The organism is Herbidospora sp. RD11066 (assembly GCF_054661255.1).
In genome coordinates this window covers 1-56,222 of sequence record NZ_BAAGDO010000012.1, presented here as the reverse complement: position 1 = coordinate 56,222, position 56,222 = coordinate 1, and the positions used below count along the sequence as shown (strand labels likewise).

At 69.1% G+C, this 56,222-nt stretch carries 53 protein-coding genes and 3 tRNA genes (1 of these 56 running past the window's edge); 22 read left to right on the top strand and 34 right to left on the bottom strand.

Going from position 1 to position 56,222, the window contains the following annotated elements:
* Positions 1–60, bottom strand: the 5' portion of a protein-coding gene (locus ACYQ78_RS34360; protein ID WP_459805134.1) for an acyl-CoA dehydrogenase family protein. Its footprint begins 1,092 nt before the window's first position; only the first 60 of its 1,152 coding nucleotides appear in the window; its start codon is at positions 58–60; its stop codon lies beyond the left edge, outside the window.
* Positions 61–145: 85 nt separating this feature from the next.
* Between ACYQ78_RS34360 and ACYQ78_RS34355 the strand changes: the two genes are divergently transcribed.
* Positions 146–547 (top strand): PspC domain-containing protein, encoded by a 402-nt coding sequence (locus ACYQ78_RS34355; RefSeq protein ID WP_459805133.1) that lies wholly within the window; start codon positions 146–148, stop codon positions 545–547.
* Here ACYQ78_RS34355 and ACYQ78_RS34350 read toward each other — a convergent pair whose 3' ends face one another.
* Both ACYQ78_RS34350 and ACYQ78_RS34345 read right to left on the bottom strand, forming a co-directional pair.
* The gene (locus ACYQ78_RS34350) at positions 548–1,834 is read right to left on the bottom strand and encodes an MFS transporter (RefSeq protein ID WP_459805132.1); all 1,287 of its coding nucleotides are present in this window, start codon (positions 1,832–1,834) and stop codon (positions 548–550) included. It abuts the gene before it with no gap.
* A gap of 91 nt (positions 1,835–1,925) precedes the next feature.
* On the bottom strand, positions 1,926–2,267 hold the full coding sequence (locus tag ACYQ78_RS34345) for a metallopeptidase family protein (RefSeq protein ID WP_459805131.1): 342 nt from the start codon (positions 2,265–2,267) through the stop codon (positions 1,926–1,928).
* Between the two features lie 73 nt (positions 2,268–2,340).
* On the opposite strand from ACYQ78_RS34345, the gene ACYQ78_RS34340 reads away from it, so the two are divergent.
* The 4 genes from ACYQ78_RS34340 (at position 2,341) to ACYQ78_RS34325 (ending at position 4,244) form a co-directional block, all read left to right on the top strand.
* On the top strand, positions 2,341–3,909 hold the full coding sequence (locus tag ACYQ78_RS34340) for a metallophosphoesterase family protein (RefSeq protein WP_459805130.1): 1,569 nt from the start codon (positions 2,341–2,343) through the stop codon (positions 3,907–3,909).
* A 20-nt stretch (positions 3,910–3,929) separates the two neighbouring features.
* Positions 3,930–4,002 (top strand) — tRNA-Glu (locus ACYQ78_RS34335).
* An 89-nt stretch (positions 4,003–4,091) separates the two neighbouring features.
* Positions 4,092–4,166 (top strand) — tRNA-Asp (locus tag ACYQ78_RS34330).
* Between the two features lie 4 nt (positions 4,167–4,170).
* A tRNA-Phe gene (locus tag ACYQ78_RS34325) sits at positions 4,171–4,244 on the top strand.
* A 110-nt stretch (positions 4,245–4,354) separates the two neighbouring features.
* Here ACYQ78_RS34325 and ACYQ78_RS34320 read toward each other — a convergent pair.
* The 7 genes from ACYQ78_RS34320 to ACYQ78_RS34290 all read right to left on the bottom strand — a co-directional run bounded on the left by ACYQ78_RS34320 (position 4,355) and on the right by ACYQ78_RS34290 (position 10,216).
* Entirely contained in the window at positions 4,355–5,101 is a 747-nt protein-coding gene (locus ACYQ78_RS34320; RefSeq protein ID WP_459805129.1) for a neutral zinc metallopeptidase, read from the bottom strand.
* Positions 5,102–5,845, bottom strand: coding sequence for a neutral zinc metallopeptidase (locus tag ACYQ78_RS34315; protein WP_459805128.1), 744 nt, complete (start codon positions 5,843–5,845; stop codon positions 5,102–5,104).
* On the bottom strand, positions 5,846–6,598 hold the full coding sequence (locus ACYQ78_RS34310; protein WP_459805127.1) for a neutral zinc metallopeptidase: 753 nt from the start codon (positions 6,596–6,598) through the stop codon (positions 5,846–5,848).
* Positions 6,599–6,667: 69 nt separating this feature from the next.
* Entirely contained in the window at positions 6,668–7,624 is a 957-nt protein-coding gene (locus ACYQ78_RS34305; protein ID WP_459805126.1) for a methyltransferase, read from the bottom strand.
* Entirely contained in the window at positions 7,621–8,721 is a 1,101-nt protein-coding gene (locus ACYQ78_RS34300) for an aminotransferase class V-fold PLP-dependent enzyme (RefSeq protein WP_459805125.1), read from the bottom strand. Before ACYQ78_RS34300 ends, ACYQ78_RS34305 begins: the two co-directional genes overlap by 4 nt.
* Positions 8,718–9,479 (bottom strand): tryptophan 2,3-dioxygenase family protein, encoded by a 762-nt coding sequence (locus ACYQ78_RS34295; protein WP_459805124.1) that lies wholly within the window; start codon positions 9,477–9,479, stop codon positions 8,718–8,720. The genes ACYQ78_RS34300 and ACYQ78_RS34295 overlap by 4 nt, the downstream gene beginning before the upstream one ends.
* A gap of 101 nt (positions 9,480–9,580) precedes the next feature.
* Positions 9,581–10,216, bottom strand: coding sequence for an alpha/beta fold hydrolase (locus tag ACYQ78_RS34290; RefSeq protein ID WP_459805123.1), 636 nt, complete (start codon positions 10,214–10,216; stop codon positions 9,581–9,583).
* A gap of 23 nt (positions 10,217–10,239) precedes the next feature.
* Here ACYQ78_RS34290 and ACYQ78_RS34285 point away from each other — a divergent pair, with 23 nt between their 5' ends.
* Both ACYQ78_RS34285 and ACYQ78_RS34280 read left to right on the top strand, forming a co-directional pair.
* Positions 10,240–11,925: a polysaccharide lyase 8 family protein gene (locus ACYQ78_RS34285; RefSeq protein WP_459805122.1), complete on the top strand. Its 1,686-nt coding sequence runs from the start codon at positions 10,240–10,242 to the stop codon at positions 11,923–11,925.
* A 69-nt stretch (positions 11,926–11,994) separates the two neighbouring features.
* Positions 11,995–12,759 (top strand): SDR family NAD(P)-dependent oxidoreductase, encoded by a 765-nt coding sequence (locus ACYQ78_RS34280; protein ID WP_459805121.1) that lies wholly within the window; start codon positions 11,995–11,997, stop codon positions 12,757–12,759.
* On the opposite strand, the gene ACYQ78_RS34275 is transcribed toward ACYQ78_RS34280, so the two are convergent.
* Positions 12,756–13,226 (bottom strand): hypothetical protein, encoded by a 471-nt coding sequence (locus tag ACYQ78_RS34275; protein ID WP_459805120.1) that lies wholly within the window; start codon positions 13,224–13,226, stop codon positions 12,756–12,758. The two genes, ACYQ78_RS34280 and ACYQ78_RS34275, sit on opposite strands and share 4 nt — an antisense overlap.
* A 278-nt stretch (positions 13,227–13,504) precedes the next feature.
* Between ACYQ78_RS34275 and ACYQ78_RS34270 the strand changes: the two genes are divergently transcribed.
* From ACYQ78_RS34270 to ACYQ78_RS34260, 3 genes are read left to right on the top strand one after another with little or no spacing between them, the layout of a single operon-like run.
* Positions 13,505–14,224, top strand: coding sequence for an ANTAR domain-containing protein (locus ACYQ78_RS34270; protein ID WP_459805119.1), 720 nt, complete (start codon positions 13,505–13,507; stop codon positions 14,222–14,224).
* A gap of 19 nt (positions 14,225–14,243) precedes the next feature.
* Positions 14,244–14,651: an STAS domain-containing protein gene (locus ACYQ78_RS34265; protein ID WP_459805118.1), complete on the top strand. Its 408-nt coding sequence runs from the start codon at positions 14,244–14,246 to the stop codon at positions 14,649–14,651.
* On the top strand, positions 14,572–15,573 hold the full coding sequence (locus ACYQ78_RS34260) for a quinone-dependent dihydroorotate dehydrogenase (RefSeq protein ID WP_459805117.1): 1,002 nt from the start codon (positions 14,572–14,574) through the stop codon (positions 15,571–15,573). Before ACYQ78_RS34265 ends, ACYQ78_RS34260 begins: the two co-directional genes overlap by 80 nt.
* Here ACYQ78_RS34260 and ACYQ78_RS34255 read toward each other — a convergent pair.
* The 6 genes from ACYQ78_RS34255 to ACYQ78_RS34230 all read right to left on the bottom strand — a co-directional run bounded on the left by ACYQ78_RS34255 (position 15,544) and on the right by ACYQ78_RS34230 (position 21,063).
* Entirely contained in the window at positions 15,544–17,058 is a 1,515-nt protein-coding gene (locus tag ACYQ78_RS34255) for a beta-N-acetylhexosaminidase (protein ID WP_459805116.1), read from the bottom strand. The genes ACYQ78_RS34260 and ACYQ78_RS34255 overlap by 30 nt on opposite strands.
* 15 nt (positions 17,059–17,073) lie before the next feature.
* Positions 17,074–17,898, bottom strand: coding sequence for an N-acetylmuramoyl-L-alanine amidase (locus tag ACYQ78_RS34250; protein ID WP_459805115.1), 825 nt, complete (start codon positions 17,896–17,898; stop codon positions 17,074–17,076).
* 93 nt (positions 17,899–17,991) lie between these two features.
* Positions 17,992–18,225 carry a hypothetical protein gene (locus ACYQ78_RS34245; RefSeq protein ID WP_459805114.1) on the bottom strand — a complete coding sequence of 78 codons (234 nt, stop codon included), beginning with the start codon at positions 18,223–18,225 and terminating at the stop codon, positions 17,992–17,994.
* A 78-nt stretch (positions 18,226–18,303) separates the two neighbouring features.
* A complete protein-coding gene (locus ACYQ78_RS34240) occupies positions 18,304–19,401 on the bottom strand; it encodes a LacI family DNA-binding transcriptional regulator (protein ID WP_459805113.1) in 1,098 nt (365 codons plus the stop codon).
* A gap of 249 nt (positions 19,402–19,650) precedes the next feature.
* On the bottom strand, positions 19,651–19,854 hold the full coding sequence (bldC, locus tag ACYQ78_RS34235) for a developmental transcriptional regulator BldC (protein ID WP_013133571.1): 204 nt from the start codon (positions 19,852–19,854) through the stop codon (positions 19,651–19,653).
* A 321-nt stretch (positions 19,855–20,175) separates the two neighbouring features.
* Positions 20,176–21,063, bottom strand: a complete 888-nt coding sequence (locus ACYQ78_RS34230) for a hypothetical protein (protein WP_459805112.1) — start codon at positions 21,061–21,063, stop codon at positions 20,176–20,178.
* A 107-nt stretch (positions 21,064–21,170) separates the two neighbouring features.
* Here ACYQ78_RS34230 and ACYQ78_RS34225 point away from each other — a divergent pair, with 107 nt between their 5' ends.
* On the top strand, positions 21,171–22,256 hold the full coding sequence (locus ACYQ78_RS34225) for a Leu/Phe/Val dehydrogenase (RefSeq protein WP_459805111.1): 1,086 nt from the start codon (positions 21,171–21,173) through the stop codon (positions 22,254–22,256).
* A gap of 151 nt (positions 22,257–22,407) precedes the next feature.
* Entirely contained in the window at positions 22,408–22,644 is a 237-nt protein-coding gene (locus tag ACYQ78_RS34220) for a DUF3073 domain-containing protein (RefSeq protein ID WP_459805110.1), read from the top strand.
* Between the two features lie 212 nt (positions 22,645–22,856).
* Here ACYQ78_RS34220 and purM read toward each other — a convergent pair whose 3' ends face one another.
* Both purM and purF read right to left on the bottom strand, forming a co-directional pair.
* Positions 22,857–23,882 (bottom strand): phosphoribosylformylglycinamidine cyclo-ligase, encoded by a 1,026-nt coding sequence (gene purM / locus ACYQ78_RS34215; RefSeq protein WP_459805109.1) that lies wholly within the window; start codon positions 23,880–23,882, stop codon positions 22,857–22,859.
* Positions 23,879–25,315: an amidophosphoribosyltransferase gene (purF, locus tag ACYQ78_RS34210; protein ID WP_459805108.1), complete on the bottom strand. Its 1,437-nt coding sequence runs from the start codon at positions 25,313–25,315 to the stop codon at positions 23,879–23,881. Before purF ends, purM begins: the two co-directional genes overlap by 4 nt.
* A gap of 128 nt (positions 25,316–25,443) precedes the next feature.
* Here purF and ACYQ78_RS34205 point away from each other — a divergent pair, with 128 nt between their 5' ends.
* A complete protein-coding gene (locus ACYQ78_RS34205) occupies positions 25,444–26,037 on the top strand; it encodes a hypothetical protein (protein ID WP_459805107.1) in 594 nt (197 codons plus the stop codon).
* Here the strand turns inward: ACYQ78_RS34205 and ACYQ78_RS34200 are convergent.
* Complete coding sequence (locus ACYQ78_RS34200; protein WP_459805106.1) at positions 26,020–26,475, bottom strand: sterol carrier family protein; 456 nt, start codon at positions 26,473–26,475, stop codon at positions 26,020–26,022. The two genes, ACYQ78_RS34205 and ACYQ78_RS34200, sit on opposite strands and share 18 nt — an antisense overlap.
* Positions 26,476–26,606: 131 nt before the next feature.
* Between ACYQ78_RS34200 and ACYQ78_RS34195 the strand changes: the two genes are divergently transcribed.
* Positions 26,607–28,706, top strand: a complete 2,100-nt coding sequence (locus ACYQ78_RS34195) for a PhoX family protein (RefSeq protein ID WP_459805105.1) — start codon at positions 26,607–26,609, stop codon at positions 28,704–28,706.
* Here ACYQ78_RS34195 and ACYQ78_RS34190 read toward each other — a convergent pair.
* A complete protein-coding gene (locus tag ACYQ78_RS34190; RefSeq protein WP_459805104.1) occupies positions 28,703–30,109 on the bottom strand; it encodes an MFS transporter in 1,407 nt (468 codons plus the stop codon). The genes ACYQ78_RS34195 and ACYQ78_RS34190 overlap by 4 nt on opposite strands.
* Before the next feature lie 80 nt (positions 30,110–30,189).
* On the opposite strand from ACYQ78_RS34190, the gene ACYQ78_RS34185 reads away from it, so the two are divergent.
* A complete protein-coding gene (locus ACYQ78_RS34185) occupies positions 30,190–30,870 on the top strand; it encodes a TetR family transcriptional regulator (RefSeq protein ID WP_459805103.1) in 681 nt (226 codons plus the stop codon).
* On the opposite strand, the gene ACYQ78_RS34180 is transcribed toward ACYQ78_RS34185, so the two are convergent.
* The 7 genes from ACYQ78_RS34180 to purS form a co-directional block, all read right to left on the bottom strand.
* A complete protein-coding gene (locus ACYQ78_RS34180) occupies positions 30,809–32,194 on the bottom strand; it encodes an MFS transporter (RefSeq protein ID WP_459805102.1) in 1,386 nt (461 codons plus the stop codon). The genes ACYQ78_RS34185 and ACYQ78_RS34180 overlap by 62 nt on opposite strands.
* 7 nt (positions 32,195–32,201) lie before the next feature.
* Entirely contained in the window at positions 32,202–32,867 is a 666-nt protein-coding gene (locus ACYQ78_RS34175) for a Crp/Fnr family transcriptional regulator (protein ID WP_459805101.1), read from the bottom strand.
* A 26-nt stretch (positions 32,868–32,893) separates the two neighbouring features.
* Entirely contained in the window at positions 32,894–34,990 is a 2,097-nt protein-coding gene (locus tag ACYQ78_RS34170) for an adenylate/guanylate cyclase domain-containing protein (RefSeq protein ID WP_459805100.1), read from the bottom strand.
* 295 nt (positions 34,991–35,285) lie between these two features.
* Positions 35,286–37,541 (bottom strand): phosphoribosylformylglycinamidine synthase subunit PurL, encoded by a 2,256-nt coding sequence (gene purL / locus ACYQ78_RS34165; protein ID WP_459805099.1) that lies wholly within the window; start codon positions 37,539–37,541, stop codon positions 35,286–35,288.
* A 35-nt stretch (positions 37,542–37,576) separates the two neighbouring features.
* Positions 37,577–38,251, bottom strand: coding sequence for a phosphoribosylformylglycinamidine synthase subunit PurQ (purQ, locus tag ACYQ78_RS34160; RefSeq protein WP_459805098.1), 675 nt, complete (start codon positions 38,249–38,251; stop codon positions 37,577–37,579).
* 105 nt (positions 38,252–38,356) lie between these two features.
* A complete protein-coding gene (locus ACYQ78_RS34155; RefSeq protein WP_459805291.1) occupies positions 38,357–38,755 on the bottom strand; it encodes an ATP-binding protein in 399 nt (132 codons plus the stop codon).
* Positions 38,756–38,978: 223 nt separating this feature from the next.
* Positions 38,979–39,224, bottom strand: a complete 246-nt coding sequence (gene purS, locus ACYQ78_RS34150; RefSeq protein WP_459805097.1) for a phosphoribosylformylglycinamidine synthase subunit PurS — start codon at positions 39,222–39,224, stop codon at positions 38,979–38,981.
* 248 nt (positions 39,225–39,472) lie between these two features.
* Here purS and pdhA point away from each other — a divergent pair, with 248 nt between their 5' ends.
* The 5 genes from pdhA (at position 39,473) to ACYQ78_RS34125 (ending at position 44,047) form a co-directional block, all read left to right on the top strand.
* Positions 39,473–40,555 (top strand): pyruvate dehydrogenase (acetyl-transferring) E1 component subunit alpha, encoded by a 1,083-nt coding sequence (pdhA, locus tag ACYQ78_RS34145; protein WP_459805096.1) that lies wholly within the window; start codon positions 39,473–39,475, stop codon positions 40,553–40,555.
* Positions 40,552–41,526: an alpha-ketoacid dehydrogenase subunit beta gene (locus tag ACYQ78_RS34140; protein ID WP_459805095.1), complete on the top strand. Its 975-nt coding sequence runs from the start codon at positions 40,552–40,554 to the stop codon at positions 41,524–41,526. The genes pdhA and ACYQ78_RS34140 overlap by 4 nt, the downstream gene beginning before the upstream one ends.
* Positions 41,527–41,537: 11 nt before the next feature.
* Positions 41,538–42,806 (top strand): dihydrolipoamide acetyltransferase family protein, encoded by a 1,269-nt coding sequence (locus tag ACYQ78_RS34135; protein ID WP_459805094.1) that lies wholly within the window; start codon positions 41,538–41,540, stop codon positions 42,804–42,806.
* A 202-nt stretch (positions 42,807–43,008) separates the two neighbouring features.
* Complete coding sequence (locus ACYQ78_RS34130) at positions 43,009–43,737, top strand: hypothetical protein (RefSeq protein ID WP_459805093.1); 729 nt, start codon at positions 43,009–43,011, stop codon at positions 43,735–43,737.
* A 10-nt stretch (positions 43,738–43,747) separates the two neighbouring features.
* Entirely contained in the window at positions 43,748–44,047 is a 300-nt protein-coding gene (locus ACYQ78_RS34125; RefSeq protein ID WP_459805092.1) for a Dabb family protein, read from the top strand.
* Here the strand turns inward: ACYQ78_RS34125 and ACYQ78_RS34120 are convergent.
* Positions 44,044–45,861 (bottom strand): acyl-CoA dehydrogenase, encoded by a 1,818-nt coding sequence (locus tag ACYQ78_RS34120; RefSeq protein ID WP_459805091.1) that lies wholly within the window; start codon positions 45,859–45,861, stop codon positions 44,044–44,046. The two genes, ACYQ78_RS34125 and ACYQ78_RS34120, sit on opposite strands and share 4 nt — an antisense overlap.
* A gap of 145 nt (positions 45,862–46,006) precedes the next feature.
* Positions 46,007–46,453 (bottom strand): hypothetical protein, encoded by a 447-nt coding sequence (locus ACYQ78_RS34115; protein ID WP_459805090.1) that lies wholly within the window; start codon positions 46,451–46,453, stop codon positions 46,007–46,009.
* 77 nt (positions 46,454–46,530) lie between these two features.
* Here ACYQ78_RS34115 and ACYQ78_RS34110 point away from each other — a divergent pair, with 77 nt between their 5' ends.
* Entirely contained in the window at positions 46,531–46,983 is a 453-nt protein-coding gene (locus ACYQ78_RS34110) for an N-acetyltransferase family protein (protein WP_459805089.1), read from the top strand.
* On the opposite strand, the gene ACYQ78_RS34105 is transcribed toward ACYQ78_RS34110, so the two are convergent.
* Together ACYQ78_RS34105 and ACYQ78_RS34100 are read right to left on the bottom strand one after the other, a co-directional pair.
* Positions 46,967–48,982 carry a molybdopterin-containing oxidoreductase family protein gene (locus ACYQ78_RS34105; RefSeq protein WP_459805088.1) on the bottom strand — a complete coding sequence of 672 codons (2,016 nt, stop codon included), beginning with the start codon at positions 48,980–48,982 and terminating at the stop codon, positions 46,967–46,969. The genes ACYQ78_RS34110 and ACYQ78_RS34105 overlap by 17 nt on opposite strands.
* Before the next feature lie 4 nt (positions 48,983–48,986).
* Positions 48,987–50,264: a M20/M25/M40 family metallo-hydrolase gene (locus tag ACYQ78_RS34100; RefSeq protein ID WP_459805087.1), complete on the bottom strand. Its 1,278-nt coding sequence runs from the start codon at positions 50,262–50,264 to the stop codon at positions 48,987–48,989.
* 240 nt (positions 50,265–50,504) lie between these two features.
* On the opposite strand from ACYQ78_RS34100, the gene ACYQ78_RS34095 reads away from it, so the two are divergent.
* Positions 50,505–52,880 carry a flippase-like domain-containing protein gene (locus tag ACYQ78_RS34095; protein ID WP_459805086.1) on the top strand — a complete coding sequence of 792 codons (2,376 nt, stop codon included), beginning with the start codon at positions 50,505–50,507 and terminating at the stop codon, positions 52,878–52,880.
* Here the strand turns inward: ACYQ78_RS34095 and mgrA are convergent.
* Complete coding sequence (mgrA, locus tag ACYQ78_RS34090; protein WP_459805085.1) at positions 52,877–53,902, bottom strand: L-glyceraldehyde 3-phosphate reductase; 1,026 nt, start codon at positions 53,900–53,902, stop codon at positions 52,877–52,879. The genes ACYQ78_RS34095 and mgrA overlap by 4 nt on opposite strands.
* The gene (locus ACYQ78_RS34085) at positions 53,899–55,950 is read right to left on the bottom strand and encodes a S9 family peptidase (protein WP_459805084.1); all 2,052 of its coding nucleotides are present in this window, start codon (positions 55,948–55,950) and stop codon (positions 53,899–53,901) included. Before ACYQ78_RS34085 ends, mgrA begins: the two co-directional genes overlap by 4 nt.
* Positions 55,951–56,222 lie beyond the last annotated feature (272 nt).

Here is a 56,222-nt window from a genome sequence, read left to right as displayed (position 1 = left end):
GGTGTCCCTGACCAGTCGCTGGTCGGCGGTCAGCCTGTCGTCGAGGTTGAGAAGGTCCATGCGTGCAGCGTATCCGGGCGGGGTCGGGGTAGGGCCAGGGGGAATCCCGATGTGCCATAGACGACAAAAGGGGCACGCTATGGACATGAACGAGATACAGCCCAGTGGCCACGTCAAACAGCTCCGCCGGACTCGTAACGGCCGGATCGTCGCCGGTGTCTGCTCCGGTGTCGGCCAGTACATCGGCATCGACGCCAACATCCTCAGGATCGTTCTCGCCGTCGCGTCGTTCTTCGGCGGCCTCGGCATCGGCGTCTACGCCGTCGCCTGGCTGCTGATCCCGAGCGAGGAGAAGGACGCCTCGATCGTCCAGGACCTCATCGACAAGAACAAGGACAACCCGACCTGGCTCGACGCCAAGGCCAAGGCGCAGGAAGGGTGGGCGAAGGCGACCAAGACCTACGGCAACGGTCACCAGACGCCGACCACTCCGGTCGACACCTACGCCGCCCACCCTTACGCCCAGACGAAGCAGCCGAACGACTGATCACGGGGTGTTGACCTTGTCGATGATCTCCGTTCGGGTTTCGGTCCACGCGATGGCCAGGATGGCCGCGGCACTCAGCCCGGCCACCCCGGCCAGCGCCACCACCGGTTCGGGGCCGAGGGCCTCCGCGAGGACGCCGCCGATGAGGATGCCGACACCCTGAGAGGCGAGCAGGCCTGACTGCACCAGGCCGAACGCCTGACCCCGTCGTTCGGGGGGCACACACTGGACGAAAGCGGCGTTGGCCGCCAGCTGGTATGCGCCTCCCACGCCGGACAGGACCCACAGCACCAAGACGACCTCCAACGGCGGGCGCATGGCGCACACGACCAGCGGAGCGCAGGTCAGCATGGCCATCCAGCCCATCGTCTTGAGACGGGTGCTGGGCGTGACGAACCTGCTGAACAGGAACGCTCCGAGCACCGTGCCGGTCGGCATGGCCGCCATGAGCAGACCGGTGATCACGGGCACCGGCAGACCGCCGTCGTCGAGTTCCGCCGCGTAGGGCACCGCGATGCCCTCGGGCAGCACGTAGAACCCGCACAGCCAGGCGAACAGCACGAGGGTGCGCAGGCGCCGGTCACCGAAGACCAGCCGCGCGCCCGCCGAGGTCATCGTCCACATCGACGGCTTGCCGCCGTCGGCCGACACCGTCGCCGACCTGCGGTGCACCCCGGCGACGATGATCAGTGCCGAGGCCAGGAACGTGGCGCAGTCGAGCGCCAGCGCCCGATAGGGGCCGAGCCCCGCGATGACGGCGCCGCCCGCCGCGAACCCGAGCATCTGGACGGCCTGGTTCGTCATGTTCTGGAGAGCGCTGCCGGCGACGTATTTGTCACCTTCGAGGATCTCCGGCAGCAGCGCCGCCCGCGCGGCCGAGAACGGCGCGCTGAGCAGGACCACCATGAAGACCAGCACGCACAGCGTCCAGAACGGCGTGCCGGGAATGGCCATGATCGCCACCAGCACGGCCCGCACGACGTCGCAGACGAGCATGACCCTGCGGCGCGGATAGCGGTCGGCGAGACCCGCGAGCAGGGGGCCGCCGAGGATCGGCGGCAGGTAGGTCAGGGCATAGACGGCCGCCGTGGCCAGCGCCGACTGGGTGCGATTGAAGACGAGCACCGCGAGGGCCACCTGCGCGAGCTGATCGCCGAGCAGGGACAACCCCTGACCGAGCCACAGCGCGCGGAACTCCTTGATCGCGATGACTTCGCCGTATGTCGCTTGGCGCTCCGCTGGTCGGCGGTGTTTCCCCGGCAGTTTTCCGGGCTTCGTGGCCGCCATTTCTCTCCGCTGAGCTCAGGCCATAGCTGACAGACTGTGTTCAGTATGTCACCTACAGTGCCTATCCCGCTCGCGATTCGCAACCCTGCGACTACCATCCGAGTTCGTGCAGGCGGTCGTCGTCGATCCCGAAGTGGTGGGCGATCTCGTGGACGACCGTGATCTGCACTTCTTCCACCACGTCAGCTTCGGTTTCACAGATTGCCAAGGTCGGATTTCGGTAGATCTCGATGCGGTCGGGAAGCACTCCTGAGTACCACTCGCCCCGCTCCGTGAGCGGAATGCCCGTGTAAAGACCGAGGAGGCCTTCTTCTGGCGGATCGTCCACGACCACCACCACGACGTTGTCCATGACTTTGGCCAGGTCGGGCGGGATCAGGTCGAGCGCCTCGGCCACGAGCTCTTCGAACTTGACTCTCGAGACGTCGATCACACGTCAAATCTACTTCCCCGTGGTTTTCGGGTAGACAGGAAGGAACGTGGATTTGCCGAAGTGGGGGGAATCCGTGATCCGGTTCCTGAAGGGCCGGTTCACAAGGGTTCTGACGATTGTCGCCGTCGCCCTGGCCGGAGCATGGCTGGGGCTTTTGTTTGGCGCGTCCGTACAGACCCCCATAGGCCCGGCCGACATCAACATGGCGCTGCGCCCCTCCTTCGACGGGGGCACGGTCGTCGACGTGCGTCCTCTGGGAACGCTCCGGTTCGACACCCATACGGGCCCGGTGCAGCTCAATCTGAGCATCGAGGCGGTCCATCCCGAGGCCGCCGAGGAGATCCTGCAGAACCCCCGATGGGCCGACCGGCTGCCCGAGACCATCGAGACCGACCTGATGGGCGGCCTGCAAGACCTGCTCATCAGAGCCGCGATCTGCGCGATCGTGGCCGGCTTCGTGGCCGGCCTGATCGTCTTCCGCGATTTCTTCAAGGGGTTGTGGACGGCACTCGGCTCGATCCTCGTGGTCGCCGCGCTGGCCGCCTCGGCCGCGACGAGCTTCAACGCCCAGGCGATCGCCGAGCCCCGCTACACGGGCCTGCTGACCGGTGTGCCGTCCCTGGTCGGCAACGCGCAGTCGATCGTCACCAAATTCTCCGAATACCGGGGCCAGCTGGCCAAACTCGTCACGAACATCAGCCGTCTGTACGAAGCCGGCTCGACCCTCCCCATCTACGATCCCGACCCCGACACGATCAGGGTCCTGCACATCTCCGACCTGCACATCAACCTCGCGGGCTGGAACGTGGTCCGATCGCTGATCGACCAGTTCAAGATCAACCTGGTCATCGACACCGGCGACATCAGCGACCACGGCACCAAGGCCGAGAACTTCATCGTCGACGAGATCGGCAAACTCGGGATCCCCTACGTGTTCGTGCGCGGCAACCACGACTCCATGACCACCCAGAAGGCGGTCGAGAAGCAGAAGAACGCGATCGTCCTCGACGACCGCGTGGCCACCGTCCAGGGCCTGCGCATCTACGGCATCGGCGACCCCCGCTTCACTCCCGACAAATCGGTCGAGCCAGAGGAGAACCCCGAGTCGCTCGCGGCTCTCGGCCGCGAGAAGGCCGCTGGGGTCTCTCCGCCCGAATGGCCGCGTTCGTCCTCGACCACGGCGCCCCAGCGCTCTCCCGTCGATCTGGTGGCCGTCCACGACCCGACCATCGGCCGGGCCTTCTACGGCTCCACCGCGCTGGTCCTGGCGGGGCACGTCCACGCGCGATCGACCGAGCTCTCGCCGACCGGAACCCGGCTGATGATCCAGGGCTCGACCGGCGGAGCGGGTCTGCGGGGCCTCGAACACGAGGATCCGACCCCTCTTCAAGCTTCTGTTCTGTACTTCAGCAAGGACACCCACAGGCTCCAGGCCTGGGACGACGTGACCGTCGGGGGGCTCGGAGAGCAACGGATCGATATCAGACGTGAAATCGAGGTCGATCCAGGTCGTACAATTTTCCCGGAGCCAGGGAACGTCCCGTCGCCGACGGGAACGATCACTGACACCCCGTCGCCGGTCGCTTTGGCACGGAGGGCAAACGTCCTCTATGCTTCAGAAGTCCCCGACGGAGCGCGGTAAGGACAGAGAGCAATCTCTGCGCCCCCATCGTCTAGCGGCCTAGGACACCGCCCTTTCAAGGCGGCGGCACGGGTTCGAATCCCGTTGGGGGCACGGAAGGGCCAGGAAAACGGCAGGTCGAAGACCTCCGAAGAACTGGTAAGCTACAAAAGCCGGAAAGCGAAAGCCGGAAGGCAAAGCAAGGTCCTGTAGAGCAGTTTGGAGTGCTCGCCACCCTGTCAAGGTGGAGGTCGCGGGTTCAAGTCCCGTCAGGACCGCTTGGGTCAGGTAGCTCAGTTGGTACGAGCGACCGCCTGAAAAGCGGTAGGTCGGCGGTTCGACCCCGCCCCTGACCACATCTCTTGCTCCAGCGAAAATCCCCGGACACATCACGTGCCGGGGCTTTTTTGTTTTCTCCGGAAAACGGCGAATAGCCCGCCAGGCGAAAACCCGGCGGGCCCTTCGGTCAGCTCACGCCCGGCTCGTTCGCGCCGAAGGTGTTGCACGACTTGGCGTCCCGCGACTCGAAGCCCCTCGTGAACCACGCCACCCGGTTGCGCGGCGATCCGTGGCTGCCGTTGACGCCGGCGCCGTCGTCGTCGACGGTCATCATGCGCTTCAGGTCGCGCAGATCCGAATCCGGGCGGCGCAGGGACTTCCACGTGCTGCCCATGAAGACCCCGGCCAGGCACTCCGACTGGAGCTCGATCCGGCGGGAACGCTCCAGCTCCTCGTCCTGGCCGGAGGTCGGGAGATTGACCTCCGCCCACAGGATCCCGGTCATGTGCTGAACGTGGTGGCCGTATTCGTGGGCGGCCAGCAGGAAGGTGGACAGGTCGTACGGCGTGGCCAGCAGGCGCTGGTCGAGCAGGACGTCGAAGCGGAGGTCGGCGGGGCAGTACTGGCCCTGGATGTTCTGCCGCCACGTCACCCCGCAGCGCATCTCGGGCCGGTTGAGGAACCCGACGCCCGCCGACGGCATCGGCACCCCGACCCGGCCCATGTGGGCCGACCACGCGGTGTTCAGGCAGTCGACGATCGACCGGACGTATTTCCTGGCCAGATCCCGGTTGCCGGGGGCGACGCGCTTCTCGGGGCAGTCGATCTGGTCCATCTGCCCGGCCCGGTAGAGCAGGTTGCCGGTCAGGACGGGGTCGTCGACGGGGTAGGCCGTGCCGCCCAGGAGCAGGAGGGAGACGAGGAGAGCGCGCATCTATGCCACCTTGCTTGACTCGGAGATCCAGGTGTTGCACGACTTCGGGTCGCGGGACTCGAACCCCTTCCGGAACCACGCGACCCGGTTCTTGCCCTTGCCGTGGTCGTGGGCCTTGAAGTCCTCGTCGCCGCTGCTCCGGAACACGTCCAGGAGGTCGTTCACATCGCTTTTCGGCCGGTCGAGTGAGGAGAAGGCGCTGCCGGTGAACACCCCCGACAGGCATTCGGCCTGGAGTTCGCTGCGGCGGGTCTGTTCCTGGGTCTCGCGGTCGCCGACGCTCGGATGCCGCTGGAAGGCGTAGTTGAGGCCCGTGACGTTCTGCACGTGGTGGGCGTATTCGTGGGCGGCGAGCTGGAACATGAAGAGGTCGTAGGGGAATTCGAGCAGATTCCGGTCGAGCAGGATCACGTAGCGGAATTCGTCGGGGCAGTAGACCCCGGCGATGTTCTTCTCCCACTTGTCGCCGCACTGGGTCCGCGGGCGGTCGATGAAGCCGAGGCTCGCGTTCACCAGCGGCAGGCCCACCTTCTTCAGCTGGGCCCGCCACGCCCGGTGGAGGCAGCCGTGCACCGACTCGAAGTACTTCCTCGCCTGTGGCCGGTTCATCGACGCGACCGGCTTCTCGGGGCACGTGATCGTGGCCATCCTGCCGGTCCGGTAGAGCGGGTTGTCGGTGAGGACCTCGTCGTGGATCGGGTAGGTCGTGCCGAGGGTCAGCGCGAGCGCCAGGTGGAGTAACACTCAGGCGACCTTCGCGGGGTTGGCGGTCCAGGTGTTGCACGCCCCCGGCCTGCGGGTCGCGAAGCCGTCGTCGAGCCATCTCAGGACGTTCTTGCCCTTGCCGTGGGTGCGGCTGTGGCCGGTGCCGTCGAGTTCCCGCAGGTACTGCCAGTCGGCGTCGCTGCGGCCGAGGGTCGGCCAGACCGCGCCGAAGAACACGCCGGCCAGGCATTCGGCCTGGAGTTCGTTGCGGCGGATCTGCTGGTAGAGCTCGGCCTTCGAGTGGTAGGGGTGCGTGCGGTACGCGTCGGCCATGCCCGTGAGGTTCTGGAGGTGGTGGCCGAACTCGTGGGCGATCACCAGATAGAGGTAGAGGTTGGAGGAGTCGGCGACCGCGCTCTTGTCGAGCAGCACCATGAAGCGGCGCTCCGAGTCGCAGTAGCGCCCGGCGGCGTCGCCCCACTTGCGGCCGCAGAACGCCTTCGGCTTGGTCTGGAAGTTGACCTTGACGGGCGAGAAGGGCAGCCCGTTCTTGCGGAAGTGCGCGCCCCACGACTCGTTGAGGCAGTTCGTCACCGCGATCGCGTAGCGGCGGGCCGAGGCCGCGTCGCCGTCGCGTAACGGCGGCTCCGGGCAGTCGGCCGGTGCGAGCTGGCCCGTCCGGTAGAGCGCGTGCTTGGTGAGCACGCGGTCGTCGATCGGGTAGGCCTTCGCGGGGGCCGCGCCCATGACCAGCAGCAAGGCGAGCGCGGTGACGAATGGGGTTAAACGCACACAGGCGATCCTAGGCGGGTGACACGTTCTCTTTGAGGTGGAATATGCGCCCGGGATCCCTTTTGCCGATCACTCCTTGATCGCTGTGATCAGCTCGACCGGTCCGTCGAGCACGGACGTGCAGGTGAAGCCCGTTTCTTCGAGGAGCCGCTCATAGTGGCCGATGGGGTGGAGGCGGCTGACGCAGGCGTCGACGCCCATGAGGAAGTGGGACCAGAAGAACTGCGCGGCCAGCCGTTCGGGGGTCCGGAACTCCTCGGAGATCACGATCCGGCCGCCCGGCGGCAGCGCGTCGTGGGCCTTCTCCAGCAGCAGCCGGGCCGTCGGAACCGGCCAGTCGTGCAGGACCCGGACGAACGACATCACGTCGTAGCCGCCCGGGAGGGCCTCGGCCAGGAAGTCTCCCGGGACGAACCCGAGCCGTTCCCCGGTCTGCACGACCTCGGCCGCCTCGGGCAGGTTGTAGACGTCGGCCCGCAGCTCGGGCGACCGCTCGACCAGCGCGGCCGCCAGGGTGCCGTCGCCGCCGCCGACGTCGAGCAGGCGCCCCTCGAACAGGTGGACGTGGGCCAGGAAGGTCTCGACGAACGGCCCCAGCCCGGCCGCCATGCTCTTCTCGAAGCCCGGCAGCTGCTCGGCCGTCGGCGGCCAGGCGAACAGTTCCCCGGGGATCGAGGTCTCCCCGCGCAGCACCGCGGGAAGCCCGCCCGGGAGCGGGGGATAGGTGTCGCGGTCGGCCTCCCGGGCCAGGACGTCGCGGGCGGTCTCCTGGGCGCCGGGCACCGAGACGTACACGCTGCGGGTGTAGTTGTCGCAGGCGGCGAGGCAGCGTACGAGACCGAGGGTTTCGAGACAGTCGAGGAGTTTGTAGAGGCGGTCGGGCACGACGCCCAGCCATGCACCGACGTCGGAGACCGTGCTCGGTTCGGCCAGCGCGTCGAAGACGCCCATGTCGAGCGAGGTGCGCACGACGTCGATCGCCTTCTGGCCGTTGGCCAGCAGATGGAGGAGGGATCGGGGGTTCACAGCAGTTTCCGCTCGATGTCGACCGCGTCCATGAAGGCGTCGACCTCCGCGAGCGTGGTGTAGAAGTGCGGGGCGACCCGCAGGGCGCCGCGGCGGCTGCAGATGACGCCACGGCGCTGGAGCGCCTGGTGCACCCGGTCGTCGCCGGGGAACCTGAGCGCCACGATGCCGCCGCGCCTGCTCTCCTCCAGCGGGGTGAGCACCTCCATGCCGTCGGCGAGCGCCCGCTGGATGATGCGGTCGGTGCAGGTCAGCGAGTGACGGCGGATGTCGTCGATGCCGACCTTCGCCAGGAGGTCGAGCCCGACCCGGGAGATCATCGGCCCGAGCGCCAGTGGGGTGCCGCCGGACATCCGCCGGGCGTCGGGGGCGAACCCGCTGGTCGGCTGGAAGCTGATCGGGTCGTCGCCCGCGAGCCAGCCGGTGGCGGCCGGCTCCAGCGTGCCGAGCAGGTCGGGACGGACGTACAGGAACGCGGTCGACGCCCCGCACATCCACTTGTGCGCGCCGCCGAGCAGGAAGTCGACGCCGAGCGCGGTGACGTCGATGGGCACGGCGCCCACCGTCTGGTAGGCGTCGACGATCACCACCGCCCCCACCTGGTGGGCCCGGTCGATGATCGCCTCGAGATCGGCCAGTTCGCCGGTCAGGTAGGCGCCGTGGGTGACCGACACGCAGACGGTCTTCTCGTCGATCGCGTCGACGATCCCCGCCAGCGGGACGAACTCCACCACGGCTCCGTAGCGGGCGAAACCCCGCCACACGAACGGCACCGTCGGGAACTCCAGGTTGCTGGCGACGACCTTGTGGCGTTCGTCGTCGAAGTCGAGGCTGCTGGCGATCCGGGCCAGCAGCGTGCTGAGGTTGAGATCAGTGACGACCGTGCCCTCCGGCGCGTTCAGGAACGCTCCAACGGCGTCGGCGTATGCGGTGATCTGGGCGAGCCAGCCGTCCCAGACCTCGTCGCGCCAGGACACCAGGGTCTGCCAGTAGTTCCGCAGCACCCGCTCGGCGCCCCGGGGGATCGCCCCGGTGGAGTTGCTGTTCAGGTAGAGACAGGTCTCCAGCAGCGGGAACTCCGCGCGGACGTCGTTCATCGGGCCGCCCCCGGCGTGTGGCCCGCACCGCGCTCCCACGAGCCGGTCATGCGTTCGCGCAGCTTCCACAGCTGCCGGAACAGCGGCTGGGTCATCCGGCCGGGCAGCACCTGGGTCGGCACCCCGTCGAGGGCGGCGGTGCCCCGGCTCACCCCGATGGTCCGCCGGACCAGCATGAAGTGGGTGAACAGCCAGGTCTGGTAGGCCTCGTCGACGTCGACCAGCGCCTCGCCGACGCGCTTGAGGTCGGGATGCTCCCAGATCTCGTCGAGCGTGACGCCCCGCCGCTCGATCAGGCCGTCGAGGCTCGCCGAGACGACCCCGGCGGCGATCCTGACCCGGTTGTAGCCCGGCGACTCCTGTCCGCTGCCGTTCCCCAGATGGCGGCGGATGGTCTGGTAGGTGTCGGGAGTGAGGGTCTCCAGGACCCTCAGTTCTCCCGACAGGCAGCCCCCGATGCGGACGATCCGGTCGAGCCTGGCGCTGGCCTCCCATAACCGGTCGCCGTCGAGGTCACCGACGAGCTCGGTGAGCTCGTGGGTGATCAGCTTGAGCCACATCTCCTGCACCTGGTGCACGATCTGGAACATCAGCTCGTCGGAGCAGACGAGCTCCTCGTGGGGTGACTGGAGCTGGAAGAGCCGTGAGGTGTTGAGGTAGCGCTCATAGTCGAGCGCGCCCTCGCCGACCATCGTCTTGAGCACGGGATTGAAGACCGGACCTGAGACCTCGCGTCTCAGTTTCGACTGCGCGTTCATTTTGCCCCCGTCGATTGGACGTGTCTGACGACGTCATCATCGTGCGGGCGCCGCGCCGCCAAGGCGCGATCCACTCATGTGCGAGATGGCGGGAGTAATGGTTATGACTCGCAGATGAACTTCGCCACCTCCTGGGGATGGCTGAGCATGGGCATGTGCCCGGCCGGGACCTCACCCGTGACGACGCCGGGAAGGCGCTCGGCGACCACGCGGCGCATGAAGTCGAGGGGGAAGAAGCGGTCTTCGGTGCAGTAGAGGAACCGGCTCGGCACGTCGGGCAGGGCGTCGAGCGGCCAGGGCTCGGTCATCGGGCCGCCCGACTGGTCGCGGACGGAGGCCTGGCCGATCGCGATGCCCTCGGGGTCGACGCCGTTGTAGAAGGTGGCGATCTCGTCGCTCATGTCGAGGCCGAGCGAGGTGTAGCCGGTGGCCTCCCACCACTCGCCGCCCATCTCGCCGGGCTTGGGGATCATCGCGGTGAGGTAGACGATCTCGCGGACGGGGACCCGGGCGGCGATCAGGGGAGCGGTCAGGCCGCCCAGCGAGTGGGCCACCAGCGTGACGTCTTCGCGCTCGTTGATCGCCTCGACGGCGAGGTCGGCGTAGGTGCTCAGGTTCGCCGACTCGTCGCCGGTGGGGAGGTCGAGGGCGATCACTCCACCGTCGAGCAGGGGGCCCAGCCGGCTCCAGTAGTAGGGGCCGGAACCGCCGCCGGGAATTAGAACGTAAGTACGCATGTCCCTAGCCTAGGCTGAGACGCATGCTCTCGCGGCGTGCTTTCGTGACCGGGGCGCTGCTGGCGGCGTCCGGCCGGTCCGACGACGTGTGGGCCACTCTGGAGCGCAACTGGGTGTCGGTCTCGTCCAGGGGGAAGCCGCTGTCGCCCGAGCACGCCCTGGCGCGTGAGTTCCGGCAGACCGGTGATCCGGCGCTCGCGAAGAAGATCCGCGAGGCCGTCGACCGGGCGGTGCGCGAGGTCTACCACGCCGGGGCGATCAAGGCCGGGAACTGGTGGAACTGGGAGATCGGGCTGCCCAAGCGGCTGCTCGACGTCGCGATCCTGGCAGGTCACCGCAGCGATGACCTGATCGCGGCGGTCGACCACTTCGTCCGGCCGTGGCGGCTGCAGTTCTACTCGGGCACCAGCACCGGCGCCAACCGCACCGACCTGTGCCTGGTCACGCTGCTCAACGGCATCCTGTCGCAGGACCGCCGCAAGATCGCGCGGGCCGCCGAGGCGCTCTCACCCGTCTTCCGTTACGTCACCGAAGGCGACGGCCTCTACCGTGACGGCAGCTTCATCCAGCATTCGACCGTCCCCTACCAGGGCACCTACGGCGTCTCGATGCTCCACGGCATCGGCACCATCCTGAAGACGCTGAAAGGCACCCCCTGGGAGATCACCGACCCCGACCTCCGCAACGTCTTCGACAGCGTCGAGCGCTCCTTCCTGCCCTTCCTCCACGAGGGCCGGATGATGGACCTGGTCAGCGGCCGGGCGATCTCCCGCAAACCCGGCGGCGACCTGCGCAGAGGTGCGGCCTTCGCCGACGCGATCGACCTGCTCGGCGTCCCGGCCCGCCCTCAGCCGATGGGCCACCGGCTCATGCGGGCGAGCGCCCGCGCCGTCCACCGGCGGCCGGGCTGGGTGGCCGCGCTGAGCATGGCCTCCCACCGCGTCGCCCACTACGAACACGGCAACGACGAGAACCTGCGTGGCTGGCACACCGGCTCCGGGATGCTCTATTGGTGGGGCGAGGGCCACGGCACCCACTACTCGGGCGACTTCTGGCACACCGCCGACCCCTACCGGCTCCCCGGCACGACCGTCTCGACCCGGCGCCTCCCCGACGGCGCGGGCGGCGCCTGGGGTGAGAACTGCCCGCCCGCGAGGTGGGTCGGCGGCGCCTCCGACGGCACCTACGCCACCGTCGGCCAGCACCTCTTCGGCCTGGAGAGCACTCTTGAGGCCCGCAAGTCGTGGGTCTTCCTCGACGACATGGTGGTCTGCCTGGGCGCGGGCATCACCTGCCGCGACGGCGTGCCGGTCGAGACGATCGTCGACGCCCGCCGCACCCGGGGCCGGCTCACCATGGGAGACGGCTGGGCCCACCTGGAGGGCCACGGCGGCTACGTCTTCGACGGCGAACTGCACGTCGACCAGGGCGAGTACACCACCCTGTGGCTCGACCACGGCACCGACCCGACCGGCGCGGGCTACTTCTACCTGCTCCTCCCCAACGCCGACCAGGCCACCACCGAGGCGGCCCGAGCCCGCGTGACCGTCGTGGCCAACACCGCCGACCACCAGGCGATCACCACGGACGGCCTGACCGCCGTGAACTTCTGGCGCCCCGGCACCGCCGCGGGCATCACGGTCAGCGAACCCTCGGCCGTCCTCTACCGGCCGGGCCACTCCCTGGTCGCCGAGCCACAAATTCTCTGAACCGGATGTCGAATCCGCGTCCGCCCGATCGACGCGTGAGAGAAAGACCCACCAGACAGGAGAATCCGGATGCTGCACGACAAGAACGCGATCATCTACGGCGCCGGCGGCATGATCGGTTCGGCGGTGGCCGAGGAGTTCGCCCGCCAGGGCGCCCGGGTGTTCCTCACCGGCCGCACCCGTGAACCTCTCGAAGCCGCCGCCAAGATGATCGGCGACCGCGCCGAGATCGCCGTGGTCGACGCCTTCGACGAGGCGGCCGTCGACGCCCACGCCGCCGACGTGGCCGCGCGGGGCGGCATCGACATCTCGCTCAACCTGGTGCCGCGAGGCGACGTGCAGGGCACGCCGCTGATCGACATGTCCGTCGACGACCTGCTCAGGCCGGTCGACAACGGCCTGCGCACCACCTTCATCACCGCACGCGCGGCCGCCCGCCACATGACGAAGCGGAAGCGCGGGGTGATCCTCACCCTCGACAGCGGCAGCGGTTCGGGGGTGAACAGCCCGATGATGGGCGGCACCGGCCCGGCCGACGCCGCGATCGACACCTTCGTCCGCAACCTGGCCTTCGAGATCGGGCCCGACGGCGTGCGGGTGCTGGGCGTCTGGGTGGCCGGCATCCCCGAGACGTTCACCCCCGAGAAGCTGGCCGCCGTCAACCCCGGCATGGTGATGGACGGCCTGCTCGAAGGGCTGGCCCAGATGCGGATGCTGAAGCGATCGCCGAGGCTCGCCGAGGTCGCCTCGACGATCGCGTTCCTGGCCTCCGACCACGCGGCCGGGATCACCGCGTCGTTCGTGAACGTGACCGGAGGGATCTTCCCGAGCTAACGCACCTTCCTGGGCTTGCCCAGCTGTTTGATGGTCTTCGGGTCGGCCCCCTTGGGCAGGTCGGCCACGGTGATGGGCCCCTTCCCGTGGTCGACCTTCATGTTGGGGACGCAGAGACTGGTGGTCAGGCGCCCCTCCCACTTGGCGGCGAACACCAGGTAGCGGACACCGCGGGAGAAATGCGTGCCACAGGCCGCCGACTGCGTGTGCGTGCTCACCGTGACGGTGGCCTTCGGCTTTCCCTTGTACGCATGGTCGGCCCGGAAGGTGTACACCACCGGCTTCACCGGGTCCCAACGATTCTTCGGCCGCTTCACCGCCTTGACCGTGCCGGTGAACACGACGGTCGAGTGCTTCAGGTAATAGGGAACCTCCGGAGGCACGCAGCTACAGGCGTACGAGGGGGTCGACCCGAGCACCAGGGTGCCCGAGACGAGTGCGAGAACGATCAGGATTCGACGCCACATGCCCCTGAAACGGGCCGCAAAGTCGAACGGTTCGGACGAAAAACCACTACGCTTGGCCACCAGTGAATCCGCCGTGTGTCCGCGGGCCTTTTCTCATGTCAATGGGGTGGCTACGTGTCCGGGCGCGGCGTTGAGTCCTTGCTCCCAAGAGTGGTGCGTGGTGTCCCGATGTCTGAGGACACGAATAGACGCGTGCCCTCAGGGCAGGTGAGATGACCACGAAGCTACCTCTCCACGACCGCGCCGGCGCACAGGTGAGGTTCACGGGAGGAAATGGAATGTCCTATATCGATCCGGAAGCGCTCGTCGCGAGTCTGCGGCGGTTGCAGAAGGCCGCTCCGGCGACCGGGATCGTGTACCACCTAGAGCGGATCGTGCAGGTCGTCGACCGGATCTTCGGATACTCCGGGGCCGGTCTCATGTTCGCCGACCCCGATCGCACTCTTCGATACCTGTTCGCCACCGACGAGGCGGGACGCAGCCTCGAACACGCCCAGGCGACCGTGATGGCGGGGCCATGTGTGGCCGCGTACACCACCGACAGCGCCGTGACCACCTACGACGTCCGCAAGGACGACCGCTGGCCCGACCTCGCCGCGCTGCTGCACCCCGACGTGCGGGCGGTCGCGGGGGTTCCGGTACGTCTCGGCGGAGAGCCCGTCGGCACGCTCAACGTCTACCAGGACACCACCCACGACTGGGAGGAGTCCGACACCGAGGCGCTGCACGCCTACGCGCACGTGATCGAGCAGGTGATCGCCGCCGCCGTGGAGGCGGAGGAGAAGTCACAGCTCGCCGACCAGCTTCAATACGCACTCGACTACCGCGTGGTCATCGAAAGGGCCATCGGCTACCTGATGGGCAAGCACGACCTGACCGCCAGCCAGGCCTTCACGGGCCTGCGCAAACAGGCCAGGGACAGCCGCCGCAGGGTCGCCGATCTGGCCGCCGAACTACTCGGAGAGCAGGGCCGTGGAGATCCGGACCACGCGATCTGACGGCCCTGTTGGGACACATGTGACGATCACACTGAAAGGTGATCTCGACGTCTTCGGCGCGGTGGAACTCCGCCGCGCCGTCTGGCGGGCCGGGCGGGCCGCGCATCTGCGGCTCGACCTGGCTCTGGTGACGTTCATCGACGTCGCGGGCGCCCGGACCCTGCTCTGGGCGCACCGCAGGGCTATCGGACGGGTGTCGATCGTGAACCCGTCCGGTGAGGTTCTGCGGCTGCTCCGGCTCCTGGAATTCGACCGGTACCTCGGAGTGGATACGCTGGCCGGTGATGTCGTACCGAATGCTCTTCACCTGGGTTCTGCGCCGCACCGACGCGGAGAAGATCCACCATTTGACGATCCGACTGCTGGCGACCCTGTCGGTCCTGCCGGTCGTGAAGCGGATCCTCCACGCCTGGCTGGCCCCGCGTGACGAATCGCTGCGGGTGCGGGCGTTCGGGGTCCACTTCCCCTCGCCGTTCGGGCTCGCGGCCGGGTTCGACAAGAACGCCGAGTGCGTGCCGGCCCTGGCCGCACTCGGCTTCGGCCACGTCGAGGTCGGCACGATCACCGCGCACGCCCAGCCCGGCAACGCCAGGCCGCGACTGTTCCGGCTGGTCGGCGACCACGCGATCATCAACCGCATGGGCTTCAACAACGAGGGCGCCAAGGCCGCGGCCCGCCGGTTGAAGCGGGTCCGCGGCGTGCCCGTGGTCGTCGGGGTGAACATCGGCAAGACCAAGGTCGTCCCCGAAGAAGAGGCGACCCGCGACTACGTCGCCAGCGCCAGGATCCTCTCGGGGCTGGCCGACTACCTGGTCGTCAACGTCTCCTCGCCCAACACCCCCGGCCTGCGCAACCTCCAGGCCGTCGACCTGCTGCGCCCGCTGCTCAGCGAGGTCAAGGCGGTCGCCGGGCGCACCCCGCTGCTGGTGAAGATCGCCCCCGACCTCGCCGACGAGGACATCGACGAGGTCGCCGAACTCGCCGCCGAGCTGGGCCTGGCCGGGATCATCGCGACCAACACCACGATCAGCAGGGCCGGCGTCGCCAGCACCGAGACGGGCGGCCTGTCCGGCCGCCCGCTGAAAGACCGTTCTCTGGACGTGTTGCGCCGACTCCACGCCAAGGTCGGCGACCGGTTGGTGATCGTGTCGGTGGGCGGCGTGGAAGACGTCGACGACGTCTGGGAGCGGCTGCTGGCCGGGGCGACGCTCGTCCAGGGCTACACCGGCCTGATCTACGGCGGCCCGCTGTGGGCCTCGTCGATCAACCGGCAGCTCGCCCGGCGGCTGAAGCGCCACGGCCTCTCGTCGGTGACCGACCTACATGCTCGGGCGGGTCGAGTCGGCTGACAGCGTCAGCTCGTCGAGGTGCCGCATGATCGCGGCCACGTCGGCGCGGCCCGGCCGGTGGGGCCGTGATCGCTGCCAGGGCCTCGGGCCGTCGAGCGGGCGGTAGTTGACCCCCACGGCGTCCAGACGGCTGAGATGGCGTTCCAGGCGCGCGGAGAAGTCCGCCCGCGCCGGGCGGCCGGTCCAGGCGATCTCGGCCAGGGCGCAGGCCCGCGGCCACGCCTTGTAGTCGAGGGTGCGGCCGTCGGGGATGTACTCCGACCAGAGCTGGAACTGGGCGCCCAGCACCCTCTCGGCCGAGACGTCGAAGGCGGCGACGTCGCCGACCGTGATCGTCTCGCCCAGGGCGGCCGGTTCGTCGGCCGAGGCGGCCTCGGCGTAGTCGAAGTAGAGCGGGAACACCGGGGTCAGCACCACGTCGTGGCCCGCCGAGATGGCGCGTTTGGCGACGTTCATGCCGCGCCACGGCATCACGATCGTGTCCTGGCGGAGCATGCCGCTCACGAACGCCTCGTCCCACACCACCGCGCGGCTGCCGCGCTCGGCCAGCAGGTCGGCGAGTCGGCGCAGGAACCAGGCGTGCAGGTCGCCGTTGGTCGCCAGCTTCTGGTCGTGGCGGAACGCGGTGATCTCGGGGGAGGCGGCCCAGGCGTCCAGGACGCACTCGTCGCCGCCGATGTGGAAGAACGGGGTCTCGCCGAGGGCGCCGATGATCTCGTCGAAGACGGTGGCCAGGAAGTCGATCGTCTTCGGCAGCGGGGCCAGGATCGCGGGCGAGATGCCCCAGCGCTCCAGCACCTGGTGGTGCTGCGCGGGGTCGGCGCCGAACTCGGGGTAGGCGGCCAGGATCGCCGAGGCGTGGCCCGGCACGTCGATCTCCGGGACCACCGTCACCGCCCGCTTGCGGGCGTAGGCGGCGATCTCGGTCAGGTCGTCGAGGGTGTAGAAGCCGCCGTGCGGGGTGTCGTCGAAGGTGTCGGGCTCGCCCTTGCGCGAGGTGATCGTGCGGGCCCGGTGTGACCCGATCTCGTGCAGGCGGGGGTAGGCCCGCGATTCGACCCGCCAGCCCTGGTCGTCGGCCAGGTGGAGGTGCAGCCGGTTGAGCTTGTGCATGGCCAGCAGGTCGATCATGCGCAGCACTTCGTGCTTGGGCAGGAAGTGGCGGGAGACGTCCAGATGCGCTCCGCGCCACGAGAGGGCGGGGGCGTCGGTGATCCGGACGCACGGCACCTCGTGGCGCTCGAACCCCGAGGCCGCCCGGAAGGCACTCGCGGGCAGCAGCTGCCGCAGGGTCTGCGTCGCGTAGAAGGCGCCGGAGGCGTCACCCGCGATGATCTCGACTCCGCCGCTCGTCACGGTCAGGGTGTAGGCCTCGGGGGCGACGTGGTGGCGTACCGAAACCGGTTCTTCCCCGAAACCGGGCGTCAGCGTGCGGACGCCCGGGAGAGGCTCGACGGACCGGGGGGCAGGCAGGAAGTCGTGCATGTCCCCGATCATGGATCACTTCAGGTAGGTCTGGAAGCTGCCCGCGAGCGCCTCGGCGAGGTCCTGCCGCCACGACGAGCTCTTCAGCTTGGCGGCGTCGCCGGCGTTGCGCATGTTCCCCGACTCGATGAAGATCTTCGGCACCGTCGACAGGTTCAGGCCGCCCAGGTCGCTGCGGTAGTCGAGGGCGTTCTTGCCGATGTAGTTGGCATAGGGCATGCCGGTCTGCTTCTTCACGGCGTTGCGCACGGTCAGTCCGAGCTTGGCCGACTTGGCGACCACCGGGTCGACCGGGCCGTTGATCTTCTTCGGCATGATGATGTGGAAGCCGTGGCTGGTCGAGGCGGCGCCGTCGGCGTGGATCGAGATCGCCAGGTCGGCCTTGGCCTTGTTGCCGATCGCGGCCCGCTCGGTGATGCACGGCCCGACGCTCGTGTTGTCCTTGCGCGTCATCTTGACCGTGGCGCCCTCGGCCCGCAGCAGCTTGGCCAGCCGCTGGGAGACGTCCCAGGTGAACGCGGCCTCGGAGTAGCCGTCGTTGGTGGCGGTGCCGGTGGTGTCGCAGGCCTTCTTCTGGGTCAGGACGTCGACCTGCTTGTTGATGATGTCGGGGCGCTTGTAGTTGCCCCCGTTGTGGCCCGGGTCGATCACGATGACCTTGCCCTGCAGGGGCTTCACCGGTGCCTGGGCCTCAGCGGGTGCGGCCACCGCCTCAGAAGAGGTGGTCTTCGCGGCGGCGGCCGGGGCAGACTCCGCACCCGCGGCCACGCCGCCACCGCACGCGGCGGTCCCGAGACCGACCACGGCCAGGGCGACGGCGAGCGCCGGACGCGTCTTCATCACGGTGGATCCTCTCGAAGGCGGGCACTACGACTACCCAACCTACGCGTTCCCCGGCCGTGACCTGGTCGTTATGTGAGTAAAGGATGCGATTCAGCCCAGACCCTGGACCTGGAGCAGGGCCGCCAGCTCGCGGGCCTCGTCGGCGTCGAGGCCGAGGACGACCCGGGGACGGCCCCAGGGATGGTCGATCGAATGGGCCACGTAGCTGGCCACGGACTCGTCGCCCGCCTCGCCGCGGCCACGGGAGTTGCGCCAGTCGCCCCAGGCCCGTTCGAGCTCGGCGGCCGCGCGCTGGGCGCAGGAGACCAACTCTGGATCACGCATTAATTCCCCCAGATCTTCACCGTCCGGCGTCGTGGCCCGAGTCAACACGGACCGTGACCCGACGCCGGACCGGTTGACCTAGCTTTGGGAATCTGTTGGCGCGGGGCCAGTGCTCCGGCGGGTGATGAGCTGCGGCGTGACCTGGCGCAGGCGCGAGACCTTGCCAGGCTCGGTGATCCGGTCGCTGAGCAGCGCGGCGGCCGAACGGCCCATCGCGCGGCGCGGCTGGTCGACCGAGGTGAGCGAGATGTGGTGGACGGCGGCCAGGTGGGTGTTGTCGTAGCCGACGACCGACAGGTCTTCGGGAACGCGCAGCCCGAGTTCGCTGGCGGCGGTCAGCACCCCGAGGGCGACGACGTCGTTGGCGGCGAAGATCGCGGTCGGCCGGGGGTCGCGCTCGAGCAGGGCCAGCGCCGCGCGGCGGCCGCCCTCCTCGGTGAAGTCGCCGTGCTCGACCATGATGTAGGGCGCCAGCGCGTGACGGCGCATGGCGACCAGGTAACCCTCGCAGCGGCAACGGGCCGCCGACGACGGAGTGCCTTCGATGTGGGCGATCCGGCGGTGTCCGAGCTCGACGAGATGGTCGACCGCCAGACGAGCGCCGAGCTGGTCGTCGTCGACGACGATGTCCACGCTCTCGAGGTCGACGTCGCGTTCTCCGACGACGACGGTGGGCGTGTAGGCGGCGGCCTCGGCCAGCGTGTCGCTGGACGGGGCGACCCCGAGGAGCACGAGCCCGTCGACGCGCAGTTCGAGGAAGGCCTCGACGGCCTCGTCTTCGAAGGCGGGGTCCCAGCGGCCGGAGCCGATGAGGAGCCGGAGGCCCTCACCGTGGAGGCTCTCCTGAAGACCGTCGAGGAACTCGGCGTAGAACGGGTTGTGCAGGTCGGCGACGAGGGCGCCGACGAGATGAGTGCGGCCTTCGACGAGGCTGCGGGCGACGGCGTTGGGCCGGTATCCCAGCTCCCTGGCCGCCTGCAGAACCGCCTCCCGGCGATGTTCGCTCACGTGCGGTGAGCCGCGAAGGACCAGCGAGACCAGGGACTTAGAGACGCCCGCGCGCTCGGCTACGTTGCGAATCGTCGGCCGTGGCCGTGGACTGAATCCGTCGAGTCCGGTAGGTCCGGGTACCGCGATGTCGCGCCGGGCAGTGGTCTGCATGGACGGTCCTGACATGGTTCTCCCCACGATGCGCGGATGTGCACCTGTCAAGAAGAACGATCGAGAGCCGAATAAGGTACGGCCGACTTGTCTCGATCCTTGAGAAAGCTGTCAGGAAGAAGCGGGCGGGGCCACGGAACCGGTTTGGGGTTGGCGCCGGGCGGGCGGCGCCTGATCCACACCCCTACTGCAGGTGTGCGGCTGTTGGACGCGCTCACTGACGCGAGCGCGCCGTCCCCCTCGTGGTTGCGACCCCCCGCTGCGTTACTCCGAACGCTGCTGCGGAATCCCCGCGAGCAGCGCCCTCACCTCGGTCTCCCGGTAACGCCGGTGCCCACCGAGCGTGCGGATGGACGTCAACTTGCCGGCCTTCGCCCACCGCGTGACGGTCTTGGGGTCGACCCGGAACATCGTTGCGACCTCCGCCGGGGTGAGCAGTGGCTCTGCCTCGGGTGTACGAGCTGACATTTGTGCGGCCTCTCCTCCGTGTGGACCGGCGACAGCGATCCTGCGACTTATGTTGGCGCTTGTCACGGATGTCCCTCAAAGATCCATAACGTGCGGTTTCATGGACCATTTGCGGCATCACCCGATGTGACCATACAGCCACGTAGCGCGATTGGCGAGCCCTCTGGGCACAACGTCTCGACCACGTGTTGATGTCACGCTCGGTGATTCTAGCGACACGTTTCGTGGTATCGCAGTGAAAACGGCAAACTACTCAGTTCGCAGTTGTGAGATCGTGCAACTCGTGACCCAACGTTGCAGGTCAGCGCACGGGCATTACGGTCAGTTGGCCGATTCGAGGCTCTGCACCGACCGCCAGCGGAGGATCACCCGCTGGTACATGGCGTAGGCAACTTCTTCCTGACCGTTGTCCAAACCCGTCAGAGCGGCGGCCAGCTCAGCCACCGACTGATCGGCCTGGAGGGTCTCGTCGTCCATGAGGTGGACGATGCCTCCGTAGTCGAGTTCCACCAGCGAGTGAGGGTGGAACTCCTCGAGCCAGCGGCCGACCTCTTCGACGTCGGTGAGGGTGTCGACGTCGCCCATGTGACGGCGGATGACCACCAGTGCGCGGGCCACCCGCTTCCTGGCCTGGGCCATCGAGGTGACGTAGAGCATGTTCCTGGCCGGGGCCATGGTGACGCCGGTCGTGGCCTCGGGCTGCTCCTCGCCACGCAGGACGAGCCAGCGCTCGGCGGAGTCGAAGGGCACGAACCACGGGGTCGGGACGTGCCAGGTGCTGGTCATGATGTGGGTGCGCAGCGAGGGCTCGCCCCGCTTGAAGGCGTCGAACTCGTCGGCCGTGTGTTCGGCGACCGGTGTGGGGACGAAGCGGTTGGCCAGCTTGCTCGGCAGGCTGCCCCGCCAGGAGGAGAACGCCAGCCACGACCGCAGCCGGGTCTGCCACGGGCACACGTAGAGCACGCCGTCGACCCGCCGCAGATACGCGTTGTGACTCTCCGCGGCCGGCGCCGGCGCCGGTGGCACCCGCAGCAGACGGCGGACCGACTCCTCATGCTCCACCGAGAGGGCGCCCGCACGCCGGGGCCTCCGCGGATTCTGGGCATAGGCGTTCCACCGAAGGCGTTCCTGGTCGGAGAAGGCGCTCAGCGGCTCATAGACGCGGAGATACGCGGCGTAGGGCAGCACAACCGCATCGTGCCATGCCACGGGGAGTCATGCATTGGGCGGCGTTCCGTAATCCATGATCGTCGCTACGCTGGAACGTGGTATCGCCGCAATGGGGCGGCGGTCAGAGACGATCAGGAGTCACCAAAGTGACCGACGTCTTCGGGCTCTCCCACAAGGATCAGGCCCGTCACGAACAGGTCGTGTTCTGCTCCGACGACAAATCGGGCCTGTACGCGATCATCGCCATCCACAACACCGCCCTCGGCCCCGGCCTGGGTGGAACACGTTTCTATCCCTACCCGGACGAATCGGCCGCACTGGCCGATGTGCTGAACCTGTCGCGCGCCATGGCGTACAAGAACGCGCTGGCCGGCCTCGACCACGGCGGCGGGAAGGCCGTGATCATCGGCGACCCGGCGACGGACAAGTCGGAGGCGCTGCTGCGGGCCTACGGCAAGTTCGTCCAGTCGCTCGGCGGGCGCTACTACACCGCCTGTGACGTGGGCACCTACAGCGAGGACATGGACATCATCGCCCGCGAGAGCTCCTTCGTCACCGGCCGCACGGTGGCCAACGGAGGCGCCGGCGACAGCTCGATCCTCACGGCTTACGGCGTCTACCAGGGCATGCGGGCCGCCGCCCGCCACGCCTTCGGCCAGACCACTCTGCGTGGCCGCCGGGTCGGCATCGAGGGGGTCGGCAAGGTCGGCCACCGTCTGGTGGAACACATTCTCGCGGAGGGCGGCGAGGTCGTCGTCTGCGACGTCGACGAACGCGCGGTCGACCGGGTGAGGCGGCTCCACCCGGAGGTCGAGACGGTCGCCGACGCGGCGGCCCTGAAGCGTTCCGACCTCGACGTGTACGCCCCCTGCGCCCTCGGCGGCGCCCTCGACGACGCGACCGTGGCCGATCTCCGCGCCAAGGTCGTCTGCGGCGGGGCCAACAACCAGCTCGCCCACCCCGGCGTCGAGAAGCAACTCGCCGATCGCGGCATCCTGTACGCCCCCGACTACCTGGTGAATTCGGGTGGAGTCATCCAGGTCGCCGATGAGATCGCCGGATTCGACATGGACAGGGCGAGGGCAAGGGCGGCTCAGATCTTCGACACCACCTTGAAAATCTTCGCCATCGCCGACGACGAAGGCGTTCCGCCGGCTGTCGCAGCAGATAGGCTGGCGGAGCGCAGAATGTCGGAAGTCGGTCGGCTTAGGGCTATTTGGCTGGGCCGGTGACCTCCGCCGCGCATACGGCGTACCGAGCGGGGCGCAAAACAGGTACGGTTGTAGGCGAACGAATGGCTGACGTCCAAAGTCAGGTGACGTCAGTGCGTGGTGCGTTAGCGACGAGGGGTCGGGCACGACCCCGCATGAGGGGGTCGAGCCAATGGGGCGCGGCCGAGCCAAGGCCAAGCAGGTCAAGGTTGCCCGCCAGCTGAAGTACAACAGCGGCGGCACCGATCTTGAGCGCCTGCGCGCGGAGCTCGGAGTCGAGGAGCCTGTCGATTCCGGCCGCAGTGACGAACCCGACCCTTATGACGAGTTGGCCGAGCGGTACGCCGACTACGCCAATGTCGATGACGAGGACGATGAGGACGACTCCTCATCTGGGGGCCGTCGTTGAGCGGCACCTAATCCAGCGTTGACAACGCCCGGCGCGGTTCGCCACGCCGGGTGTTTTCGGCGCGGCCTCGTGAGGGTCAGGCGCTCCGGGTGACCGGAGCGCATACAGTCATTTCCATACGAGACCGAGAGCGCCGCCGGGGGTGACCCAGGCGGCCTTTCGGATGTACGCGCGGAGCCCGGCGGCCATCAGGCCACCGGGCTTCTCGCTGTTCAGCGGTAACGCGCCTGACCCGAACCGGGGACGACCTCACCCAGCACCCACGACGGCACGCCGCGGGATTCGAGGAGCTCCAGGGCCCGGTCGGCGTCGTCGGCCGGGACGATCGCGGCCATGCCGACACCCAGGTTGAAGGTCTTGTCGAGCTCGGACAGCGGGACCTTCCCGGCCTCGCCGAGGACCGAGAAGACGGCCGGGACCGTCCAGGACCCCCGGTCGAGGACGGCGTCGACACTCCCGGGAAGCGAGCGGGCCAGATTGGCCGTCAGGCCGCCGCCCGTGATGTGGGCGAAGGCCCGCACCGGGACGTGGCGCATCAGGGCCAGGCAGTCGAGCGAGTAGATCCGGGTGGGTTCGAGAAGTTCCTCACCCAGGGTCCGGCCGAATTCCGGGATCTGTGACTCCAGGCCGAGGCCTGCCGTCTTGATGATGTGGCGGACCAGGGAGTAGCCGTTGGAGTGGACCCCGGACGACGCCATCGCCAGGACCACGTCACCCGCGCGGACCCGGTCGGGCCCGAGCAGTTCGTCGGCCTCCACGACGCCGGTGCCGGCGCCCGCGAGGTCGTAATCGCCCGGGCCCATCGCGCCCGGGTGTTCGGCGGTCTCGCCGCCGACCAGGGCGCAGCCCGCCTGGCGGCAGCCTTCGGCGACGCCTCCGACGATCTCGGCGATGCGCTCGGGCACCACCTTGCCGCAGGCGATGTAGTCGGTCATGAACAGCGGCTCGGCGCCGCAGACGACCAGGTCGTCGACGACCATGCCGACCAGGTCGATGCCGATCGTGTCGTGCTTGCCCAGCAGGGAGGCCAGCATGACCTTGGTGCCGACGCCGTCGGTGGAGGTCGCCAGCAGCGGCCGGCGGAACTTCAGCAGCGCCGACACGTCGAACAGGCCCGCGAAGCCGCTGGCGTCGTCGACGACCTCGGGGCGGCGTGACCTGGCCACCTTCGACTTCATCAGCTCGACGGCGCGGTCACCGGCCTCGATGTCGACACCGGCTGCGGCGTACGAGGTCATGCGCGGGCCTCCAGGACGTATTTGCCGACCTGGTCTTGGTCGATCGGGATCGGGTAGGAGCCGTCGAAGCAGGCTCGGCAGAGCTTGTTCTCGGGGATCGTGGTGGCCTCGGTCAGGCCCTCCATCGAGATGTAGCCGAGAGAGTCTGCGCCCAGGTGCTCGCGGATCTCCTCGACGTCCATCGACCCGGCGAGAAGTTCGGCGCGGGTGGCGAAGTCGATGCCGTAGAAGCACGGCCAGGCCACCGGCGGGGCGGAGATGCGCACGTGGACCTCGGTCGCCCCGGCCTCGCGCAGCATCTTCACGATCGCCCGCTGGGTGTTGCCGCGCACGATCGTGTCGTCGACCACGATCAGCCGCTTGCCCTGGACGATCTCCTTCAGCGGGTTCAGCTTCAGCCGGATGCCGAGCTGGCGGATCGTCTGCGACGGCTGGATGAAGGTGCGGCCGACGTAGGAGTTCTTCACCAGCCCCTGGCCGTAGGGGATGCCGCTCTGCTCGGCGTAGCCGATCGCGGCGGGGGTGCCCGACTCGGGGGTCGGGATCACCAGGTCGGCGTCGACCGGGTGTTCGCGGGCCAGCCGTCGGCCGACCTCGACCCGGGTCGCCTGGACGCCACGCCCGGCGATCGTGGTGTCGGGGCGGGCCAGGTAGACGTATTCGAACAGGCAGCCCTTGGGGTCGGCCGGCGCGAACCGGCGCGACTGGACCCCGCGCTCGTCGATGGTGAGCAGCTCGCCCGGCTCGACCTCGCGCACGAACGTCGCGCCGACGATGTCGAGGGCGGCCGTCTCCGAGGCCACCACCCAGCCGCGCTCCATCCGGCCCAGGACGAGCGGACGGATGCCCTGGGGGTCTCTGGCCGCGTAGAGCGTCTTCTCGTCCATGAAGACGAGTGAGTAGGCGCCACGGACGGCCGGCAGCAGCCGGGCGGCCGCGTCGTCGATCGGCTCGTCGCGGTCTTTGGCCAGGATCGCGGTGAGGATCTCGCTGTCGGTGGTGGCCCTGGTGGTGCCGGGTGCCACCCGGAGAGCGAGCTCGCCGGTGTTGATCAGGTTGCCGTTGTGGGCCAGCGCCAGGCCGCCCACATCGGTGGAGCTCAGCGTGGGCTGCGCGTTCTCCCACACACTCGAACCCGTGGTGGAGTAGCGGCAGTGGCCGATGGCCAGGTGACCCTTGAGGGTGCCGAGAATCGACTCGTCGAAAACCTGGGCCACCAGGCCCATGTCCTTGTAGACGAGGATCCGGCTGCCCTCGCTGACCGCGATGCCCGCGGACTCCTGGCCGCGATGCTGCAACGCATAGAGGCCGTAGTAGGTGAGTTTCGAGACGTCTTCCCCTGGAGCCCAGACGCCGAAGACGCCGCAAGCGTCTTTCGGGCCTTGGTCGAGGGGGTCAAGGTCATGGCTCAGATGGCCGTCGCCCTTCAGCACATGCTTGAGTCTATTTCGGCCTCTTGGCTGCTCGGACCCCCGGGTGGCCTATCCACGGCGAAACGATCACCAGCGCTTTGCCGTGTCGGCCGCCGTACCGCCCGCTGTGCGGGGGAATTGACAGGAGCATGACGACTCCTGACGAGCCGAGGGACGACCAGCCCAAGCGGCGCATGCCCTGGGACGTGCCGCCCGAACAGGCCCCGGGCAGGCCGTCACCGGACACCGAGGACACCGCTGTTTTCAGTGCTCAGAGGCATGACCCGCAGGAGCCGCCGCAGGAGCCCCCGCCGCCCTACCAGGCGCCCCGGCCCCAGCCGGCCGCCTATCCGCAGAGCTACCCGCAGGCGCCACAGTCGTATTACGGGGAGACGCCGAAGACGACCAAGGGCGGGCTGGGCACGGCGGCGCTGGTGCTGGGCATCGTGGCGATCGTGCTGCTGCTGGTGTGCGGCATCGGGCTCCTGGTGGCGATCACCGGAGTGATCGTTGGGATCGTCGCGATCGTGAAGAAGTCCAACAAGGGGCGGGCCGTCGTCGGCCTGATCCTGAGCATCCTCACGCTCGTGATCGGGGCGATCATCATCGCCGTGGTGGTCAACTGGGCCAACAAGAACAACATCGCGGAGTGCTTCGACACCCGGCTGCACCCGACCCAGGAGTCGTCGCAGCAGTGCGTGCAGCGGAAGCTGAACGCCCCGGTGTCAGAGGGGGGTTACTAGCGAGACCGGCAGGAACGGCGACAGGTCGGCCCGGCCGCCGCTCGCCCTGACCCGCCCGTCGGCCACCGCCGCGGGCCAGGTCTCCCGGCCGGTGGCCAGCGCGATCCAGGTGCGCGGGTCGGCCTCGACGACGTTGGGGGGAGTGCCCCGGGTGTGCCGGGGCCCCTCGACGCACTGCACGGCGGCGAACGGGGGCACCCGCACCTCGACCGTCCGGCCGGGCGCCTTGGCGACGAGCTCGTCGAGCAGGAACCGCACGGCCGCGCGGAGCGCCTCGCGCTGGGGGGTGGTCTCCCTGTCGTACGCCGACAGCACCGCCGCCACCACGGCGGGGCCGGCGGCATTGTCGGGCCCGTCGAAGGCCGGCAGGCCCAGATCTGCCAACTGGATATCGAGAGCTGCGCGAACGCGCGAAGGGTCCTGGCGACGGGACGGCATGTGACTAGTGTGACGCGAGTGCAGCGTTCACCGTCGAGGCGAATGGTGTTCACCGTTGCTTCGGGCGCCGACCATACGGTCCCGGCGGGGACCCCTACCCCGATTCCCGCGCGACCCCCTTTGGAGGAGCTGTGACGAACCCGTCACCGCGTCGATCCCTGCCGCTGCTGGCCCCTGCCCACCAGGGCGGCCGTAGCGCCATGACCTGTAAATACCGCTGTGGCGACGCGTGTTTCCACGAAGTCCCCAACACGAGTGACAACGCCTACTTCGGCGACATCGTCACCGATTTGTCCCGCCGTGGCGCGCTGCGCGCGGGTGCGCTGGGCGCGTTGGTCCTGTCGGCCGGTGCCGTCGGCGCCGCCGCCGCGACCCCCGCCGCCGCCGATGACAAGTTCACCATCGACTGGTGGAACAAGGGCGGCAACTGGAACAACGGCGGCTCCCACCCCTACAAGGGCGGCCTGAGCTTCAGCCCCGTGGCGCCGAACACCAATGACCAGATCACGGTGCCCAACGGCTACCAGTCGTCCGTCGTGGTCCGCTGGGGCGACCCGGTCGTCCCGGGCGCGCCCGCCTTCAACTTCGAGGCGCAGACGGCCGACGCGCAGGCCAAGCAGTTCGGTTACAACTGTGACTTCGTGACGCTGTTCCCGCTGGGCCGTGACCGCGGGCTGCTCTGGGTGAACCACGAGTACACCAACGAAGAGCTGATGTTCCGCGGCTACACCAACGGCGACAACGCCACCCCCGAGCAGATCAAGATCGCTCAGGCCGCCCACGGCGGTTCGATCGTCGAGATCAAGCGCAGCGGCAACTCCGGCCGCTGGGAGCTCGTCACCTCCGGCCCGCGCCGCTACAACCGCCGCATCACGGTCGACACCCAGATGAAGTTCTCCGGCCCGGCCGCCGGTTCGAGCTACCTGAAGACCACCGCCGACCCGAGCGGCCGCGTCGTCAAGGGCATGCTGAACAACTGCGCCGGCGGCACCACCCCGTGGGGCACCGTGCTGACCGCCGAGGAGAACTTCAACCAGTACTTCGTGAACGCGGCCAAGGCGCCCGCCGACGCGCAGGCCGGGCTCACCCGCTACGCCTTCCCCGCCGCGCTGGGCGGCCGTCGCTGGGACCGGGTCGACGCCCGTTTCGACCTGGAGAAGAACCCCAACGAGGCCAACCGCTTCGGCTGGATCGTCGAGATCGACCCGACCGACCCCACCTCCACCCCGATCAAGCGCACCGCCCTCGGCCGCATGGCCCACGAGGCGGCCACCACGACCATCAGCCGCGACGGCCGTCTGGTCGCGTACATGGGCGACGACTCGCGGTTCGAGTACATCTACAAGTTCGTGTCGAACGACCGCTACCGGCCCGGCAACGACCGGCACAACCGGACGCTGCTCGACAACGGCACCCTCTACGTCGCCAAGTTCACCGGCGACAGCCCGGCCGCCGAGATCGACGGCACCGGCAAGCTGCCCTCCGACAAGGCGTTCGACGGCGCCGGCAAGTGGATCCCGCTGGTCAGCGGCAACCGCTCGTTCGTCTCCGGCATGACCGCCGAGCAGGTCCTGGTCTTCACCCGTCTGGCCGCCGACAAGGTGGGCGCGACGAAGATGGACCGTCCCGAGGACATGGAGCGCAACCCGGTCACCGGCACCGTGTTCGTGGCCCTGACCAACAACACCGCGCGCACCCTGCCCAGCCAGGTCGTCGACGAGGCCAACCCGCGCTTCAACAACAAGCACGGCCACATCCTCGAGATCGCCGAGAACCGCGACGACGCCGCGGCGCTGACCTTCGCGTGGAACCTCCCGCTGGTCTGCGGCGACCCGACCGACCCGGGCACCTACTTCGGCGGGTTCGACAAGACCAAGGTCTCGCCGATCTCCTGCCCCGACAACGTCACCTTCGACAAGGACGGCAACCTCTGGATCTCCACGGACGGCAACGCCCTGGGGACCCACGACGGCCTGTTCGCCATGCCGGTGCGCGGTAAGGACAAGGGCCACGTGCGCCAGTTCCTGACCATGCCCAAGGGCGCCGAGTGCTGCGGCCCGCTGGTCTCCGACGACCAGCGGTCGGTCTTCGTGGCCGTGCAGCACCCGGGTGAGGGCACCGGCGCCTCGCCGGCCGCCCCGATCTCCCACTTCCCCGACGGCGGGACCTCGCAGCCCCGCCCGTCGGTCGTGGTCGCCTGGCACAAGCTGGGCAAGAAGATCGGCAGCTAGACGAGCGCGGGGTCCCGGTCTTCTTCGGTGATCTCCTCTGCGGGGGTGCGGCCCTTGCGGAGGGCGTACAGGGAGATCGGGACCCCGACCGCGACGATCGCCGCGGCGATGAGCAGCGTGAACTGGTAGGCGTCCAGGAACGCCTCCATCGTCGGGGCGGTCTGCCTGGCGTTGAGGATCGCGCCCAGGATCGTGATGCCGAGCAGGCCGAAGACCTCGCGCGAGACGTTGAGGGTGCCCGAGGCGATCCCGGCCCGCTCGGCCGGCACCGCGCCGATGATCACGTCGGTCAGCGGCACGAGCATGCCGCCGCCCGCGCCGAAGAACAGGAACCAGGGCAGCAGGTCGAGGTAGGCCGACCCCGCGCCGGTCGTCGAGAGCCCCACCATGGCGACGACCATGAGGGCCAGCCCGGCGGCGACCGAGGGGCCGGTGCCGATGCGCCGGGCGAGCTGCGGCGAGAAGACCGCGACGGCCGCCATGAGCAGCGCCATCGGCACGAACCCGGCCCCGGCCTCGGTCGGGCTGAAGCCCAGGGCGCTCTGCAGGTAGATCGCGGTGAAGAAGTAGATCCCGAAGACGCCGAACGCCCACATACCCATCGACAGCAGGCCGCCGCTGAACACCCGTGAGCGGAACAGGCCGAGGTCGATCATCGGCTGACGGCTGCGCGACTCGATCACCAGGAACGTCGCGAACGAGACGGCGGCCAGCGCGAACGAGCCCAGGATCAGCCCGGAGGTCCAGCCCTCGCCCTCACCCTCGATGAGCGCGAAGGTCAGCGCGAACAGGGCCAGCGACGAGGCGAGCACGCCGGGCACGTCGATCCGGACGCCGCGCAGGCGCGAACTGGCCGGCAGGCTCATGGCGGCGATCACCGCGACCACGATGCCGATGGGCAGGTTGATCAGGAAGATCCAGCCCCAGCTGATGTTCTCGCTGAGCACGCCTCCGGTCAGCGGCCCGACGGCCAGCGCGAGCGCCGAGACGGCGCCCCAGATGCCCACGGCCGTGGCGCGTTCGCGCGCGTCGACGAACGTGGCCCGGATGAGCGCCAGCGACGTGGGCGTGACCAGGGCGGCGCCCACGCCCTGGGCGACCCGCGCGGCGATCAGCATCTCCTGCGACCCGGCGAGCCCGGCGGCCACCGACGAGGCGGTGAACAGGGCCAGCCCGGCGAAGAACATGACCCGCAGCCCGAACACGTCGGCCAGCCGGCCGCCCGCGAGCAGCAGCCCGGCGAAGGCCAGGATGTAGCCGCTCACGATCCATTCGAGCCCGGCGAGCGTCAGCCCGAGGTCCTGCTCGATCGTCGGCAACGCCACGTTGACGACGTTGTTGTCGAGATACGTCATGAAGGTCGCCAGCGACACGGCCGCCAGCACCCACCACCTACTGCGCATTCCAGAGCCCCCTATACGGAGTACTTGTACGGCGTACATGTACAGTGCATAGCTCAGCTTGTACGTCGTATAGTTGTCAAGTGGCATCCGAGAAGCTGAGCCGTGAATCAGTCGTCGAACGGGCCATCGACCTGATCGACGCCGAGGGGCTGGAGACCGTCACCGTGCGGCGCCTGGCCCAGGAGCTCGGCGTCACGCCGATGGCCCTCTACTGGCATTTCAAGAACAAAGACGAGCTGCTCGCGGGCGTGACCGACCACCTGCTGAGCCGGATCCTGGCGCCCGTGACCGGCGACGCGTGGCAGGTGCAGGTGCGCGCGATGGTCGAGCGCCTGGTCGCGCTGCTCGACCGTCATCCGGCGATGGCGGCGCTGTTCCAGATCGTCGACAAGCACCGGCTCGACAGCTTCAACGTGGCGACCAACATGGCCCTCGAACTCCTGAAGAAGGGCGGCTTCACCGTCCAAGAGGGGTTCCTGGTCTCGTCCTACCTGCTGTCGGGCGCGATCGGCCTGGTCGGCGGCGCGCCGGTCTGCCCGCCGCCGCTGAGCGGCGCGGAGGCCAGGGAGTGGCGGCGGCGCAAGCGCCTCCAGATCGAGAACCTGTCGGCCGACCGCTTCCCGATGCTCATGGAGTTCGCCAAGACCTACGAAGACGAGGCCGACGTGGCCCACTACTACGCCTACGGCGTCGACCTGCTCATGGCCGGGGTCGAGACGATGGCCGCGCGAGTGCCGCACACAGCGCCCCCGCGAGACTGAAGCCGAACAGCGTGGTGTACGCCAGTCTGAAGCCGCCCATGAGCTGGTCGACGGCCTCGGGGGAGAGCAGCGCCAGCGTCGCCTGGTAGACCTGCGCCCGGATCTCCGGCGTGACCGCGCTGGTGAGCAGGCTCAACGTCGTCGCCACGCTGAGCGACATGCCGAAGTTCTGGATCGTCAGCCGGAAGCCGTTGACCACCCCGAGGCTCCCGGGCGGCAGCGCGTTCATGATCTGCGTGGTGTTCCCGGTCAGGAAGGTCCCGTTCCCGCAGCCCGCCAGGAACAGCCCGGCCGCGATCACCGGATAGGGCGCGTCGGTCGACAGGGCCATCACCCCGAGCCCGCAGGCGGCCAGCACCGCCCCGCCGACCGACACGGCGTAGGCCCCGAGCCGCCGCGCCAGCGCCCCCGCGAGGGGAGAGGCCAGCGCCATCCCGGCGGGTACCGGCAGGATCGCCAGCCCGGCCTGCAGCGCGTCGACCCCGCGCGCCGCCTGGAAGTAGAGCCCCGCCAGCAGGATCAGCGACGACCGGGTCAGCGCCGCGCCGAACGAGGCCAGGTTCGAGTAGACCAGCAGCGGCGCCGCGAACAGGGCGCCGTCGAGGATGGGGCTGGCCGCCCGGCGCTCGACGTACACGAGGACCGGCACGAGGAGCGCGGCGACGAGGGCGGCGACCGGCGACCGCTCGGTCACCGCGAAGAGCGCGGCCGACAGCAGCGCGAAGATCACCAGGTTCCCGGCGGCGTCGACCGGCGCCCGCTCTCCCGGACGCCCCGGCCGTAAGATCATCAGCCCGGCGACCAGGGCCAGAAGCCCGGCGGGCACGTTCACCCAGAAGATCCACCGCCAGCCGAGCGTGTCGGCGATCAGCCCGCCCACCGTCGGCCCCACGAGCTGGGCGACCGACAGGGTGCCGATGTAGACGCCCATGCCCTGGCCGAGCCGGTCGGGCGGGAACGCGTCGGTGATGATGACCGTGCCGTTGGCCAGGATCATCGACGCCCCGATCGCCTGCACGGCCCGCATCGCGATCAGGAAGCCCACGTCGGGGGCCAGCCCGGCCAGCCCCGACGCGAGGGTGAACAGGGCGAACCCGGTCAGATAGACCCCGCGCCGGCCCAGCAGGTCGGCCACCCGGCCGAAGAACACCAGGGTGGCGGTGTTCACCAGCATGAACGACAGCAGGATCCAGTTGGCCGCCATCGGTGACGCGTCGAAGTGACGCACCACGACGGGGAGCGCCACGTTGAGCGTGCTGTGGGACAGCCCCATGAGGATGAGGCCGAGGCCGGTGACGAAGCAGACCCGCCAGGCGTACCTCACCCCGGACTCACCGGGCTCTCTTGCGCAGCCCGTCCAGGTCGTAGATGATCACTCGCCGGCGGCCGGTCTCCAGCAGGCCGCGGTCGCGCAGGCTCCTGAGCGCCTTGCTGACGGCCTCGCGGGACGCGCCGGTCCATCCGGCCAGTTCGTCCTGCGAGAGCGGGAGCATCACTCTGACGCCCCCGCTGGTCTGCTCGCCGTAGCGCTCGGCCAGCTCGACCAGGCGGGTCGCGACCCGGCCCGTGGTGTCGAAGGCGCCGTATTCGACGCGCTTGCGGTCGGCGTCGCGCAGACGGCCGGTGATGAGCTGGAGGAGGAGGACCGCGATGCGGCCGTGCTCGCGCAGGAACGCGGCGAAGTCGCGCACGACGATCGCCTCGATGGGCTCCAGCGCGGTCACGGTGCCCGACCTCGGACCTCCGTCGACGGCCGACATGTCGCCCAGGAGGGCACCCGGGCCGCGGACCGCGAGAACGACCTCGGTACCGCCCGCCGTGTGGGACGACACCTTCACCCGCCCCGAGGTCAGCACGATCACCCAGTCGTTGGTGTCGCCCTCGGTCATGACGGTCTCGCCGCGATCCCATTTACGGGGTCGGCCGGCGGCCCGGAGGTCGGCGATCTCCTCGGCGGTGAGGAGGGCCAGGAACTCCCCTGGCTCCGGTGATTTCATATCGCCAAGTCTTGGGTCAGACACGCTCATTCGTCCAATTCACGGAGGACGTACGCGTGGACGGTGTTGTCCTTGCCCTTCAGGGACAGATCGCCCAGCGAGATGACGTCGGCCCGGCCGAGCAGGTCGTAGGTCGACTGGCCGATCACGACGGAACCGGGGTCGGCCAGGGCCTGGAGGCGGGCGGCCACGTTGACGGCGTCGCCCATCGCGTTGAAGCCGCGGAACTCGGGGCTGCCGATGTTGCCGACCAGCGCCTGGCCGGTGTTGACGCCGACGCGGAACTTCGGCCACTCGACCTCCGACAGCAGCCCGGCCTCCTGCTCGCGCAGCACCTCGGCCGACACCCGGGCCGCGGCCCGCTGCATCTCCAGGCCCGCCTGGGCGGCCCGCAGCGCGTGGTCGGCCTGCGGGGCGGGGGCGTTGAACAGGGCCAGCAGGGCGTCGCCGACGAACTGCACGATCGTGCCGCCGTTGCCGAGGATGCACGGCACCGCCGCCGTGTGGAAGCGGTTCAGCATGTCGACGATCTCGCCGGGCGCGACCTTCTCGGAGAAGGTGGTGAACCCGCGCAGGTCGGCGAACAGGGCCGTGACCTCGGTCAGCGAACCGCCGAGCGCGGCCTTGTTGGGGTCGGCCAGCAGGCTCTTGGCGACGTCGGGCGACATGTAGGCGCGGAAGAGGGTCTCCAGCTCCGCGTAGAGCCGGGCGTTCTCCAAAGTGATCGAGAGCTGGGTGGCCAGGGTGGCGGCCAGCGCGGCGTCCTGCGAGGTCTGGCCGACCGGGATCGACAGCGCGCCCGCCAGGTGGCCCTTCACGGTCAGCGGGTGGACCACCGTGCCGGACATCTCGACCGGGAGGCCCCGGGTGAGCACGGCCAGTTCGTCGCTGGTCAGGATCGGGGCGCCCCGGGCACCGAGCGGGGTCAGCTTGCCGTCGTTCATGACGCTGACGCGCACGTCGCCGTACGCCTCCCGCACCCGCCGCAGCGACACGGTCAGCAGCTCCGACTCGGGCAGGCCGACACGGGCCCGGCCGCCGACCTCGACGAGCGCGCCGAGCCGCTCCGACAGTTCGCGCTCGTTGGCCAGCGCCTCACCGGCCTTGTCGAGCACGGCCGCCTGGCCCTCGGTGAGCTTGAACCGCCCGGCCAGCCGCGTCGCGACGGGCACGCCCGACTCGGTGCGGCGGCGCAGGTGGGCGACGAGTTCCTCCAGCGCCTCTTCGTACTGCGCCTGGATGCGGCGCGCGGTCGCGGACAGGGTGACCGCGTCGAACAGGCCCCGGCTGGAGCCCTCGCGCCGGAACTGGATGTAGGCCGAGTAGGCCACGAAGAAGAACGCCAGCGTCAGCAGGACGTGCCAGAGCCACCAGGAGATCGCCCAGTTGCGGTGCTCGATCCCGGCGATCATCACCTCGGCCAGCAGCGCGTAGGCGGTGATCAGGGAGATCAGCACGGCGGCCGGTCGCTTGCGGTGCAGGCGGAACATCATGGCGGCGGCGGCGAGGTACAGGAAGACGCCGATCAGACCCCAGTAACCGAGGCCGATCCCGCCGGGCGGGAGCTTGTCGGTCAGCGGGGTCAGCCCCGGCACCAGCGAGGCGACGCCCCAGCCGACCAGCAGCAGGCCGACGGCCAGCCGCAGCGGGAGCTGGAGCCGCAGGAACGCCTCGCCCTGCCTGCCGTTCAGCGGCAGGCCCGACAGGAAGGCGAACACCGAGGCGATCATCAGGCCGACCGGATGCGCGACGTCGAAGCCGACCGTGGCGCCGGGCAGGATGACCGCGGGGGTGCTCAGGGCGTGCAGGGTGAAGAACCCGGCGCTGCTCAGGAAGACCAGCGAGACCAGGAGCAGCCGGGCGTCACGCCGCCGTGCCGACGCCTGGCTGATCAGTACTCCGAGCACGAGGTTGACCCCGGCCACCACCAGGACCAGCCAGAAGTGGCTGGGGTTGTGCTGCCAGACGTGGTCGAGGTCGACGGTGTGCGGGTCCTCGTCCACCGGGTGGGCCAGCAGCAACCACAAGCCCAGCATCGGCACGATCATGTGAATGAACCAGACGACCCCCCTGACCGGCTGCGTCGCCGGGGGCAGGAAGAGCTCTTGGTCGGTCGAGGCCACGGAGGTCCTCCGAAGTCAGCCTTGGCTTGAAGTGCGGGTTCATCCCGAACGGACCTGATTATCCCGCCGGGTGGGAGCGCGGCCAACGCGAAGAGGCCATACCAGGGATTAATACGCGTTCACCGATGCGAAGACGTGATGTTCTCCGGACATCCAACGGCACACCTTGCTCGTCTATCTCTCTGTCACCTGATGTCACAGGCGCTGGGGTCGTGGGGGCCCCGATGCCTCGTACACATGACAAGAGCCCCTCCGGATCGGCGCCGGAGGGGCTCTTTTTTCTGTACGAACTGGATCAGCCGAACACGCCCGGAAGTGTGGCCTCGTGGGAGGTCCGCAGTTCGGTGACCGTGGCCTCCAGCACGCCCTCGACGACCAGGCGGTCGCCGCCGGTCTCGCCCAGGCCGTAGCAGGGCACGTCGAGACGGGCGCACAGGTCGGTCAGCGCCTCGAAGTTCTCCGGCCGGAGGCAGACCAGCGCCCGCGCCGACGACTCGGAGAACAGGTCGACGAACGCGTCGCCCCCGGGCAGCGAGACGGTCGCGCCGACGCCCTGAGCCAGGCACGCCTCGGCGAGCGCGATGCCGAGACCGCCGTCGGACAGGTCGTGGGACCCTTCGAGCAGGCCCAGCTTCGCCGCCTCGGTCAGCACGGCCGCCAGATCGCGCTCGGCCTCCAGCTGCACCCGCGGCGGCAGCCCGCCCAGGTGGCCGTGGGCGACGTGGGCCCACTCCGACCCGCCGAACTCGTCGTAGGTCGCGCCGAGCAGCACCACGCGCAGGCCCTCGGCGGTGAAGCCCGACCGCACCCGCGTGGCGACGTCGTCGATGACGCCGAGCACGCCGATGACCGGCGTCGGGTTGATCGCGGCCGCGCCGGTCTGGTTGTAGAACGACACGTTGCCGCCGGTCACCGGCACCCCGAGGGTCTTGCACGCGTCGGCCAGACCGCGCACCGCCTCGGCGAACTGCCACATGACCTCGGGGTCTTCCGGCGAACCGAAGTTGAGGCAGTTGGTCACCGCGAGCGGGGTCGCACCCGTCACGGCGACGTTGCGGTAGGCCTCGGAGAGGGCCAGCTGCGCGCCGGCGTAGGGGTCGAGCTTGGCGTAGCGGCCGTTGCCGTCGGTCGCCAGCGCGATGCCCCGGGTGGTCTCCTCGGCGCCCGGCATGACCTCGCTGACCCGCAGCAGCCCGGCGTCGGCCGGCTGGGCGAGCACGGTGTTGCCGCGCACGTAGCGGTCGTACTGCGAGGTCACCCATTCCCGCGACGAAAGGTTCGCCGACGAGATGAGCTGCAGGAGCGTGGCCCGCAGGTCGGCCGGGCGCTCCAGCGAGTCGGGGGTGTCGAGGTTGAGGTCGTGCTGGCCCAGGGGCTCGTGGAAGGGCCGCTCGTAGACCGGGCCCTCGTCGGCGGCGGTGCCCGGCGGGATGTCGACGATCACTTCGCCGTCCCACGTCATGACCAGGCGGCCGGTGTCGGTCACCTCGCCGATCACGGTCGCCGGGACGTCCCACTTGGCGCAGATCGCCAGGAAGGCATCGATGTCGCCGGGCGTGACCACGGCCATCATGCGTTCCTGCGACTCGCTCATCAGGATCTCCTCGGGCCGCAGCGTGGGGTCGCGTAGCGGGACGAGGTTGAGGTCGACGTCCATGCCGCCGGTGCCCTTGGCGGCGAGCTCGGTGGTCGCGCACGAGACACCGGCCGCGCCGAGGTCCTGGATGCCGACGACCACGTCGGCCTGGTAGAGCTCCAGGCAGCACTCGATCAGCAGCTTCTCCATGAACGGGTCGCCGACCTGGACGGCGGGCCGCTTGGCCTGCGACTCGTCTTCGAAGGTGGCCGACGCGAGCACCGAGGCGCCGCCGATGCCGTCGGCACCCGTGCGGGCGCCGAACAGGATGACCTTGTTGCCGGGCCCGGGGGCGACGGCCAGCTTGATCTGGTCTTTCCGGAGCAGGCCGACGCAGAGCGCGTTGACCAGCGGGTTGCCGATGTAGCAGGGGTCGAACACGACCTCGCCGCCGATGTTCGGCAGGCCCAGGCAGTTGCCGTAGTGGGAGATGCCCTCGACCACGCCCGGCAGCACCCGGCGGGTGTCGCCCTGGTCGAGCCCGCCGAACCGGAGCGAGTCCATCACCGCGACCGGCCGGGCGCCCATCGACATGATGTCGCGGACGATGCCGCCGACGCCGGTGGCCGCGCCCTGGTGGGGCTCGACGTAGGACGGGTGGTTGTGCGACTCGATCTTGAACGTGGCCGCCCAGCCGTCGCCGATGTCGACGACCCCGGCGTTCTCGCCCATGCCGACCAGCAGCGCCTCGGACTGCGGCGCCTTGGTGCCGAACTGCCGCAGGTGCACCTTCGAGCTCTTGTACGAGCAGTGCTCGCTCCACATGACCGAGTAGATGGCCAGCTCGGAGCCGGTCGGACGGCGGCCGAGGATGGCCACCACCCGGTCGTATTCGTCTTGCTTCATGCCGAGTTCGGCGAACGGCATGCGCTCGTCGGGGGTGAGTTCGGCCCGCTTGACGGTGTCAACCAACATCGCAGAAGTCGGCATGCGATGTTCCTGAGAAGCGTTCACGCGTTCACCAGCTTCGAGACGATCGAGGAGAAGAAGCCGCGCCCGTCGACCCCGGGGGCACCCGTCAGCTCTTCGACGGCGTGTTCGGGGTGCGGCATCAGGCCGACGACGTTGCCGGCCTCGTTGGTGATGCCGGCGATGTCGTTGAGCGAGCCGTTGGGGTTCGACCCGGCGTAGCGGAAGACGACCCGGCCCGACGACTCCAGCTCGGCCAGCGTCTCGGCGTCGGCGACGTAGCGGCCCTCGCCGTGCTTGATCGGGAGGGTGATCTCCTGGCCCTCGGCGAAGTCGGACGTCCAGGCCGTGGCCGCGTTGTCGACGCGGATGCGCTGGTCGCGGCAGACGTAGTGGAGGCCCGCGTTGCGGACCAGGGCGCCCGGCAGCAGGTGGGCCTCGCAGAGGATCTGGAAACCGTTGCAGGTGCCGAGCACCGGCAGCCCGGCGTGGGCCGCCGGAACCAGTTCGGTCATGAGGGGCGCGAACCGGGAGATCGCCCCGCACCGGAGGTAGTCGCCGTAGGAGAACCCGCCGGGGAGGAAGACCGCGTCCACCCCCTTGAGGTCGTGGTCGGCGTGCCACAGGGGCACGGCCTCCGCACCGGCCAGCCGCAGCGCCCGCGCCGCGTCCTGGTCGTCGAGTGTTCCGGGAAAGGTGACGACGCCCACCCGCATGGTCCGAGTTCCTCCAATGCGCACGCGAAGCCACCGGCTCTCATGTCCGGCGGTATTGGCGGTACGTCTCAGGTTATCGGACCACGTCGGGTGGCCTCACAGGGGTCAGACGGCAGCGAGCTCGCGGTCTTTGGCCATCGCGAGGGCGATGGCGTCGTGATCCCAGTCGAGTTCCTTGCAGAGGCGCACGGTGGTGCCGCTGCCAGGGGTGATGTCGAAGGAGATCTCGTCGACCACGGCCTGCATGATGAGGATGCCGCGTCCGTTCTCGACCTCGCCGGAGGGGTAGCGCTGCGGGATCGCGGTGAGCCCGCGACCCCCGTCGACCACACGCAGTTCGCACCGGCCGTCGTCGATGGCCGCTTCGACCTGGTAACGGGCGGACGGACCGCCGTGGCGGACGGCGTTGGCGCACGCCTCGGAGGTGGCGAGGAGGATGTCGGACACACAGTCCTCCGTCACGCCGAGTGAACGAAGGGCGTCTCCGATCACGCGACGGACCATCGGGATGCCTACGGCGTCCCTTGGTAGAGCGAGCGAGAACTCGATGTCCACGGGGTTCCCTCCCCGGTCGTCGTCGGTACCTAAGCAGAGCTTCCCTGTGTGATGAGGGCTAACCGCAAAATGACGCTCTTGTTATTTAGGTTGACCGGGGAGCCCGTTTACGGACGCCAGATGCGACCCTTATGCCCCTTTGCGGAGTTCGGGTCGTGTGGAATGTACTGTTTTACCCCTCGACCCGGACGACGAAGTCTTCGATCACCGTGTTGGCCAGGAGGGTTTCGGCCATCTTCGTGACCTCGGCGAGTGCCGCCTCGTCGGCCGGACCGTCGAGTTCGACCTCGAAACGCTTGCCCTGGCGGACATCCGAAACCCCCGAGAACCCCAGCCGGGGGAGCGCGCGGGCGATGGCCTGACCCTGGGGGTCGAGGATCTCCGGCTTGAGCACGACATCGACGATCACGCGCGCCACTTGGGGTGCCTCCTGGCTGATGGGGAGTGAGCGCGACAAGCTTATCCACAGGCTGTGGATGGTGTGGCCGCAGGTCGTAGGGGAACCGGAGAAGGTGTGGGAGTGGGTGTGGAGACCAGAAGATATGTCTGCCACCATGTCCGCATGCGCGGACGTTCCACCACTAATCGGGACGGAAGCGTAGAGACCTGGCCAGAGCCAGATGGAGACCCCATTTGTGTCCGGCCCCGAATGCCCAGGAGTGGCGCATGACTGCCCCTACGACACCCCCGGAACTCGTTCAGCTCCTCACACCCGAGGGCGAGCGGGTCGAGCATCCTGATTACGACATCGACCTCACCGCCGAAGAGATCCGCTCGCTCTACCGCGACCTGGTCCTGGTGCGGCGGGTCGACTTGGAGGCGGTCGCCCTCCAGAGGCAGGGAGAGCTGGGCCTGTGGGCCTCGCTGCTCGGCCAGGAAGCCGCCCAGGTCGGCTCCGGCCGGGCGATGACCGACGCCGACATGGCGTTCCCCACCTACCGCGAACACGGTGTCGCCTGGTGCCGCGGGGTCGACCCGCTCCACCTGCTCGGCCTGTTCCGAGGCGTCAACCACGGCGGCTGGGACCCGATCGAGCACAACTTCCACCTCTACACGATCGTCATCGGCTCGCAGACCCTCCACGCGGTCGGCTACGCCATGGGCATCCAGCGCGACGGCGCCGAGGCCGCCTCGATCGTCTACTTCGGCGACGGCGCCACCTCCCAGGGTGACGTGAACGAGGCCTTCATCTGGGCATCGGTGTTCAACGCGCCGGTCGTGTTCTTCTGCCAGAACAACCAGTGGGCCATCTCCGAGCCCCTGGAGAAGCAGTCGAAGATCCCGCTCTACAAGCGGGCCAGCGGCTTCGGCTTCCCCGGCATCCGGGTCGACGGCAACGACGTCTTCGCCTGCCTCGCGGTCACCCGGGCGGCGCTGCGCAACGCGCGCGAGGGCAACGGCCCCACCCTGGTCGAGGCGTTCACCTACCGCATGGGCGCCCACACCACCTCCGACGACCCCACCCGCTACCGGGTCGCCGACGAACTGGAGGCGTGGAAGCTCAAAGACCCGATCGAGCGCGTGAAGGCCTACCTGTTCCGCAACCAGCTCGCCGACCAGGAGTTCTTCGACAAGGTCGAGGCCGAGGCCGACCAGCTCGGCAGAGACCTGCGCGCCCGCTGCCTGGCGCTGCCCGACCCGCAGCCCGGCGCCATGTTCGACCACGTCTACGTCGAGCCCCACGCCCTCCTCGCCGAGGAACGCGAGCAGTTCACCACGTACATGAGCGGCTTCGAGGGGGCCCAGTGACCACTCTGACCTTGGCGAAGGCCCTCAACGAGGGTCTGCGCGCGGCGATGGACGCCGACTCGAAGGTGCTCGTCATGGGCGAAGACGTCGGCAAGCTCGGCGGCGTGTTCCGGGTCACCGACGGACTGCAGAAGGACTTCGGCGAAGACCGGGTCATCGACACCCCGCTCGCCGAGTCGGGCATCATCGGCACCGCGATCGGTCTCGCGCTGCGCGGCTACCGGCCGGTCTGCGAGATCCAGTTCGACGGCTTCGTCTTCCCGGCCGCCGACCAGATCATCACCCAGCTCGCCAAGATGCCGCTGCGCTCCCTGGGCAAGCTCAAACTGCCGGTGGTCGTACGCATCCCCTGCGGCGGCGGCATCGGCGCGGTCGAGCACCACAGCGAGTCCCCCGAGACCTACTTCACCCACACGGCCGGCCTGCGCGTGGTGGCCTGCTCCAACCCGGTCGACGCCTACACCATGATCCAAGACGCCGTCCGCTGCGACGACCCCGTGGTGTTCTTCGAGCCCAAGCGCCGCTACTGGGACAAGGCCGACGTCGAGTTCGGCGCCCCCGGCCTCCCGCTCGACCAGGCCCGCGTCGCCCGGCAGGGAGACGACGTCACCCTCGTCGCCTACGGCCCGATGGTGAAGACCTGCCTCGAAGCCGCCGCGGCGGCCGAGGAAGACGGGCGCTCGGTCGGCGTCATCGACCTGCGGTCGCTCAACCCGCTCGACATGCCGGTCGTGCGCGAGGCGGTCAACCGCACCGGCCGGTGCGTGGTCGTCCACGAGGCGCCGGTCTTCAACGGGCTCGGCGGTGAGATCGCGGCCCGGGTGACCGAGCAGTGTTTCTACCGGCTGGAGGCGCCGGTGCTGCGGGTGGGCGGGTTCTCCACGCCCTATCCGCCGTCGCGGCTCGAAGACCACTACCTGCCCGACCTCGACCGCATCCTCGAGGCCGTCGACCGCGTCTTCGGTTTCTGAGAGGGGCCGGCATGAAACGTGACTTCAAGCTGCCCGACGTGGGCGAGGGCCTGACCGAGGCCGAGATCGTCCGCTGGCACGTCGCCGTGGGCGACCGGGTGACGGTCAACCAGATCATCGTCGAGATCGAGACCGCCAAGGCGGTCGTCGAACTCCCGTCGCCCTTCGAGGGCGAGGTGGCGGCCCTGCTCGCCGCCGAGGGCGAGACGATCGACGTGGGCAACGTCATCATCACCGTCGACGACGGGACCGAAGGCGCCCTGACCGAGAGCCTGATCCCCGAGGAACCGCAGAAGCGCGAACCGGTGCTGGTCGGTTACGGGGTGAAGCAGGGTCCGAGCAAGCGACGGGCCCGCAAAAGTCACCAGGCTGCTCCGGTGGCTCCGCCGGTTCCTGTCCTGACGGCTCAGCCGCATCGTGTGTCGGTCCTGGCCAAGCCGCCGGTGCGGAAGCTGGCCAAGGACCTCGGGGTCGACCTGACCGTCGTCGCGCCCAGCGGGCCGAATGGGTCGATCACGCGTGACGACGTGCTCGCCGCCCAGGGCGCGCCCGTCGTGCCGATCACACCCGCCGTCACGGTGGCCGGGGAGGAAGACCGCATTCCGGTACGCGGGGTGCGCAAGGCCACCGCCGCAGCGATGGTGTCGAGCGCGTTCACCGCGCCTCACGTGACCGAGTTCCTCCAGGTCGACGTCACCGAGATGATGAACGCCGTGCGCCGGCTGCGGGAGCTGCCCGACTTCGCCGACGTCAAGGTCTCGCCGCTGCTGCTGGTGGCCAAGGCCCTGATCACCGCGATGAAGCGGCATCCCCAGGCCAACTCGACCTGGACCGACGACGCGATCATCATCAAGAGGCAGGTCAACCTGGGCATCGCGGCGGCGACTCCGCGAGGTCTGGTCGTCCCGAACATCAAAGACGCCCAGGCGATGTCGCTGCCCGAACTCGCCGCGGCGCTCAAGGAGCTGACCGAGCGGGCCAGGGCCGGGAAGACCTCTCCGGCCGAGATGACCGGCGGCACCGTCACGATCACCAACGTCGGCGTCTTCGGCATCGACGCCGGCACCCCGATCATCAACCCCGGCGAGTCGGCGATCCTGGCGTTCGGCCAGATCAGGGACATGCCGTGGGTGGTCGACGGGCAGATCGTGGTGCGCAAGGTGACCACGCTCGCGCTGTCGTTCGACCATCGGGTGATCGACGGTGAGCTGGGCTCCTACGTGCTCCGCGACGTCGGCGCGATGCTGGAGGACCCGCTCCGGATGCTCGCCTGGGCGTGACGCGCCACCGCAAGAGTCCTGCAAGTCGCCACCAGTGATCCCCAAGTGACTCCTTCTACCGTCGGAGGCGGGTTCCCGTCGGGGGTGTGCCGCATACCCCCGGTGCCCCGGGAACCCGCTGATCGTCGCGCGGCGAGGCGGCGCCGGGCCCCCTCGGAAGGGCCTCGCCGCGCGGCACGGTACGCGAAGGGAGCGAAAGTCAGTGATCACGGAGTCCACGGGGGACACCGACTGCCTGGTCAGAGTGGACGAGGTCCACCTGCCGATCGCCGAGGCCGTCACGATGGTCCGCCGGCTCTCCCACCGAGACCGTGTGATCCACGACGAGATCATCGACCACTGCCTGATCAGGGCCGAGGTCCAGGCCGACGTCGAGCCGCTCACCGAAGACGACCTGCGCGCCGCCGCCGACGAGTTCCGCAGCGGCGTCCCCTTACAGAACCGGGCCGAGACCCTGGCCTGGGTGGCCGAGATGGGCATGTCCGGCGGCCAGTTCGAGAACCTCCTCGGCGAGATCGCCCGCCGCCGCCGGTTCCGCCGCCGCAAGGAGGCCGAGCTCGCGCCCGACTATCTGGCCCGCCACCAAGACGACTTCGACCTGGTCAGAGCCATGTGGGTGACGAGCACCCAGCCGGTCAACGGCGAGATCCTGCGCGGTCTCGGCGGCCTGCTCGGCTGCCCCGACGCCGCCGTCGTCGTCGGCACCCGCCGGGCCCACGCGATCCCCGGCCCGCTGCGGCACGCCCCGCGCGACACCCTGGTCGGCCCGGTGACCTTCGATCACGGCTATCTGACCGGTCTGGTCCTGGAACGGCGGCCCGCCGCGCTCGATGCCGACACGCTGGCCCTGGCCGGGCGCCTGGCCTTCGCCGCCTGGCTCTCGGCCCGCCGTGAGCGGGCCTCCATCGAGTGGCACTGGACGACGTCCTAGGCTGGCGCCCATGTTCCGTCACATTGTGCTGCTGCGCTGGACCGACGACGCCACCGACGACCAGAAGGCCGCCGTCGTCACCGGGCTGGAGACCCTTCCGGTCGCGATCCCCGAGATCAGGAAATACGTCATCGGCACCGATGCCAAGGTCAGCGAAGGCACCTTCGACCTCGGCATCGTGGCCGACTTCGACTCGGCCGACGACTACGTCGTCTACCGCGACCACCCGGTCCACCTCAAGGTGATCGCCGACGTCATCAAGCCGATCCTGGCGGGCCGGGCGGCGGTGCAGTTCCCGCTCGCCGACTAGAAGGCGCTCTCCGGCAGGTCCATCAGCTCCTGCGTGGTCGCCGCCAGCATGCGCCGCTCCGCCTCGACGCGGGGCAGCACGTTGGCGGCGAAGAAGGTCGCCGCGGCGACCTTGCCCGCGTAGAAGTCGTCGTCCCTGTCCTCGAGGGCCTTGAGGGCGACCTCGGCCTGCCGGAGCAGCAGCCAACCGATGATCACGTCGCCGAGCGCCATGAGGAACCGGGTGGTGTTGAGGCCGACCTTGTAGACCTCCTTCGGCGACTCCAGCGACGAGATCGCCCAGCCGGCCATCGTGTCGGCCATGGTCCGCAGCTCGTCGACGGCGTCGCCCAGCAGGCCGCGCTCGACCTTGAGGCGGCCGTTGCCGGCGCCGGAGTCGGCGAACGCCTTGACCTGGCCGAGGATCTCACCCAGCGCCGCGCCCTGGTTGCGCAGGACCTTGCGGAAGAACAGGTCGAGGCCCTGGATCGCGGTGGTGCCCTCGTAAAGGGAGTCGATCTTGGCGTCCCGGATGTACTGCTCGATCGGGTAGTCCTGCAGGAAGCCCGACCCGCCCAGGGTCTGGAGCGACCGGGTGAGCATCTCGTACGACCGCTCCGAGCCGACGCCCTTCACGACCGGCAGCAGCAGGTCGTTGATCGCCTCGGCCATCTCGTCGCGGCGGCCCTCCGAGGTCGCGATCTGGATCGTGTCCTGGAAGGTGGCCGTGTAGAGGACCAGCGCGCGCATGCCCTCGGCGTAGGCCTTCTGGAGCATGAGCTCGCGGCGTACGTCGGGGTGGGCGGTGATCGCGACCCGGGGGGCGCTCTTGTCGGTCATCCGGGTCAGGTCGGCGCCCTGGACGCGGTTCTTGGCGTAGTCGAGGGCGTTGAGGTAGCCCGTGGAGAGCGTGGCGATGGCCTTGGCGCCGACCATCATGCGGGCGTTCTCGATCACCTGGAACATCTGGCGGATGCCCTCGTGGACGTCGCCCACCAGGTAGCCGACGGCCGGGTGGCGGTCGCCGAAGGTGAGCTCGCAGGTCGTGGAGACCTTGAGGCCCATCTTCTTCTCGACGTTGGTGACGTAGACGCCGTTGCGCTCCTTGAGCTCGCCCGACTCCAGGTCGACCAGGAACTTGGGCACCAGGAACAGCGACAGGCCCTTGGTGCCGGGGCCGTGGCCCTCGGGGCGGGCCAGCACGAGGTGGAAGATGTTCTCGGCCATGTCGTGCTCGGCGCTGGTGATGAAGCGCTTGACGCCCTCGATGTGCCAGGTGCCGTCGGGCTGCTCGACCGCCTTGGTGCGGCCCGCGCCGACGTCGGAGCCCGCGTCGGGCTCGGTCAGCACCATCGTGGCGCCCCAGTGGCGCTCGACGGCGAGTTCGGCGAACCGCTTCTGGTCGTCGTTGCCGAGGTTCCACAGCAGGTGGGAGAACTGCGGCCCGCAGGCGAACATCCACACCGCCGGGTTGGCGCCCAGCACCATCTCGGCGATGGCCCAGCTCAGCGACCGGGGCCCGGGGGTCCCGCCGAGTTCGGGCTGGAGCTCCAGCCGCCACCACTCAGCGTTCATCCAGGCCTTGTACGACTCCACGAAGCTCCCCGGCATCGTCACGCTCGCCGTGGCGGGGTCGAACACCGGCGGATGCCGGTCGGCGTCGGTGAACGACGCGGCGATCGGTCCTTCGGCCAGTTTGGCGACCTCGTCGAGGATCGCGTGGGCGGTCTCCTCGTCGACGTCGGCGAACGGCCCGGACCCGAAGAGTTCTCCCCGGTTGAAGACCTCGAAGAGGTTGAACTCCAGATCGCGGATGTTGCTCTTGTAGTGGCCCATCACCGCTCCTCCGATAAGAGTGCTACTGATGAGTAACTCTACCGGAATGCTACCCGCCAGTAACCCCCCATAAGCGGTTATTTCGCACTCTGAGACGACGCTGCCCCGGACCGTGGGAGTCGTCCGGGGCAGCGGTCATGACCTGCTAGTTCCGGGCCGCCCGCCCCCGCATGGTCATGGCGACGATTCCGGTCAGCAGGTAGATCCAGGCGCCGCTCCACGCGGCGTCCCAGGCGGCGCCGAAGACGCCTTCCCCGTCGAGCACGAGCTGGATCGGGTAGATCAGGATGGCCGCGCCGGCCGCCGGGTAGAGCGCGAAGCGCCACGGGTGGCGCAGCGACCAGTTCCGGGCCTGCACGGTGACCCGGTCGCCGATGTTCGGCTTGGAGATCGCGCCGATCGACGCGACCAGAGTGAACAGGGTGACACCCACACCCAGGGCCCAGGCCACGTCGGCCGATCCCGTGAGGAGTCCCAGCAGGAGGCTGGTCGTCGCGACCGCGCCGCCGGTGACGGCCGCGGCCTTCCAGGGCGCGCCCCGCAGGGCCGCGCCGGCGAGCGACATCTCGTCGCGTCGAGTCAGTTCGTTCATACGTACAGAGTGCGCAATCGGGCGGTCTGTCCACATCGGGGAAGCCCCTGAGCGCCCCCTGAGGCATCCTGGAGCTCATGTCACAGATCTTCCGCGTCGCCACCAGGGCCGACGTGCCGCGCGTCATCGACCTGCTGGCCGACGACGCGATCTCCCGTTCCCGTGGTCACGCCGCCTCCGTCGGAGACGGCCACTGGGCCGCCTGGGAGGCGATCGAGGCCGACCCGCGCAACGAGGTGGTGGTCGCCGAGGTCGACGGCGAGGTGGTGGGGACGATGCAGCTCACGTACATTCCCGGGCTGTCCCGCGACGGCGCCGAGCGGGCGCAGGTCGAGGCGGTCCGGGTCGCGGCCGACCACCGGGGGCGCGGGCTCGGGCGGGCCTTCATGACCTGGGCGGTCGAGCGGGCGCGCGGCCGGGGGTGCGCGATCGTGCAGCTCACCACCGACAAGCGGCGGGCCGACGCGCACCGCTTCTACGCCTCGCTCGGCTTCACCCCGAGCCACGAGGGGTTCAAACTGCTGGACTGATCTCCACCAGATTGTCGTGGTAGACGGCGCCGTTGCCCAGGTCGGCGTCGCGCTCCTCGACCACGGCGTTGGCGTTGGCGCCCCCGCTCAGCTTCGGCCAGTGTCCCTTCGGCGAGGCGGCCACACCCGGACGGACCTTGTCGGAGACCTCCACGAACGCCTCGAACGCGCCGAACCTGTTCGACACCCTGACCCGCGACCCCGAGACCAGGCCCCGGGGTTCGGCGTCCTTCGGGTGGACGACGACGGTCGGGCCCTTCGAGCGACGCAGCAGTTCGGGGTTGTTGGCGAAGATCGTGTTCAGGAAGGTGTGGGAGGCCGGGGTGATCAAGGTCAACTTCCCGTCCTTGCGCGCGGTGCGGGCGCTCAGCGACGGGACATAGGTGGCGACCCTCGGCAGGCCGACCTTCTCGGCCAGGTCGGAGACGAACTCCAGCCTCCCGCTGGGGGTGGGGAAGCCATCGGTGAACGGGACGAAGGGATCGGCCACGTCGAGCCGGGCCCAGCCGCGTTTGCGCAGCTCGTCGAGGTGGATCGTGGGGGTGCCCTCCAGGAGTTCGGCGGCGATCTCCAGGTCGGTGGCGTGCAGGGCGGGCTCGGTGAGGCCCATCTTGGCGGCCAGGCGGCGGAAGGTCTCGGTGGTCGACAGGGCCTCTCCGGCGGGGGCGACGGCCGGTTCGTTCCACATCAGGTACATGTGGCCGTAGCCCTCGTGCAGGTCGAGGTGCTCGATCTGCATCGTGGCGGGGAGCACGACGTCGGCGTAGTCGACGGTGTCGGTGGGGAACTGCTCCATGACCACGGTGAAGAGGTCTTCGCGCAGGAGCCGCTGCCTGATGCGGTTCTGGTCCGAGGTGGAGCCCATCGGGTTGGCGCCGTACACCCAGAGGCATTTGACCGAGTCGTCGAGGCCGTCGGCGAGCCGGGTCATCGTGAGGGAGCGCACCGGGTGGGGCAGGAGCTCGGGGCGGGGGTCGACCCTGAGCGGCACGTGGGCCGAGGTGGAGAAGGCCACGCCACCGCCGGGGTGGCGCCAGTCGCCGGTCACGCCGGGGATGCAGGCGATCAGGCGCATCGCCGAGCCGCCGCCCTCGTGGCGCTGGATGCCCATCGTGGCGCGGATGCCGGTCGGGCGGGTGTGCGCGAGCCGCCGGCCGAGGGCGCGGATGTCCTCTTCCGGCAGGCCGGTGATCTCGGCGACCTTCGAGGGCGGGAACTTGAGGATCTCGGCCTTGAACTCGTCCCAGCCGGTGGTGTGGTTCTCCAGGTAGTCGCGGTCTTCGGCGCCCTCTTCGAGGACGACGTACAGGAGACCCAGCGCCAGTGCACCGTCGGTGCCCGGCGCGATGGGGAGGTGCTCGTCGGCCTGTTCGGCGGTCCGGGTGCGGATCGGGTCGATCGCGACGATGTGGGCGCCGTCGGCGCGGGCGTCCTGGATGAACTTCCACAGGTGGTGGCCGGTCGTCAGGGTGTTGGTGCCCCACAGGAGGATCAGTTTCGACAGGGCGAACGTCTCGGGGTCCATGCCGCCGGGGGTGCCCATGGTCAGCCGCAGGCCGTCGTTCCCGGCCCGCGAGCAGATGTTCATGTTGTGGAAGGAGGCGCCGAGGGCGTTCCAGAACCGGCGCCCGGCCATGCCCGACTCGCCCTGGATGAACCCGAGCGTGCCGGTGCCCTGGTAGGGCCAGATCGCCTCGCCGCCGTGCTCGTCGACGATCTCTTTCAGCTTGGACGAGAGAATGTCGAGCGCCTCGTCCCAGCTGATGCGTTCGAACTCCCCGGAGCCCTTCGGCCCCACCCGCTTCATCGGATGCAGGATCCGGTCGGGCGAGGCCGCGTGTTCGAGGTAGCGGTTCACCTTCACGCAGAGCGCGCCTCGCGTGTAGGGCTGCTCCTTGTTGCCCCGCAACGAGGTGGCCTTACCGTCCTGGACGGTCACCACCCACGAGCACGTATCCGGACAATCAAGGGGACATGCCCCCAGAACCCGCAATTCCATTTCGTCATCGTACGGGGCTGGTGGTGAAGGCGAGCTTCTCCACGATGGACGCGACGGCGTCCCCGCTCACGTCCAGGACCTGCCGGTTCACGTTCTCGATCGTGTCGCAGACCTTGTGGTAGCACGGGTCGAACGACCGGTTGCCGACGCCGCCGTACTTCTGGGCCTGCTCCAGGCTCTTGATGTCCTCCGCGCCGGTGAAGATCCCGCCCGAGGGGATCCCTGCCTTCACGAAGGGCCCGTAGTCCGACCGCCCGTCGAAAGCGACCTCCTCGGCGGGGATCCCGCGCCGCTGGTAGAACTCCTTCGCCGCCGTCTCGATCCCGTTGTTGCTGTCGTAGATCCCGTTGGCGTGGTTCTTGGTGGCGACCATGTCGAGGTTGACGTACCCGGCGATCTTGGCCTTGTCCTGCGGCGACAGGCTCTTGACGTAGTTGGTCGACCCCACGAGACCGACCTCCTCGGCCCCCCAGAACGCGAACCTGACCGCCCGCTGGGGCTTCATCCTGGCCATCTGCTCGGCGATCTCCAGCACCACCGCGACCCCCGACCCGTTGTCGTTGATCCCCGGCCCTGCCTCGACCGAGTCGAGATGGGCCCCCAGCACCAGCACGTCGTCGGGGTCGCCCTGCACGGTCTGCGCGATCACGTTCCGGGTGACCTTGGTGGAGGACGTGGTGGTGGTCTCCACCGTCACCTGGCCCTCGATCTTCGCCTCGGGGGCCACCCCGACGACCGGCAGCGTCGTGCCCGGCTCGCTCAGCGAGCCCCGCAGTTCGCCCGGCTTGGAGTTGACCACTATGAGGGCGCCCGCCCCGGCCCGGCCGGCCCAGTCGGCCTTCACCCTGAACGGGCAGCCACCCCGCGCGGTCACCGCGATCGAGCCGCGCCGGAACCCCGTCCAGTCGCCCAGGTGGCAGCCCGTGCCGGCGTCCTGCGCGGGCCCGGTGGCGCGGCCCGAGGGGGAGTAGGCGAAGGTCGCCGCGGGGACCGGCCCGGCGGCCGTGGTCAGCACGGCGGGGGTCACCTCGCGGTAGTGCGGCAGGGTGAAGACCGGGGAGGACACCTGGTATCCGGCCTCGCGAAGCTTGCGCTCGACGTACTGCGCCGAGGCCTCGTAACCGGCGGTGCCGACCGCCCGGTTGCCGTGGATCTTGCCTATTTCGGCCAGGCTCTGAACGTGGGCGAAGACTTGGGGTTCGGTGACCGCTTCGTCCAGCCCCGGATCGGCCGACATACCGGTCGTCGTCAGCACCAGAGCCGCAGTTACCACAATGCGCACAGTTTCCCCCTTGGTGAACGGGCCGGGGGAAGGCGGCACCAGACTGGCAGTCGCACGAGCTTTCAGGCCAGGTTCCAGGGTTACGGCGCGTCGGCGCGAAACGGGCCGGGATCCATAGACTCGACCTCGGAGGGGACACGGGGGGCGCGTCGCTGTGCCGTGACATCCGATTGTGGACACTGGCAACAAAGATCGCAGACAATCACGGTGGTGAGGGGCATCAAGGAAAAGGACGACCCAGTGACGTCCCCGGACTCCGGGGTCGTCCTCGTCGTGGAGCCCCTGCTGCCTCAGCGCATCCGGCGTCCGTCCGACCTGCTCCGGCTGCTGATGACGCTGCTGGCGGTGACGGCGGTGGTGCTGCTCGCCCTCGTCGCGCAGCGCACGCTCAACGGGCTGGAGACCGACGTCCAGGCGGGAACCGGCCGGGCGCCCGAGTGGCTCTCCTCGATCGCCGGCCTGCTCGGCGGCGTCGCGGTGCTGGCCGTGCCGGTCGCCTTCGCGGTCGAACGGGTCTTCCACCGCGACGGCATGCGGGTCGCCCAGGGGCTGATCGCGGCCATCCTCGCCCTGCTGCTCTCCTACGCGCTCGGCGAGTGGGTGGTCAACTCGGGCCCGGTCGAGCTGCGCCAGCTCCTCACCGGCAACCGCGACGTCGAGCCGCTCAACACTGTCCTCACCCCGGCGATCGCCTACGCGACCGCCGTGCGGATGTCCCGGAGACCGCGCTGGCGGGCGCTGCTGTGGTTCGCGCTGATCCTCGACTTCTTCGCGCTGTTCACGTCCGCGAAGATCACCGTCCTCGGCGCGATCGTCACCTACCTGGTCGGCCTGTTCGTCGGGTTCGCCACCCTCTACGGCGTCGGCAGCGCCAACACCCGCCCGCCCGGCAGCGCCGTCGTGGCCGCTCTGCGGCGCCTCGGCTTCTCGATCGTCAGCGCCCGCCGGATCGACGACGACAGCTCCGGCAGCCGCCGCTACATCGTCGGCCTGGCCGACACCACCCGCCTGTCGGTGACCGTCCTCGACCGCGACCGCCAGGTCGCCGGGGTCGTCTACCGCCTCTGGCGGCGGCTGCGGCTCAACAGCGAGACCCGGCGTAGAGCCATCCGGTCACTGCGGGCCGAGCTCGAACGCGAGGCCCTGATGGCCTACGCCGCCCAGGCCGCCGGGGCCAGCACCCCCAAACTGCTCGGCACCAGCGAGATCGGCACCGAAGCGGCCCTGCTGGCCTACGAACACGTCGAAAGCCGCCCGATCGAAGACCTGCCCGACGACGAACTCGCCGACGAACTGCTCGCCGAGATGTGGGAGCAGGTCCGGCTGCTGCACGCCCGGAGGCTGGCCCACCGCCACCTGACCGGGGAGTCGATCCACCTGTCGGCCGACGGCCGGATCGTGCTCGTCGACGCCCGATCGGGCGAGATCGCCGCCGGTGACCTGCTCCTGCGCCTCGACGTCGCGCAGCTGCTGGCCTACCTGGGCCTGCGGGTCGGCCCCGAACGGGCGGTCAAGTCGGGCACGGCCGTGCTCGGCGCCGACACCGTCGCCTCGGCGCTGCCGCTGCTCCAGCGCATCGCGCTGGCCCGCGAGACCCGCACGGCCGCGCGCAAGGAGAAGGACCTGCTGCCCGCCCTGCGCGAGCAGATCGTCGCGCTGAAGCCGCAGGCCGTCGTCGAGGAGGTCCGGCTCGAACGCTTCCGGCCGCGCACCCTCGTCACGATCATCGCCAGCGCCATCGCCGCCTACCTGGTGCTGTCGCAGCTCAGCCAGGTCAACCTGATCACGGTCATCACCAGCGCCCACTGGGGCTGGGGCGGGGTCGCCCTGGTCGCCGCGGCCGCCAGCTACATCGCCGCCGCCTCGATGCTGCGCGGGTTCGTGCCCGAACAACTGCCCTACGGGCGCACGATCCTCGTCCAGCTCGCCTCGTCGTTCGTCAAGCTGGTCGCGCCCGCCGCCGTCGGCGGAGTCGCGATCAACACGCGCTACCTGCAGAAACGGGGAATCCCCGCCGGTCAGGCGGTGGCCAGCGTGGGCGGCTCGCAGCTCGTCGGGCTGGCCTCGCACATCCTGCTGCTGTTGCTGTCGGGATATCTGACCGGCACCCAGGCGGCGCCCTCGCTCACGCCGTCGCGCGGGATCCTGATCGCCCTGCTCACCGCCGCCGTCGTGATGGTGATCATCCTGGCCGTGCCGCCGCTGCGGCGGATGCTCTCGACCCGGGTCAGATCGCTGTTCAGCGGCGTGGTTCCCCGGCTGCTCGATGTGCTGCAATCGCCGATCAAGATCGTCGAGGCCGTGACCGGGACAGTGATGGTCACGGTCTCTTTCGTCATCTGCCTGGCCGCCTGCGTGAAGGCGTTCGGCGGTGAGCTGAGCATCACCGCCGTCGCCGTCGTCTTCCTCGCCGGAAACGCCATCGGCTCGGCCGCGCCGACGCCCGGTGGCCTCGGCGCGGTCGAACTGTCCCTCACGGCCGGCCTCACCGTCGCCGGGCTGCCCCAGCCCGTCGCCGCCTCCGCCGTCCTGCTGTTCCGCCTGATGACCTTCTGGCTCCCGGTCCTGCCGGGATGGGCCTCGTTCACCTGGCTCCAGCGCAAAGACCAGCTCTAGCCGTCGCTGCTGCGCTTCCACAGGTTGATGCCGGCCTCGACCGCGTCCTTGTCGATCGCGTCGAGCTCCTCGGCCGAGAACTCCAGGTTCCTGACCGAGTCGAGGCTGTCGTCGAGCTGCTTCACGCTGCTCGCCCCGATCAGCACCGAGGTGACCTTCGTGTCACGCTGGGCCCACGCGAGGGCCATCTGCGCCAGCGTCTGGCCGCGCTTCTGCGCCAGTTCGTTGAGTGTACGAATGTGCCGCAGCGTCTCCTCGGTGAGGAGGTCGGGGCTGAGCGACTTGCCCTGCGAGGCCCGCGACCCCTCGGGCACCCCGTCGAGATAACGGTCGGTCAGCATCCCCTGCGCCAGCGGCGAGAACGCGATGCACCCGACACCGAGATCACCCAGGGTGTCGAGCAGCCCGCCCTCGATCCACCGGTTGAGCATCGAGTAGGACGGCTGGTGGATCAGCAGCGGCGTGCCCAGCGACTTCAGGATCTCGTACGCCTCCACGGTCCTCTCCGGGGAGTAGGACGAGATGCCCGCGTACAGCGCCCGCCCCGACCGCACGGCCGTGTCGAGCGCCCCCATCGTCTCCTCAAGGGGGGTCTCCGGGTCGAACCTGTGGCTGTAGAAGATGTCGACGTAGTCGACCCCCATGCGCTTCAGCGACTGGTCGAGGCTGGCCAGCACGTATTTGCGCGACCCCCACTCGCCATAGGGCCCCGGCCACATGTCGTAACCGGCCTTCGTCGACAGGACCAGCTCGTCGCGGTACGGCCGGAAGTCCTGGGCGAAGATCGTCCCGAAGTTCTTCTCCGCCGAGCCGAACGGCGGCCCGTAGTTGTTGGCCAGGTCGAAGTGGGTCACCCCGCGATCGAACGCCCGGCGCAGGATCGCCCGCTGCGTCTCGATCGGCTTGTCGTCACCGAAGTTGTGCCAGAGCCCCAGCGACACCGCCGGCAACTTCAGCCCGCTGCGCCCGGTCCGGTTATAGGGCATCGGCCCATAGCGGTCGGGATCGGCGACATACGTCATGCGGTCACTCCCAGTCGGTCGAGAATCCAGGACAGCGCGAACGCCTCCTCATGCCACGCGTCGTATCGCCCGCTGCGACCCCCGTGCCCGGTCCCCATCTCGGTCTTCAGCAGGAACGGCCCGCCCTTCGCGATGTCGCGCAGCCGCGCGATCCACTTGGCGGGCTCGTGGTAGAAGACCCGGGTGTCGTTGAACGAGGTGATCGCGAGTATCGGGGGATACGTCACGTCACGCACATTCTCATAGGGGGAGTACGACTTCATGTACTCGTACACCTCGGGGTTGTGCAGCGGGTCGCCCCACTCGTCCCACTCGATGACGGTCAGCGGCAGCGACGGGTCGAGGATCGTGTTGAGCGCGTCGACGAACGGCACCTCGGCGAGCACCCCGGCGAAGTCGCCGGGCGCGAGGTTGGCCACCGCGCCCATCAGCAGCCCGCCCGCGCTGCCGCCCCGGGCCACGATCGGGCCCGACCAGTCGGTCTTGAGGTGCCTGGCGACCGCGACGAAGTCGGTGAAGGTGTTCTTCTTCGCGAAGAACTTGCCCTCTTCGTACCACCTGCGGCCCATCTCACCGCCGCCGCGCACGTGGGCGACGGCGAAGACCAGACCGCGGTCGAGCAGCGAGAGCCGGGCCACCGAGAAGTAGGGGTCGATCGAGGTCTCGTAGCTGCCGTAGCCGTAGAGAAGGGTCGGGGCGTGCTTCGGGGTGCCCTTCCTGACCACGAGCGAGATCGGGATGCGAGTGCCGTCTTCGGCGACGGCCCACTCGCGGAACTGCTCGTAGTCGTCGGGGTCGTAGCCACCGAGGACCGGCCGCCGGCGCAGCAGGATCAGCTCATGGGACCGGAGGTCGTAGTCGTACACGGAAGGAGGCGTGACCATCGAGGTGTAGCCGAGCCTGAGCCGGTTGGTGACGTATTCGCCGTTCCCGCTCGGGGCCACGTCGTAGAGGGGCTCGGGCCACTCGATCTCGTAGGCGTCCTGTCCCTCCGGCAGGATGCGGATGCCGGTGAGGCCGTCGCGGCGGAAGTGGACGACCAGGTGACTCTCGAAGGCGTCGACGTCGAGCAGGCGCGTGGTGTCCTGGTGGGGGATGAGCGGGGTCCACGCCGAGGGGTCGGCGACCGGGGCGCTGGCCAGCTCGAAGTTCTCGGCGCCCTCGTTGTGCAGGATCAGGAAGCGCTCGCCCTGGTGGTCGAGGTGGTATTCGAGCCCCTTCTCGCGGGCGCGGACCACCTTGAACTCGCCGGCCGGATCGAGCGCGTCGAGGAACCAGACCTCGCTGGTGATCTTGCTGTGCGCGTTCAGCAGCAGGTAGCGCTCGCTGCGCGACAGCCCGACGCCGACCCAGAAGCGCTCGTCTTCCTCGTGGTAGACCTCGACGTCGCCGGTCTGCCCGAGCGTGTGGCGGTGCACCCGGTCGGGGCGCCAGGCGTCGTCGACCGTGGTGTAGAAGAACGTGCTGCCGTCCTTCGACCAGGCGCCGCCGTAGAAGATGCCCTCGATCTCGTCGGCCAGCAGGTCGCCCGTGCGCAGGTCCTTGAACCGCAGGGTGAACCGCTCGTCGCCCGCGAAGTCGGTCGAGTAGGCCAGCATCGTGCCGTCGGGGCTGACCCTGCTCACCCCGAGCCCGAAGTGGGGGCTGTCACCGGCCAGCTCGTTGCCGTCGAGGATCACCTGTTCGTCGGCGAGCGTCTCCCCGGCCTTGACCGTCGGGGGGTCCTCTCCCTCGGCCGGTACGCGGCACTGGATGCCGTACTGCTTTCCTTCCTCGGTACGGGAGTAGTACCACCAGGCCCCGAGCCGCGTCGGGACCGAGAGGTCGGTCTCCAGCGTGCGGCCCTTGATCTCCTGGAAGATGCTGTCGGCCAGGGGCTTGAGGCGTCCGGTGACCTGCTGGGTGAAGACGTTCTCCGCCTCCAGGTGGGCGACGACGTCGGGGTCGTCCTTCTTCGCGAGCCAGGCGTATTCGTCGATCACGGTGTCGCCGTGATGCGTACGCTCAACAGGGTTTTTCTTCGCCGTCGGTGGCTGCTCACTACTCACCCGGTCGAGTCTAGGCACCTGATCTCCGGACGCTTCTTTGATCTTCCGTGGGAATGCGGCGCGCGGTGTCGTCGTTGAAAACGGTTCGACGCCCTCCGAGGGGCTGCTAATCTTGAGGAGTCGGGGACGCCCCCGGCAAACCCCCTCCAACACCACCCGGGGAACCGGGCGATTTGACATCGCCGGGGATGCGGGTAAGTTAGAGGGGTTGCTCTTCGGCAGGAACCGCAAAAAGTGCCAGTTTGACACTAGCGGGAAACGCTGAAAAGATA

What these genes read in the sequence shown, in the direction of transcription:
- ACYQ78_RS34285 (WP_459805122.1), top strand. Translation starts at nt 10,240, where the DNA reads ATGCTCTCGCGGCGTGCTTTCGTGACCGGGGCGCTGCTGGCGGCGTCC.
- ACYQ78_RS34255 (WP_459805116.1), bottom strand. Translation starts at nt 17,058, where the DNA reads ATGCACGACTTCCTGCCTGCCCCCCGGTCCGTCGAGCCTCTCCCGGGC.
- mgrA (WP_459805085.1), bottom strand. Translation starts at nt 53,902, where the DNA reads ATGACGTATGTCGCCGATCCCGACCGCTATGGGCCGATGCCCTATAAC.
- bldC (WP_013133571.1), bottom strand. Translation starts at nt 19,854, where the DNA reads ATGTCAGCTCGTACACCCGAGGCAGAGCCACTGCTCACCCCGGCGGAG.
- ACYQ78_RS34220 (WP_459805110.1), top strand. Translation starts at nt 22,408, where the DNA reads ATGGGGCGCGGCCGAGCCAAGGCCAAGCAGGTCAAGGTTGCCCGCCAG.
- ACYQ78_RS34110 (WP_459805089.1), top strand. Translation starts at nt 46,531, where the DNA reads ATGTCACAGATCTTCCGCGTCGCCACCAGGGCCGACGTGCCGCGCGTC.
- ACYQ78_RS34205 (WP_459805107.1), top strand. Translation starts at nt 25,444, where the DNA reads ATGACGACTCCTGACGAGCCGAGGGACGACCAGCCCAAGCGGCGCATG.
- ACYQ78_RS34280 (WP_459805121.1), top strand. Translation starts at nt 11,995, where the DNA reads ATGCTGCACGACAAGAACGCGATCATCTACGGCGCCGGCGGCATGATC.
- ACYQ78_RS34200 (WP_459805106.1), bottom strand. Translation starts at nt 26,475, where the DNA reads ATGCCGTCCCGTCGCCAGGACCCTTCGCGCGTTCGCGCAGCTCTCGAT.
- ACYQ78_RS34155 (WP_459805291.1), bottom strand. Translation starts at nt 38,755, where the DNA reads ATGGTCCGTCGCGTGATCGGAGACGCCCTTCGTTCACTCGGCGTGACG.
- ACYQ78_RS34270 (WP_459805119.1), top strand. Translation starts at nt 13,505, where the DNA reads ATGTCCTATATCGATCCGGAAGCGCTCGTCGCGAGTCTGCGGCGGTTG.
- ACYQ78_RS34320 (WP_459805129.1), bottom strand. Translation starts at nt 5,101, where the DNA reads ATGCGCGCTCTCCTCGTCTCCCTCCTGCTCCTGGGCGGCACGGCCTAC.
- purM (WP_459805109.1), bottom strand. Translation starts at nt 23,882, where the DNA reads ATGACCTCGTACGCCGCAGCCGGTGTCGACATCGAGGCCGGTGACCGC.
- purL (WP_459805099.1), bottom strand. Translation starts at nt 37,541, where the DNA reads ATGTTGGTTGACACCGTCAAGCGGGCCGAACTCACCCCCGACGAGCGC.
- ACYQ78_RS34355 (WP_459805133.1), top strand. Translation starts at nt 146, where the DNA reads ATGAACGAGATACAGCCCAGTGGCCACGTCAAACAGCTCCGCCGGACT.
- ACYQ78_RS34135 (WP_459805094.1), top strand. Translation starts at nt 41,538, where the DNA reads ATGAAACGTGACTTCAAGCTGCCCGACGTGGGCGAGGGCCTGACCGAG.
- ACYQ78_RS34300 (WP_459805125.1), bottom strand. Translation starts at nt 8,721, where the DNA reads ATGAACGACGTCCGCGCGGAGTTCCCGCTGCTGGAGACCTGTCTCTAC.
- ACYQ78_RS34245 (WP_459805114.1), bottom strand. Translation starts at nt 18,225, where the DNA reads ATGCGTGATCCAGAGTTGGTCTCCTGCGCCCAGCGCGCGGCCGCCGAG.
- ACYQ78_RS34190 (WP_459805104.1), bottom strand. Translation starts at nt 30,109, where the DNA reads ATGCGCAGTAGGTGGTGGGTGCTGGCGGCCGTGTCGCTGGCGACCTTC.
- ACYQ78_RS34115 (WP_459805090.1), bottom strand. Translation starts at nt 46,453, where the DNA reads ATGAACGAACTGACTCGACGCGACGAGATGTCGCTCGCCGGCGCGGCC.
- ACYQ78_RS34295 (WP_459805124.1), bottom strand. Translation starts at nt 9,479, where the DNA reads ATGAACGCGCAGTCGAAACTGAGACGCGAGGTCTCAGGTCCGGTCTTC.
- ACYQ78_RS34105 (WP_459805088.1), bottom strand. Translation starts at nt 48,982, where the DNA reads ATGGAATTGCGGGTTCTGGGGGCATGTCCCCTTGATTGTCCGGATACG.
- ACYQ78_RS34250 (WP_459805115.1), bottom strand. Translation starts at nt 17,898, where the DNA reads ATGAAGACGCGTCCGGCGCTCGCCGTCGCCCTGGCCGTGGTCGGTCTC.
- ACYQ78_RS34125 (WP_459805092.1), top strand. Translation starts at nt 43,748, where the DNA reads ATGTTCCGTCACATTGTGCTGCTGCGCTGGACCGACGACGCCACCGAC.
- pdhA (WP_459805096.1), top strand. Translation starts at nt 39,473, where the DNA reads ATGACTGCCCCTACGACACCCCCGGAACTCGTTCAGCTCCTCACACCC.
- ACYQ78_RS34275 (WP_459805120.1), bottom strand. Translation starts at nt 13,226, where the DNA reads ATGTGGCGTCGAATCCTGATCGTTCTCGCACTCGTCTCGGGCACCCTG.
- ACYQ78_RS34120 (WP_459805091.1), bottom strand. Translation starts at nt 45,861, where the DNA reads ATGGGCCACTACAAGAGCAACATCCGCGATCTGGAGTTCAACCTCTTC.
- purQ (WP_459805098.1), bottom strand. Translation starts at nt 38,251, where the DNA reads ATGCGGGTGGGCGTCGTCACCTTTCCCGGAACACTCGACGACCAGGAC.
- ACYQ78_RS34175 (WP_459805101.1), bottom strand. Translation starts at nt 32,867, where the DNA reads ATGAAATCACCGGAGCCAGGGGAGTTCCTGGCCCTCCTCACCGCCGAG.
- ACYQ78_RS34240 (WP_459805113.1), bottom strand. Translation starts at nt 19,401, where the DNA reads ATGTCAGGACCGTCCATGCAGACCACTGCCCGGCGCGACATCGCGGTA.
- ACYQ78_RS34350 (WP_459805132.1), bottom strand. Translation starts at nt 1,834, where the DNA reads ATGGCGGCCACGAAGCCCGGAAAACTGCCGGGGAAACACCGCCGACCA.
- ACYQ78_RS34290 (WP_459805123.1), bottom strand. Translation starts at nt 10,216, where the DNA reads ATGCGTACTTACGTTCTAATTCCCGGCGGCGGTTCCGGCCCCTACTAC.